63 protein-coding genes (2 of these 63 cut by a window edge) are annotated in these 53,171 nt (G+C 69.2%); 27 read left to right on the top strand and 36 right to left on the bottom strand.

Annotation, left to right across the window (positions count from 1 at the left end; all coding sequences use genetic code 11):
• A protein-coding gene (locus QO010_RS09265) for a DUF4287 domain-containing protein (RefSeq protein ID WP_307348470.1) crosses the window boundary here: on the top strand, nt 1-308 show its 3' portion. It extends 286 nt beyond the left edge of the window; 308 of the gene's 594 nt are visible here — the last part of the coding sequence; its start codon lies off the left edge, out of view; it ends in the stop codon at nt 306-308.
• Here the strand turns inward: QO010_RS09265 and QO010_RS09260 are convergent.
• On the bottom strand, nt 305-1,468 hold the full coding sequence (locus QO010_RS09260) for a GNAT family N-acetyltransferase (protein ID WP_307348469.1): 1,164 nt from the start codon (nt 1,466-1,468) through the stop codon (nt 305-307). The two genes, QO010_RS09265 and QO010_RS09260, sit on opposite strands and share 4 nt — an antisense overlap.
• 44 nt (nt 1,469-1,512) lie before the next feature.
• On the opposite strand from QO010_RS09260, the gene QO010_RS09255 reads away from it, so the two are divergent.
• Nucleotides 1,513-2,106, top strand: a complete 594-nt coding sequence (locus QO010_RS09255) for an RDD family protein (protein ID WP_307348467.1) — start codon at nt 1,513-1,515, stop codon at nt 2,104-2,106.
• Here the strand turns inward: QO010_RS09255 and QO010_RS09250 are convergent.
• The 3 genes from QO010_RS09250 to QO010_RS09240 form a co-directional block, all read right to left on the bottom strand.
• Nucleotides 2,103-2,876 (bottom strand): glycerophosphodiester phosphodiesterase, encoded by a 774-nt coding sequence (locus QO010_RS09250; RefSeq protein ID WP_307348466.1) that lies wholly within the window; start codon nt 2,874-2,876, stop codon nt 2,103-2,105. The genes QO010_RS09255 and QO010_RS09250 overlap by 4 nt on opposite strands.
• Nucleotides 2,873-3,337 carry a RidA family protein gene (locus QO010_RS09245; protein WP_370873734.1) on the bottom strand — a complete coding sequence of 155 codons (465 nt, stop codon included), beginning with the start codon at nt 3,335-3,337 and terminating at the stop codon, nt 2,873-2,875. The genes QO010_RS09250 and QO010_RS09245 overlap by 4 nt, the downstream gene beginning before the upstream one ends.
• Before the next feature lie 106 nt (nt 3,338-3,443).
• Nucleotides 3,444-3,881: a phasin family protein gene (locus QO010_RS09240; RefSeq protein ID WP_307348464.1), complete on the bottom strand. Its 438-nt coding sequence runs from the start codon at nt 3,879-3,881 to the stop codon at nt 3,444-3,446.
• A 305-nt stretch (nt 3,882-4,186) separates the two neighbouring features.
• Here QO010_RS09240 and QO010_RS09235 point away from each other — a divergent pair, with 305 nt between their 5' ends.
• The gene (locus QO010_RS09235) at nt 4,187-5,506 is read left to right on the top strand and encodes a D-alanyl-D-alanine carboxypeptidase (protein WP_307348463.1); all 1,320 of its coding nucleotides are present in this window, start codon (nt 4,187-4,189) and stop codon (nt 5,504-5,506) included.
• Nucleotides 5,507-5,700: 194 nt separating this feature from the next.
• Here QO010_RS09235 and QO010_RS09230 read toward each other — a convergent pair whose 3' ends face one another.
• The 3 genes from QO010_RS09230 to QO010_RS09220 are packed head-to-tail and all read right to left on the bottom strand — an operon-like array spanning nt 5,701 to nt 7,930.
• Nucleotides 5,701-5,997 carry a hemolysin gene (locus tag QO010_RS09230; protein ID WP_307348462.1) on the bottom strand — a complete coding sequence of 99 codons (297 nt, stop codon included), beginning with the start codon at nt 5,995-5,997 and terminating at the stop codon, nt 5,701-5,703.
• The gene (locus QO010_RS09225) at nt 5,994-6,455 is read right to left on the bottom strand and encodes a DNA polymerase III subunit chi (protein WP_307348461.1); all 462 of its coding nucleotides are present in this window, start codon (nt 6,453-6,455) and stop codon (nt 5,994-5,996) included. The genes QO010_RS09230 and QO010_RS09225 overlap by 4 nt, the downstream gene beginning before the upstream one ends.
• Nucleotides 6,455-7,930, bottom strand: a complete 1,476-nt coding sequence (locus tag QO010_RS09220; protein WP_307348460.1) for a leucyl aminopeptidase — start codon at nt 7,928-7,930, stop codon at nt 6,455-6,457. Before QO010_RS09220 ends, QO010_RS09225 begins: the two co-directional genes overlap by 1 nt.
• 162 nt (nt 7,931-8,092) lie before the next feature.
• On the opposite strand from QO010_RS09220, the gene lptF reads away from it, so the two are divergent.
• The 6 genes from lptF (at nt 8,093) to rsmA (ending at nt 15,940) form a co-directional block, all read left to right on the top strand.
• Complete coding sequence (lptF, locus tag QO010_RS09215; protein WP_307348459.1) at nt 8,093-9,247, top strand: LPS export ABC transporter permease LptF; 1,155 nt, start codon at nt 8,093-8,095, stop codon at nt 9,245-9,247.
• Nucleotides 9,244-10,350 carry an LPS export ABC transporter permease LptG gene (gene lptG / locus QO010_RS09210; RefSeq protein WP_307348457.1) on the top strand — a complete coding sequence of 369 codons (1,107 nt, stop codon included), beginning with the start codon at nt 9,244-9,246 and terminating at the stop codon, nt 10,348-10,350. Before lptF ends, lptG begins: the two co-directional genes overlap by 4 nt.
• A 112-nt stretch (nt 10,351-10,462) precedes the next feature.
• On the top strand, nt 10,463-12,733 hold the full coding sequence (locus tag QO010_RS09205; protein WP_307348456.1) for an LPS-assembly protein LptD: 2,271 nt from the start codon (nt 10,463-10,465) through the stop codon (nt 12,731-12,733).
• Nucleotides 12,734-12,834: 101 nt separating this feature from the next.
• A complete protein-coding gene (locus tag QO010_RS09200; protein ID WP_307348645.1) occupies nt 12,835-14,115 on the top strand; it encodes a peptidylprolyl isomerase in 1,281 nt (426 codons plus the stop codon).
• Nucleotides 14,112-15,122 (top strand): 4-hydroxythreonine-4-phosphate dehydrogenase PdxA, encoded by a 1,011-nt coding sequence (gene pdxA / locus QO010_RS09195; protein ID WP_307348454.1) that lies wholly within the window; start codon nt 14,112-14,114, stop codon nt 15,120-15,122. Before QO010_RS09200 ends, pdxA begins: the two co-directional genes overlap by 4 nt.
• Entirely contained in the window at nt 15,119-15,940 is an 822-nt protein-coding gene (gene rsmA, locus QO010_RS09190) for a 16S rRNA (adenine(1518)-N(6)/adenine(1519)-N(6))-dimethyltransferase RsmA (protein WP_307348453.1), read from the top strand. Before pdxA ends, rsmA begins: the two co-directional genes overlap by 4 nt.
• A gap of 8 nt (nt 15,941-15,948) precedes the next feature.
• Here rsmA and gmk read toward each other — a convergent pair whose 3' ends face one another.
• From gmk to QO010_RS09160, 6 genes are all read right to left on the bottom strand, one after another.
• Nucleotides 15,949-16,599 carry a guanylate kinase gene (gene gmk, locus QO010_RS09185; RefSeq protein WP_307348452.1) on the bottom strand — a complete coding sequence of 217 codons (651 nt, stop codon included), beginning with the start codon at nt 16,597-16,599 and terminating at the stop codon, nt 15,949-15,951.
• Complete coding sequence (locus tag QO010_RS09180) at nt 16,589-17,467, bottom strand: YicC/YloC family endoribonuclease (RefSeq protein WP_307348449.1); 879 nt, start codon at nt 17,465-17,467, stop codon at nt 16,589-16,591. The genes gmk and QO010_RS09180 overlap by 11 nt, the downstream gene beginning before the upstream one ends.
• The gene (gene mltG, locus QO010_RS09175; RefSeq protein ID WP_307348446.1) at nt 17,467-18,537 is read right to left on the bottom strand and encodes an endolytic transglycosylase MltG; all 1,071 of its coding nucleotides are present in this window, start codon (nt 18,535-18,537) and stop codon (nt 17,467-17,469) included. Before mltG ends, QO010_RS09180 begins: the two co-directional genes overlap by 1 nt.
• 29 nt (nt 18,538-18,566) lie before the next feature.
• Nucleotides 18,567-19,844, bottom strand: coding sequence for a beta-ketoacyl-ACP synthase II (gene fabF, locus QO010_RS09170; protein WP_307348444.1), 1,278 nt, complete (start codon nt 19,842-19,844; stop codon nt 18,567-18,569).
• A gap of 106 nt (nt 19,845-19,950) precedes the next feature.
• Nucleotides 19,951-20,190, bottom strand: a complete 240-nt coding sequence (locus QO010_RS09165) for an acyl carrier protein (RefSeq protein ID WP_307348442.1) — start codon at nt 20,188-20,190, stop codon at nt 19,951-19,953.
• Between the two features lie 264 nt (nt 20,191-20,454).
• Nucleotides 20,455-21,339, bottom strand: a complete 885-nt coding sequence (locus QO010_RS09160; protein ID WP_307348440.1) for an alpha/beta fold hydrolase — start codon at nt 21,337-21,339, stop codon at nt 20,455-20,457.
• Between the two features lie 106 nt (nt 21,340-21,445).
• Between QO010_RS09160 and QO010_RS09155 the strand changes: the two genes are divergently transcribed.
• Nucleotides 21,446-22,030, top strand: a complete 585-nt coding sequence (locus QO010_RS09155; protein WP_307348438.1) for a TetR/AcrR family transcriptional regulator — start codon at nt 21,446-21,448, stop codon at nt 22,028-22,030.
• 19 nt (nt 22,031-22,049) lie between these two features.
• Here the strand turns inward: QO010_RS09155 and QO010_RS09150 are convergent, their stop codons facing one another.
• From QO010_RS09150 to QO010_RS09135, 4 genes are read right to left on the bottom strand one after another with little or no spacing between them, the layout of a single operon-like run.
• The gene (locus tag QO010_RS09150) at nt 22,050-22,778 is read right to left on the bottom strand and encodes a class I SAM-dependent methyltransferase (protein WP_307348436.1); all 729 of its coding nucleotides are present in this window, start codon (nt 22,776-22,778) and stop codon (nt 22,050-22,052) included.
• Nucleotides 22,779-22,780: 2 nt separating this feature from the next.
• Nucleotides 22,781-23,095 carry an EscU/YscU/HrcU family type III secretion system export apparatus switch protein gene (locus QO010_RS09145; RefSeq protein ID WP_307348434.1) on the bottom strand — a complete coding sequence of 105 codons (315 nt, stop codon included), beginning with the start codon at nt 23,093-23,095 and terminating at the stop codon, nt 22,781-22,783.
• Entirely contained in the window at nt 23,092-24,183 is a 1,092-nt protein-coding gene (gene fliK / locus QO010_RS09140; RefSeq protein ID WP_307348433.1) for a flagellar hook-length control protein FliK, read from the bottom strand. Before fliK ends, QO010_RS09145 begins: the two co-directional genes overlap by 4 nt.
• Nucleotides 24,184-24,229: 46 nt before the next feature.
• Nucleotides 24,230-25,129, bottom strand: a complete 900-nt coding sequence (locus QO010_RS09135) for an AraC family transcriptional regulator (protein WP_307348432.1) — start codon at nt 25,127-25,129, stop codon at nt 24,230-24,232.
• Between the two features lie 98 nt (nt 25,130-25,227).
• On the opposite strand from QO010_RS09135, the gene QO010_RS09130 reads away from it, so the two are divergent.
• Entirely contained in the window at nt 25,228-25,965 is a 738-nt protein-coding gene (locus QO010_RS09130; protein ID WP_307348430.1) for an SDR family oxidoreductase, read from the top strand.
• 36 nt (nt 25,966-26,001) lie between these two features.
• On the opposite strand, the gene fabG is transcribed toward QO010_RS09130, so the two are convergent.
• The 3 genes from fabG to QO010_RS09115 all read right to left on the bottom strand — a co-directional run bounded on the left by fabG (nt 26,002) and on the right by QO010_RS09115 (nt 28,272).
• Complete coding sequence (fabG, locus tag QO010_RS09125) at nt 26,002-26,742, bottom strand: 3-oxoacyl-[acyl-carrier-protein] reductase (protein ID WP_307348428.1); 741 nt, start codon at nt 26,740-26,742, stop codon at nt 26,002-26,004.
• A gap of 10 nt (nt 26,743-26,752) precedes the next feature.
• Nucleotides 26,753-27,700 (bottom strand): ACP S-malonyltransferase, encoded by a 948-nt coding sequence (gene fabD / locus QO010_RS09120; protein WP_307348426.1) that lies wholly within the window; start codon nt 27,698-27,700, stop codon nt 26,753-26,755.
• 83 nt (nt 27,701-27,783) lie between these two features.
• On the bottom strand, nt 27,784-28,272 hold the full coding sequence (locus QO010_RS09115) for an SRPBCC family protein (protein WP_307348423.1): 489 nt from the start codon (nt 28,270-28,272) through the stop codon (nt 27,784-27,786).
• A gap of 155 nt (nt 28,273-28,427) precedes the next feature.
• Here QO010_RS09115 and QO010_RS09110 point away from each other — a divergent pair, with 155 nt between their 5' ends.
• From QO010_RS09110 to QO010_RS09100, 3 genes are all read left to right on the top strand, one after another.
• The gene (locus QO010_RS09110) at nt 28,428-29,354 is read left to right on the top strand and encodes a hypothetical protein (protein WP_307348420.1); all 927 of its coding nucleotides are present in this window, start codon (nt 28,428-28,430) and stop codon (nt 29,352-29,354) included.
• A 13-nt stretch (nt 29,355-29,367) separates the two neighbouring features.
• Nucleotides 29,368-30,309 (top strand): hypothetical protein, encoded by a 942-nt coding sequence (locus QO010_RS09105; protein WP_307348418.1) that lies wholly within the window; start codon nt 29,368-29,370, stop codon nt 30,307-30,309.
• Nucleotides 30,310-30,378: 69 nt separating this feature from the next.
• Nucleotides 30,379-30,936 carry a peroxiredoxin gene (locus QO010_RS09100; RefSeq protein ID WP_307348416.1) on the top strand — a complete coding sequence of 186 codons (558 nt, stop codon included), beginning with the start codon at nt 30,379-30,381 and terminating at the stop codon, nt 30,934-30,936.
• A gap of 18 nt (nt 30,937-30,954) precedes the next feature.
• Here the strand turns inward: QO010_RS09100 and QO010_RS09095 are convergent, their stop codons facing one another.
• Nucleotides 30,955-31,533, bottom strand: a complete 579-nt coding sequence (locus tag QO010_RS09095) for a DUF2059 domain-containing protein (RefSeq protein WP_307348414.1) — start codon at nt 31,531-31,533, stop codon at nt 30,955-30,957.
• A 243-nt stretch (nt 31,534-31,776) separates the two neighbouring features.
• Here QO010_RS09095 and rpsF point away from each other — a divergent pair, with 243 nt between their 5' ends.
• From rpsF to alr, 5 genes are all read left to right on the top strand, one after another.
• On the top strand, nt 31,777-32,151 hold the full coding sequence (gene rpsF, locus QO010_RS09090) for a 30S ribosomal protein S6 (protein WP_307348412.1): 375 nt from the start codon (nt 31,777-31,779) through the stop codon (nt 32,149-32,151).
• 14 nt (nt 32,152-32,165) lie between these two features.
• Nucleotides 32,166-32,444 (top strand): 30S ribosomal protein S18, encoded by a 279-nt coding sequence (gene rpsR / locus QO010_RS09085; protein ID WP_307348409.1) that lies wholly within the window; start codon nt 32,166-32,168, stop codon nt 32,442-32,444.
• 13 nt (nt 32,445-32,457) lie between these two features.
• On the top strand, nt 32,458-33,045 hold the full coding sequence (gene rplI, locus QO010_RS09080) for a 50S ribosomal protein L9 (protein WP_307348408.1): 588 nt from the start codon (nt 32,458-32,460) through the stop codon (nt 33,043-33,045).
• 275 nt (nt 33,046-33,320) lie between these two features.
• Nucleotides 33,321-34,817 (top strand): replicative DNA helicase, encoded by a 1,497-nt coding sequence (locus QO010_RS09075; RefSeq protein WP_307348406.1) that lies wholly within the window; start codon nt 33,321-33,323, stop codon nt 34,815-34,817.
• Nucleotides 34,818-35,104: 287 nt separating this feature from the next.
• Nucleotides 35,105-36,139 (top strand): alanine racemase, encoded by a 1,035-nt coding sequence (gene alr, locus QO010_RS09070; RefSeq protein ID WP_307348404.1) that lies wholly within the window; start codon nt 35,105-35,107, stop codon nt 36,137-36,139.
• On the opposite strand, the gene QO010_RS09065 is transcribed toward alr, so the two are convergent.
• Nucleotides 36,130-36,744 carry a Yip1 family protein gene (locus QO010_RS09065; protein ID WP_307348402.1) on the bottom strand — a complete coding sequence of 205 codons (615 nt, stop codon included), beginning with the start codon at nt 36,742-36,744 and terminating at the stop codon, nt 36,130-36,132. The two genes, alr and QO010_RS09065, sit on opposite strands and share 10 nt — an antisense overlap.
• A gap of 163 nt (nt 36,745-36,907) precedes the next feature.
• Between QO010_RS09065 and radA the strand changes: the two genes are divergently transcribed.
• Genes radA through QO010_RS09030 form a run of 7 tightly spaced genes read left to right on the top strand, consistent with a single transcriptional unit; the run spans nt 36,908 to nt 42,906 of the window.
• A complete protein-coding gene (gene radA / locus QO010_RS09060) occupies nt 36,908-38,269 on the top strand; it encodes a DNA repair protein RadA (protein ID WP_307348400.1) in 1,362 nt (453 codons plus the stop codon).
• Between the two features lie 4 nt (nt 38,270-38,273).
• Complete coding sequence (locus QO010_RS09055) at nt 38,274-38,891, top strand: CvpA family protein (RefSeq protein ID WP_307348398.1); 618 nt, start codon at nt 38,274-38,276, stop codon at nt 38,889-38,891.
• Nucleotides 38,888-40,363, top strand: a complete 1,476-nt coding sequence (purF, locus tag QO010_RS09050) for an amidophosphoribosyltransferase (protein ID WP_307348397.1) — start codon at nt 38,888-38,890, stop codon at nt 40,361-40,363. Before QO010_RS09055 ends, purF begins: the two co-directional genes overlap by 4 nt.
• 2 nt (nt 40,364-40,365) lie before the next feature.
• Nucleotides 40,366-41,340, top strand: a complete 975-nt coding sequence (locus tag QO010_RS09045) for a bile acid:sodium symporter family protein (protein WP_307348395.1) — start codon at nt 40,366-40,368, stop codon at nt 41,338-41,340.
• A 55-nt stretch (nt 41,341-41,395) separates the two neighbouring features.
• Nucleotides 41,396-41,833, top strand: a complete 438-nt coding sequence (locus QO010_RS09040; protein WP_307348394.1) for a hypothetical protein — start codon at nt 41,396-41,398, stop codon at nt 41,831-41,833.
• Complete coding sequence (locus tag QO010_RS09035; RefSeq protein WP_307348392.1) at nt 41,830-42,144, top strand: transcriptional regulator; 315 nt, start codon at nt 41,830-41,832, stop codon at nt 42,142-42,144. Before QO010_RS09040 ends, QO010_RS09035 begins: the two co-directional genes overlap by 4 nt.
• An 18-nt stretch (nt 42,145-42,162) precedes the next feature.
• Nucleotides 42,163-42,906 (top strand): SDR family NAD(P)-dependent oxidoreductase, encoded by a 744-nt coding sequence (locus QO010_RS09030; protein ID WP_307348391.1) that lies wholly within the window; start codon nt 42,163-42,165, stop codon nt 42,904-42,906.
• On the opposite strand, the gene der is transcribed toward QO010_RS09030, so the two are convergent.
• The 14 genes from der to QO010_RS08960 form a co-directional block, all read right to left on the bottom strand.
• Nucleotides 42,869-44,512 carry a ribosome biogenesis GTPase Der gene (gene der, locus QO010_RS09025; RefSeq protein WP_307348390.1) on the bottom strand — a complete coding sequence of 548 codons (1,644 nt, stop codon included), beginning with the start codon at nt 44,510-44,512 and terminating at the stop codon, nt 42,869-42,871. The two genes, QO010_RS09030 and der, sit on opposite strands and share 38 nt — an antisense overlap.
• 47 nt (nt 44,513-44,559) lie before the next feature.
• Nucleotides 44,560-44,916 (bottom strand): TfoX/Sxy family protein, encoded by a 357-nt coding sequence (locus QO010_RS09020; RefSeq protein ID WP_307348388.1) that lies wholly within the window; start codon nt 44,914-44,916, stop codon nt 44,560-44,562.
• A gap of 2 nt (nt 44,917-44,918) precedes the next feature.
• Nucleotides 44,919-45,332: a VOC family protein gene (locus tag QO010_RS09015; protein WP_307348386.1), complete on the bottom strand. Its 414-nt coding sequence runs from the start codon at nt 45,330-45,332 to the stop codon at nt 44,919-44,921.
• Nucleotides 45,333-45,412: 80 nt separating this feature from the next.
• Nucleotides 45,413-46,030, bottom strand: a complete 618-nt coding sequence (locus tag QO010_RS09010; protein WP_370873730.1) for a helix-turn-helix transcriptional regulator — start codon at nt 46,028-46,030, stop codon at nt 45,413-45,415.
• Nucleotides 46,031-46,129: 99 nt separating this feature from the next.
• Complete coding sequence (locus QO010_RS09005) at nt 46,130-47,485, bottom strand: PQQ-like beta-propeller repeat protein (RefSeq protein ID WP_307348382.1); 1,356 nt, start codon at nt 47,483-47,485, stop codon at nt 46,130-46,132.
• Nucleotides 47,482-48,228, bottom strand: a complete 747-nt coding sequence (locus QO010_RS09000; protein ID WP_307348379.1) for a tetratricopeptide repeat protein — start codon at nt 48,226-48,228, stop codon at nt 47,482-47,484. The genes QO010_RS09005 and QO010_RS09000 overlap by 4 nt, the downstream gene beginning before the upstream one ends.
• A gap of 113 nt (nt 48,229-48,341) precedes the next feature.
• Nucleotides 48,342-48,722 (bottom strand): hypothetical protein, encoded by a 381-nt coding sequence (locus tag QO010_RS08995; protein ID WP_307348378.1) that lies wholly within the window; start codon nt 48,720-48,722, stop codon nt 48,342-48,344.
• Nucleotides 48,715-49,317: an RNA polymerase sigma factor gene (locus tag QO010_RS08990; protein WP_307348375.1), complete on the bottom strand. Its 603-nt coding sequence runs from the start codon at nt 49,315-49,317 to the stop codon at nt 48,715-48,717. The genes QO010_RS08995 and QO010_RS08990 overlap by 8 nt, the downstream gene beginning before the upstream one ends.
• 31 nt (nt 49,318-49,348) lie before the next feature.
• Nucleotides 49,349-49,744: a DUF6249 domain-containing protein gene (locus tag QO010_RS08985; protein ID WP_307348372.1), complete on the bottom strand. Its 396-nt coding sequence runs from the start codon at nt 49,742-49,744 to the stop codon at nt 49,349-49,351.
• Nucleotides 49,745-49,849: 105 nt separating this feature from the next.
• Nucleotides 49,850-50,164 (bottom strand): hypothetical protein, encoded by a 315-nt coding sequence (locus QO010_RS08980; RefSeq protein WP_307348370.1) that lies wholly within the window; start codon nt 50,162-50,164, stop codon nt 49,850-49,852.
• The gene (locus QO010_RS08975) at nt 50,161-50,697 is read right to left on the bottom strand and encodes an RNA polymerase sigma factor (protein WP_307348348.1); all 537 of its coding nucleotides are present in this window, start codon (nt 50,695-50,697) and stop codon (nt 50,161-50,163) included. Before QO010_RS08975 ends, QO010_RS08980 begins: the two co-directional genes overlap by 4 nt.
• Nucleotides 50,694-51,140 (bottom strand): hypothetical protein, encoded by a 447-nt coding sequence (locus QO010_RS08970; RefSeq protein ID WP_307348347.1) that lies wholly within the window; start codon nt 51,138-51,140, stop codon nt 50,694-50,696. The genes QO010_RS08975 and QO010_RS08970 overlap by 4 nt, the downstream gene beginning before the upstream one ends.
• A 316-nt stretch (nt 51,141-51,456) precedes the next feature.
• On the bottom strand, nt 51,457-51,804 hold the full coding sequence (locus QO010_RS08965) for an arsenate reductase (RefSeq protein WP_307348346.1): 348 nt from the start codon (nt 51,802-51,804) through the stop codon (nt 51,457-51,459).
• Nucleotides 51,801-52,454 (bottom strand): lysoplasmalogenase family protein, encoded by a 654-nt coding sequence (locus tag QO010_RS08960; RefSeq protein WP_307348345.1) that lies wholly within the window; start codon nt 52,452-52,454, stop codon nt 51,801-51,803. Before QO010_RS08960 ends, QO010_RS08965 begins: the two co-directional genes overlap by 4 nt.
• A gap of 137 nt (nt 52,455-52,591) precedes the next feature.
• Between QO010_RS08960 and QO010_RS08955 the strand changes: the two genes are divergently transcribed.
• Nucleotides 52,592-53,171, top strand: the 5' portion of a protein-coding gene (locus tag QO010_RS08955) for a glycerophosphodiester phosphodiesterase family protein (RefSeq protein WP_307348344.1). 407 nt of this gene lie beyond the right edge of the window; 580 of the gene's 987 nt are visible here — the first part of the coding sequence; its start codon is at nt 52,592-52,594; the stop codon falls past the right edge of the window.

Raw genomic sequence — 53,171 nt, 5'->3', positions numbered from 1 at the left:
CGGCCTCGACGGCCATCCTCGAAGCGGTCGAGGCGCGGGTGAAGGCGCTGCCCAAGCTGGTCACCGGCCAGCGCAAGGGCTTCTCGGCCTGGTCGAAGGAATTCCAGTTCGCCGCCGTCAAGCCGACTAAGGGCGGCACGGCGTTGCTGGGCTTGGCGGTCACGGCGGATGCGAGCCCGCGCCTGAGCGAGGCGAACGGGCGGGAGGGCTGGTCGGAGCGGCTGAAATCGAAGATCGCCCTGTCGTCGCCCAGCGAGGTCGATGACGAGATCGCCGCGCTGCTCAAGGCGGCCTGGGAGCGGTCCTAGGCCTTTTTGAACGGCGAGAACTCCTCGGTCAGATACTCGATCTGCTCCCGCACCCCCGCCCGCTCCTGGTCCAGATACCGCCGCACGGGCTCGCGGAGCGCCGGATCGGCGATCCAGTGGGCGCTGTAGACGGGGGTGGGCAGGTAGCCGCGGGAGATCTTGTGCTGGCCCTGGGCGCCGGCCTCGACGCGGGGCAGGCCGCGCAGGATGGCCTGCTCGATGGCCTGGTAGTAGCAGAGCTCGAAATGCAGGAAGGGCACGTCCTCGACGCAGCCCCAGTTGCGGCCGAAGATGCAGTCGCCGCCGATCAGGTTCAGCGCCCCGGCGATCCAGCGGCCGTCCTTCCTGGCCATGACCAGCAGCACCTGCTCGGCCATCCGCTCGCCCAGCAGCGAGAAGAACAGCCGGTTCAGATACGGCCGGCCCCATTTGCGCCCGCCGGTGTCCATGTAGAAGCCGAAGAAGGCGTCCCAGTGGTCCTCGGTGATCTCCTTGCCGCACAGCGCATGGATCTCGACGTCCGCCTGGGCGTCGCGCCGCTCGCGCCGGATGGTCTTGCGATGTGACGAAGACAGGACGCTGAGGAAATCGTCGAAATCGCGGTATCCGTTGTTGAGCCAATGGTACTGCTGGTCCTGGCGCAACAGCATGCCGTGCCCGCCGGCGAAGGCCCACTCATCCTCCAGCATGAAGGTGGCGTGCAACGAGGAGGCGCCCAGCCGGTCGGTCAGGGTCAGGGCGCCGCCCAGCAGGTAGGCCCGGGCCTCGTCGCGGTCGACGCCCGGGCGGCTCAGCAGCCTGGGCCCGGTCACCGGCGAAAAGGGTGAGGCGCACTGGAGCTTGGGGTAGTACTGCCCCCCTGCCCGCTCATAGGCGTCGGCCCAGGACCAGTCGAAGACGTATTCACCCTGGCTGTGGCTCTTCAGATAGAGCGGCATGACGGCGGCCGTTTCGCCCGCTTCGTCCTCGACAGAGAGATGCTGCGGTCCCCAGCCGGTGCGCTCGACGGCGCAACCGGATTCCTCCAAGGCGTGGAGGAAGTCATAGGCGACGAAGGGGTTGTAGCCGGTCCCGCCGGGAACGCAGGCATCCCAGGCTTCCTGCCCTATCTCGCTAACGCGGCGATGGATACGGACGGAGGGCTTCAGGATCAGGGGCATCGATGCCAAGCTGGGACCGCGAGGCGGTTCAGGCAAGGGGGCGAATGAAACAGGTCCAATCGGCGGACGCTTGGAACAAGGGTGTTGAGGCCTGGGGGCGTTTCCTGGCCAAGTACGCCGACGCCCTGGTGGTCACGGCGGCCTATGCCCTGGTCGTCACCGCGACGCGCGCGGCCGGACTGACGTGGTTTGACGACGTCCGCGAAAGTATCGCCGCCATGGATTCCTTGTTGGGATGGGCAGCCCCCTTCATCGCCTGGCTCGTGGTCTTGGGCGTCTATGACTGGCTGTGGCTCACGCTGATTGGCGCAACGCCCGGGCGAATGTTGCTGGGCCTGAAGGTGCAGCGAGTCGGCGGTGATGGCCGCCCAGGCGCAGGTCAGGCTGCTGGGCGTACGGCTCTGATGCTTGTTGCAGGCCTGGGGCTGGGGATCCCGATAATCTGCCCGTTTGCCCTGATCGTGGGATATTTCAGTCTGCACAGCAAAGGTGTGACCGTCTGGGATTGGAGCAGCGGCCTCAAAGTCGTCCTGTCGCCGGTCGGGCAATGGCGCTGGGTGCTCATCGCGATTCTCGCGACGGCCCACCTTGGCTTGCTGCTTGTGCAGAGAGTCTTGGCCCTGGCGGCGAGTGGCTAAGCCGGCCAACCCTCGAAGATCAGGTTGTCGCAATGGGGCTCCAGCCGCTCCCACTCGGCCGGGTCGCGCACGGTCCAGGCGATGATCGGCATGCCCTTGGCCCGGCAGAGGTCGGCTCTCGGGCTGGGCAGCATCTTGGCGTCCAGGGCCAGGAAGTCGGGCCGGGCGATGTCGACATGCTCGAGCGCGGCGAAGGCCTTGCGCTGCTCGGGGGCCAGCTTCATGGCGCCGTCGTCGTTCCAGGCATAGCTGTCCAGGCCGCGCAGGATCTGCGGGTGATGCTCGGCGAACCAGGCGTGCATGTAGGGATTGAAGCCGATGATGCAGATCGGCCCGTTGTGGTCGAGCAGCACCTCGCTGACCCGCTTCTCCAGCGCCCCGACCTCGCCGAACGGGGTCTTCAGCTCGATGTGGACCAGGCAGCGGTGGCCGACCTCGACCAGGGCCTCGGCCAGGGTGGGAATGGTCTCGTCCGTGCCGGCCAGCTTCAGGGTCTTCAGATCGGCGGCGCTGTGGTCGCGCAGCTTGCCCTCGGCGCCGGTCATCCGGGCCAGGCTGTAGTCGTGGAAGACCATGGCCTCGCCGTCGGCCGACAGCTGGACGTCCAACTCGATGCCGTAGCCGCCGGCGCAAGCGGCCTGGAAGGCGGCCAGGCTGTTCTCCGGCGCGCCGTTCGGGGTCCAGAGGCCGCGGTGCGCCACGGGCGGGCTGAACAACAGCTCCCAGGCCAGGCCGAACTCTTCGATCTGCGGGCGGGGCTTGGTCCTCATGGGGCGATCTCCACCACCGCATCCACCTCGACGGCGAAGTTGCGCGGCAGGCGATAGACTCCCACAGCCGAGCGGGCATGGCGACCCGCCTCGCCGAAAACCTCGACCATCAGGTCCGAGCAGCCGTTCAACACATCGGGAATGTCATAGAAGTCCGGCCCGGCCTGGACGAAACCGCCCAGCTTGACCACGCGAACCACCCGGTCGAGGTCGCCATCGGCGGCGGCCTTCATCTGGGCGATCAGGTTGAGGCCGCAGAGCCGGGCGGCGCGCACGGCAGTCTCCATGTCGACGTCGACCCCGACCTGGCCCTTGATCCCGCCTGTGCCATCCAGGGACACCTGTCCCGAAATATGGGTGTGGGACGCGCACCGGACGAACGGCACATAGTTGGCGATCGGGGCGACCGGCTGGGGCAGCACGATCCCGGCGGCGATGAGTCTCTGTTCGACCTTGGACATGCGGCAAACTATCGCGCCGCAGCGAACAGCAAAAGGGCCCCGGACCATTCCCGGTCCGGGGCCCTCACGCAGTCTTGAAGATCTGGCTTGAAAAAGATCAGGCGCCTTACTTGGCGGCCTGGACCTTTTCGACGAGGGCGGTGACGCGCTCGTTCAGCGGCTTCATGCTGTCCTTCACCGAGGCGGCGACGGTTTCGCTCATCTTGCCGACCTGAGCCATGTAGGTCTCCAGGGCCGACTTGGCCCAGGCGGTCTGCAGCTCGACGGCTTCTTGAACCGACTTGGCGCCGGCCAGGGCCTTGGCGGCCGAAACCTGCTCTTCGACGGCTTGCTTGGAATAGGCCATCGCTTGCGCGCCAAGGGCTTCAGCGCCCTTGGTGGCGGCGGTGACGGAGGCGACAACGGCTTCCAGGTTACGCTTGGAATGGGCGTTGGCGTCGTTCAGGGCGGCCAGCGACTTCTCGACGCTGTCCTTGAAAGCTTGGTTACCCGCGGTGGCGAACTGCTCGACCGTGGTCTTGAGGGTTTCAGCGCCGGTGGCCATGGTGAAAGCTCCTTGAAGCGATGGGCGTGAATGGGGCATCGACGCTAAGTCTGGGGGAGGGCTGGGTGCGTCGAACGCCGCCGATATCTCATGTTGCAGTGCAGCAGTCAACGACTTTTTGTGCACTGCAACATAACACTTTTGCATCGCAATATCGTGATCCTTCGGCCTGCGTTCAGGCGCCGCGCGGCCAATTCGCTCAGGAAGTGTTTACTTTGGCGAAAGGCGGCACGATGCATGCTAGATGGGCATCGGGCGTCTGTGGGGGGCGCCTACCTGTTTTGTCCCCAAGCGACGGATACCGCATGTTCAAGTCGGCCCGCCGAATCCTTACCGCGATCCTGTCGGCGACCCTGGTCGCCGGCCTGCTGACGCCCAGCATCGCGGCGGCTCAAATTCCGTATCTGCAGCTCCCCGCCCAGTCGCCGAAATACGCGGCCATCGTGGTCGACGCCAACACCGGCGAGGTGCTCTACGCCAAGTCAGCGGACAGCCCCCGCTTCCCGGCCTCGATCACCAAGGTGATGACGCTGTACCTGACCTTCGAGGCGCTGTCCGAGGGCCGGATTCACGCCAGCGACATGATTACCGTCTCGGCCCGCGCGGCCGCCCAGGCCCCGACGAAGCTGGGCCTGCGTCCCGGTGAACAGATCAGCGTCGACGACGCCATGCGCGCCATCGCCGTCAAATCGGCCAACGATATGGCCGTGGCGCTCGCCGAATACCTGGGTGGCAGCGAGGAGCGGTTCGCCGCCCTGATGACCCTGCGCGGCCAGGAGCTGGGCATGACCAACACCCGCTACGTCAACGCATCCGGCCTGCCCGACAACCGCCAGATCTCCTCGGCCCGCGACATCGCCATCCTGTCGCGCGCCGTGATGCGGGATTTCCCGCAATACTACAGCTACTTCTCGATCCGCAGCTTCACCTTCCGCGGCCAGACCATGACCAATCACAACCACCTGCTGGGCCAGATGCCCGGGGTGGATGGCCTCAAGACCGGCTTCACCAGCGCCTCGGGCTTCAACCTGGCCGCCTCGGCCACCCGTGACGGCAAGCGGCTGATCGCCGTGGTGCTGGGCGGCAGCTCGGTCGCGGGCCGCGACAACCATATGGAAGACCTGCTGGACACCGGCTTCGACGTCATGGCCCGCCGTGACCGCGGCGAGACCATCACCGTCGCCCAGAGCCTGTTCGAAGGCCCGCCGCAGGGCGGCCCGGTCTATCGCCCAACCACCGAGCAGGGCGACAGCGACCAGGAGGGCATCCAGATCGTGCTGGCCGACAATCCGGCCGCGCCGGGCGGCAGCATGGCGCCGATCGCCGATCCGCCCGCCCCGCTGCGCGCCGTGGCCCCCAAGAAGACCGCCCCGCCGAAGAAGAAGCCGGCCGGCGAATGGGGCATCCAGGTCGGCGCCTTCAAGGACAAGGGCCAGGCCCGCGCTGAGCTGGGCCGGTTCAAGAAGCGGTTCGACAACCTGCTGGACGACGCCGAGGGCCAGGTGGCCGACAAGGTCGGCGGCTACTTCCGCGTCCAGTTCGACGGCATGACCGCCGACGCCGCCCGCAACGCCTGCAAGACCCTGAAGGCCAAGCGTCAGGTGTGCATGGTGCTGGCGCCGTAAAGGCGGTTCGCGCCTCTCCTCCTCGCTTGCGAGGAGGAGCGAGGGACACGCCGAAGGCGGCGTCCCACGGAGGAGGAGCCTTGCGACGGTTCAGCATGCCGCGGCGTTGAGCAGGTTCCTCTGCAGATAGGCCCTCACCCGCTCCTCGCGCTAACGCGCTCAGAGTCGACCTCTCCCAGAGGGAGAGGAGTTGCCTACCCGCACTTCGCCGACTTCACGATCCCGCTGGCGCTATCGAACGTCACCGTCTGGCGCGTGGGGCTGTAGTCCATGGTCATCGCGCAGGTGGTGCAGACCAGCCGGCGGCTGACGCCGGCCGGGATCGGCGGTAGCGCGTCTTTCGACTTGCCGACAAACGCCTGCAACTCCCCTGCCCGACAGCTGTCCTTCATCGGCTCGGCCGGCATCGGCGGTTCTTCCCGCGTCGCCTCGGGCAACGGCGACGCCGCGCAGGCGGCGAGGAACAGCAGGGCCAGGTAAGCGGGCTTCATGCGATCTTCTCCCAGCCGCGGGTCTCGCCCTGGCGCCAATAGGAGACGGGCAATCCCTCGGCCTTGAAGGTTTTCCAGCGGCCGCGCGCCTCAGCCAGGGCCTCTTCGTCGCGGCCGTCGAACAGCAGGATGCACCGCTGGTATGGCGAAAGATCGCCCGCCTCAGCCCCGTCGATCAGGAACAGGGCCTCAGCGCCATTGAGGTTGTCGCTCTTGGTGGTCAGCAGCACCGGCTGGCGGGCGGCCAGGGGCTCGTCGGCCGTGCCGTGCGGCAGGAAGGCGTCGTCGCGCCAGGACCACAGCCAGCCGTCCAGATGCTCCAGCCGCTCGGGCTCGCGGGTGCGGACCAGGGCCTTCCAGCCCTTCTGGAGGGTCTTCTCCAGCAGTTCGGGAAGGACCTGGTCGAGGGACGACCGCTCCAGGTGGTAGAACCAGACCTCGCAGCCGCCCTCAGCCATCAGACTTCGTAGTTATCGGCCACGAGGCGGTTCAGCAGCCGCACGCCATAGCCGCTGGCGCCTTCCGGGATGGTCGGGTTGGTCGAGGGCTTCTTCCAGGCCACCGAGGCGATATCCAGGTGCGCCCAGGGCAGGCCGTTGACGAAGTGCTGCAGGAACAGCGCCGCGGTGATCGAACCGGCGGGACGGCCGCCGGTGTTCTTGACGTCGGCAATGGCGCTCTCGATCTGCTTTTCGTAGGCCGACGGCATCGGCATGCGCCACAGGGGCTCGCCCTCGGTCTGGCCGGCCTTGAGCAACTTCCCCGACAGTTCGTCATTGTTGGAGAACAGGCCGCCATAGTCATGGCCCAGGGAGATGATGATCGCCCCGGTCAGGGTGGCCAGATCCACCATGAACTGCGGCTTGAAGCGGTCCTGGCAGTACCAGAGGGCGTCGGCCAGCACCAGGCGGCCTTCGGCGTCGGTGTTGATGACCTCGATGGTCTTGCCCGACATCGAGGTGACCACGTCGCCCGGGCGCTGGGCGTTGCCGTCGGGCATGTTCTCGACCAGGCCCAGTATGCCCACGGCGTTGACCTTGGCCTTGCGGCCGGCCAGGGCGTGCATGACGCCGGCCACGGCGGCCGCGCCGCCCATGTCCCACTTCATGTCCTCCATGCCGTCGGCCGGCTTGATGGAGATGCCGCCGGTGTCGAAGCAGACGCCTTTCCCGACAAATGCGATGGGTTGGGCGTCCCCGCCGCCCTTCCACTGGATCACGGCCAGCTGGCTGTCGCGGACGCTGCCCTGGCCCACGCCCAGCAGGCTGCCCATGCCCAGCTTCATCATCTCCGCTTCGCCCAGGATCTCGACCTCCAGGCCCAGCGGCTCCAGCGCCTTGACCCGCTTGGCGAACTCGGCCGGGTAGAGGATGTTGGCCGGCTCGGAGACCAGGTCGCGCGAAAAGGCGATGGCCTCGGCCAGGGCCTTGAGCGGCGCCCAGGCGGCTTCGGCGGCCTTGGGATCGTCGGTGGCGACGCGGACGGTGGCGACCGAGGTCTTCTTGTCGGCCGACTCGGTGGTGCGGTAGCGGTCGAATCGGTAGCCGGCCAGCGTCGCGCCCAGGGCGGCGCGGGCCGCCTGTTCGGCGTCGGATCCCGGCAGCAGCAGGGTCAAAGTGTCGGAGCCGCTGGCCCGCACTGCCTGGAAGACCTGGGCGGCGAAGCGCTCGGCGATGTCGGCGTTCCAGTCCTTGCCCGAGCCGGCGACGATGACGCGCTGCACGTCCAGCCCGGCCGGGGCGACCAGCTCGATATTCTGCCCGGCCGAGCCCTTGAAGCGCCCCGCCGCGATGGCCCTGGAGAGGCCCCCGCTCATCGCCTTGTCGACGTCCTCGGCCGCCCAGGAGAGCTTGCCCTCCTCGAACGCCATGACGCCCACGGCGCCGCCGGTGGGAAGATTGCCGCGGTCGGCGGCGACGAACTCGATGCGCATGATCGGCTCCAAAAACAATTGCCTGCGGCATAGTCCAACCCGTGACGGCTGGGAAGGGATACGGTTGTGCCCAAAGCGCCGGCGCGTGTAGAACGGGCCACCCCACCTGGGGTCTCCCTTCAGGCCCGCAAGGCCCACCCCCGTTTCGCCTCCCCGAGCCTAATGAGCCTGATCGAACGCTATCTCTTCCGGCAGATGCTGATTCCGACGCTGCTCGCGGCGGCGGCGCTGTTCGGCGTGGGGCTGCTCAGCCAGAGCCTGGGACAGCTGGACATCATCATCGACCAGCGCCAGAGCGCGCTGGTCTTCCTGAAGATCATCATGCTGGCCATGCCGCAGCTGGCCAACCTGATCCTGCCGATCTCGGTGCTGGTGGCCGCCCTGGTGGCGCTCAACCGCCTGCATACAGAACAGGAGCTGGTGGTCTGTTTCGCCGGGGGCATGAGCCGCTGGCGGCTGATCTCGCCGGCCATGCACCTGGCGATCCTGGCGGTGCTGGTCGGGCTGGTGGTCAACCTGTGGATCCAGCCGGCCGCCTATCGCGAGATGCGCCGCACCCTCTACGCCGCCAAGACGGATCTGGCCGCCACCCTGGTGGTCGAGGGCCAGTTCACCGAGCCGGCCCCACACTTCACCGTCTACGGCCAGACGGTCGACCCCGACGGCCTGATCCACAACCTGTTCATCCACCAGGAAACCGCGACCGGCGGGGCGACCACCTACACGGCCAAGGAAGGCCGCATCGTCTATCGCGACAAGTTCCCGATCCTGGTCATGCGGCAGGGCTCCAACCAGGAGTTCTCCGACACCGGTGTCCTGAACTTCCTCTCCTTCGAGGAATACGCCCTGGACCTGCGCCCCTTCCTCAACGCCGACGGCCCGATCCGCTACAAGAGCTCGGACCGCTATCTGCACGAGCTGTTCTACCCGGACCTGCGCCAGAGCTTCGAGAAGAAGAACCGCACCAAGCTGCTGGCCGAGGGCCATTCGCGCCTGGCCTCGCCCCTCTACAGCCTGGCCTTCATGGCCATGGCCCTGGCCGCCGTGGTGGCCGCGGGCTTCAGCCGGCTGGGCTATGGCCGGCGGATCGCCGCCATCGGGGCGGCGGCGGCGGCGGTGCGCATCCTGGGCTTCGCGGTGCAGGCGGCCTGTGACGACAATGTCTGGATGAACGCCCTGCAGTATCTCATCCCGCTGGCCGCCACCGCCTGGGGCTTCGGCCAGGTGTTCCGAAGCGTGGAGCGCCGCTCGGGCTGGCGCGACTGGATGCCGTTCGAGATGAAGGAGCCCAAGGCCACGATAGGAGCGCCGGCATGAGGCTGGGGATCGGGCGGCTGCCGACCTATGTCCTGGGCCGCACCCTGCTGGGCGTGGCCGGCGCCCTGGCGGTGATCGCCGGGGTCATCGTGCTGATCGAGTTCGTCGACATCTCGCGCACGGTCGGCGGGCGCAGCGAGACCAACTTCGTCCACCTGTTGTGGCTGACGGTGCTGAAGGCGCCCTCGACCATCCTGACCCTGCTGCCCTTCGCCTTCCTGTTCGGCACCCTGGCCGCCTTCGTGGGCCTCAATCGCCGCAGCGAGCTGATCGCCATGCGGGCGGCGGGCGTCTCGGCCTGGCGGTTCATCCTGCCGGCCGCCGTGGCCGCCTTCGTAGTCGGGGCGGTGACCGTGGCGGCGCTCAACCCGCTGGCCGCCCTGCTCAACGTCAAGTTCGAGCAGGCCCGCACCGCCATGCTCGAGGACTATCTGACCTCGACCCCCAAGGAGACCTGGCTCAGGCAAGGCGACGCCAAGTCCCAGGTGGTCATCCGGGCCCGGGCCCACGACCAGGTCGGCGGCACGGTCAGGCTCAAGGGCGTCTCGCTGTTCATGTACGCCGTGGGCCCCAACGGCGGCTTGGAATTCTCCCGCCGCATCGAGGCAGACGAGGCGCGGCTCTATCCGGGCTACTGGCGGCTGACCGGGGTGCGCGAGGCCGCGGCCGGGGCCGGCACGGTGCGGTCCGAGAGCCTCTCCATCCCCTCGACCCTGGACGACCAGGCGGCCATCGAGCGCTTCACCACCCCCGACGCCATCGCCTTCTGGCGGCTGCCGGCGACGATCAGGGGCACTGAGCAGGCCGGCTTCTCGGCCCTGCCCTATCGCCTCAGGCTCCAGCAGCTGCTGGCGACGCCGCTCTTGTTCGCGGCCATGTCCGTGCTGGCGGCGGCGTTCTCGCTGCGGCTGATGCGGCTGGGCGGGCTGGCGGCGCTGGCGGGGTCCGGCGTGGCCCTGGGCTTCATCTTCTTCTTCTTCAACCAGTTCTGCCTGGCGCTGGGCAAGGCCGAGATCATCCCGACCCTGGCCGCCGCCTGGGCCCCGCCCTTGCTGGCGTTGTTATCGGGGCTCACCCTGCTTTGTTATACCGAGGACGGGTGACACACAGTTGCGATTCCCTGGCTTTCGGGTCCCCTCTACAAAGTGTAGGGGCCATAGTCTGAATAAGTGCTTTGAGTGGGCGCGGGGGGCCGCGCGACAAGGATACGAGTTGATGAGCAAGGCCAGCCGTTCCGCGCCGTCCCGCGCCCGCCTGTTCGCGGGCGTGGCCGCCGTGACGCTGGGCGCCCTGGCCGCCCATCCGGCGCTCGCGCAGGAGGCCATGGCCACCGCGCCCGCTTCCGCAAAGCCGCCGCCCGCCGACGACGGCCTGGGCCAGCGTGGCTTCTATCTGGAAGCCGACCTGCTGATCCAGGACGACAAGGCCAAGGTCGTCACCGCCCGGGGCAATGTCGAGGTCCGCTACCGCGGCCGCACCTTGCGGGCTGGCGAGCTGGTCTATGACCAGGCCTCCGGCGTGGTCTCGGCCAAGGACAAGGTGGTGATCGTCGATCCCAGCGGGGCGACCACCTTCGCCGACGCCGTGGTGCTGGACGACGAGCTGACCGCCGGCATCGCCAAGGGCTTCTCGGCCCGGCTGGAAGGCAACGTCAAGATCGCCGCCGACACCGCCGTGCGCCGCAGCGACACGGTCCAGGAGCTGAACAAGGCGATCTACACGCCCTGCGAAATCTGCGCCGAGGACAAGACCCGGCCGCCGTCCTGGTCGATCAAGGCCGACAAGGTGGTGGAGGATAAGAGCCGCCAGCTCATCTACTACCGCAACGCCACCATCGAGCTGTTCGGGGTGCCGGTGTTCTTCGCGCCGGTCTTCTGGCAGGCTGACCCCAGCGCCGAGCGCAAGTCGGGCCTGCTGCCGCCCAAAATCCAGGGCTCCAAGCGCCGGGGCCTCTCCTACGAGCAGCCCTACTACCAGGTCATCTCGCCGTCCGAGGACCTGACGATCAGCCCGCAGATCAACACCAAGGTCAATCCGTTCCTGAACCTGGACTGGCGCAAGCGGTTCTATTCGGGGACGGTCGAGGCGCGGTTCGGCTACACCTACGAAAAGGACCTGACGGGCGACGGCGACCGCATCGGCGATCTGACCTCGCGCAGCTACATCCTGGCCGACGGCAGGTTCGACATCGACAAGAACTGGAAATGGGGCTTCTCGGCCGAGCGGGCCAGCGAAGACCTGATCTTCCAGAAATACGACATCGACGATGTCTACACCCAGCGCGGCCTGGTCGCCTCGGACGACAAGCGCCTGACCTCGCAGCTCTATGCCACGCGGCAGGACAACCGCTCCTGGTTCTCGGTCGACATGATCAGCATCCAGGGCCTGCGACCCTCCGACATCGACCGCACCATCCCCACCATCGCCCCCCTGATCGAGGGCCGCTGGGAGCCGGACAGCCCGGTGCTGGGCGGGCGGCTGAGGCTGCAGGGCAGCGCCGTGGCGCTGACGCGCGACCAGTCGCAGTTCCTGGCCAGTGATCCGGGCATCGACAGCCGCCGGGCCAGCGGCCTGGCCGACTGGCGCGGAAGTTTCACCACCTCCTACGGCCTGCGGGTCTCGCCCTTCGCGCAGGTGAGGGCGGACGCCTACAGCATCTCCGACCGGCCGGGCGGCCTCTCGGACGCCTCGGTGACCCGGGTGGTCGGGGTGGCGGGGTTGGACTTCTCCATGCCCTTCATCCGGCGCGACGGCGACCGCACCATCGTGCTGGAGCCCCTGGCCCAGATCGCCCTGTCGCCCGACACCGACAACGACCCGCGCATTCCCAACGAGGACAGCATCGTCTTCGAGTTCGACGAGACCAACCTGCTGCGCGCCGACAAGTCGCCGGGCTTCGACATCTATGAAGGCGGCCAGCGGGTGAACCTCGGCGGCCGGGCCAGCGTGATCTTCGACGACGGCCGCTCGGCCAGCCTGCTGGTCGGCCGCAGCTACCGCAGCGAGTTCGATCCGGGCCTGCCCGCCCGCACCGGCCTGCAGACCACCTCGTCCGACTGGATCGTGGCGGGCGAGGTGACCCCGATCCTGGGCGTCTCGCTGTTCAGCCGGGCCCGCCTGGACAGTGACACCCTCAATGTCCGCCGCCTCGAGGCTGGCGCCGATGTGCTGACCGACCGCGCCTGGGGCTATGTCCGCTACCTGCGCGACAACCAGGACATCAGCGGCGTGCAGCGCGAGGACGTCGACTTCTCGGGCCAGGTTCTGGTCAGCGGCAACTTCGGCGTCACCTTCGGCGGCATCCGCGACATCGAGAACGACGTGTGGCGCCGGCAGGAGTTCGGCGTGATGTACAAGGACGACTGCCTCGACATGGCCGTGGTCTGGGTGCACGAAGAGACATTCAACCGCACCCTGGGACCATCGGACTCGGTGGTGATACGCCTAAAGCTCGCCACATTGGGCGATAAAGGCTACAGCCGATGACTCGCCGAGGGGCAACCGGTTCAGGACCGGGCTTAAGAACCAGAGGAACGACTAAATACATGCTGTCCGCGCGTCGCGTGACGAACCTGGCCACAGTGGCCATGTCCGTCCTGGCCCTGGCCTCGGCCGGCCTGCCTCCCCTGGCTCAAGCCCAGACTCCGCCTGTCGCTCCTTCGGCCGATCCCGGCCTGTCGGAAGGCGTCGCCGCCACGGTCAATGACGAGATCATCTCGACCTATGACCTGGTCCAGCGCATGCGTCTGATCATGGTGACCTCCGGCATCCAGCCGACCGAGGACACCATTCCCCAGCTGCAGCGCGAAGCCCTGCGCAGCCTGGTCGACGAGCATCTGCAGCTGCAGGAGCTTCGCCGGGTCGAGAAGGAAAACAAGATCGACATCGTGGCCACCGACGCGGAGGTCAACGACCAGATCGCCTCCTGGGCCAAGGACAACAACTCCACCGGCGACCAGATGCTGGCCCGCCTGGCCGCCCAGGGCGTCGGGGCCGAGACCCTGAAGTCGCAGATCCGCGTCGACATGAGCTGGCAGCAGTATATCCGCGGCCGCTTCGGCCAGCGGCTGAAGATCGGCGACGACCAGGTCAAGGCCACCATCCAGCGGCTGAGCGAAGAAGCCACCAAGCCGCAGTACCAGGTCAGCGAGATCTATATCGACGCCGCCCGGGTCGGCGGCATGGATACCGCCGTCCAGGGCGCCCAGTCGCTGATCGAGCAGATGCAGGCGGGCGCGCCCTTCGCCTCGGTCGCCCGGCAGTTCTCGTCCTCGACCAGCGCGGCCAACGGCGGCGACGCCGGCTGGATCACCAGCGGCGAAATGCCCACCGAGGTCGACCAGGTGCTCGACCAGCTGCGCCCCGGCCAGCTGTCGCGGCCCATCCAGACCCAGGACGGCGTCTACATCATCTATCTGAAGGACAAGCGCTCGGGCGCCAGCGCCACCCTGGTCAATCTCAAGCAGATCGCCGTGCCCCTCGAGGGCGAGCCGACCGCCGAGCAGCTGACCGCCGCCCAGGCGACCCTGGAAAAGGTCCGCCCGCTGGTCACCGGCTGCGCCGACCTGGAAAGCAAGACCGCCGGCATCGAGGGCATCCTGGCCGGCGATCTGGGCGAGGTCGACATCTCCACCCTGACCCCGGCCTTCGCCGACGCGGCGACCAACACCCCGATCGGCCAGCTCTCCCAGGCGGTGCGCAGCCCCGGCGGCCTGCACCTGGTGATGGTCTGCGGCCGCCGCCAGAGCGGCGCCGACGCCCTGACCCCCGAACAGGTGGAAAACCGCCTGCGCGGCCAGCAACTGTCGCTGATCGAGCGGCGGGTGATGCGGGACCTGCGCAACTCCGCCACCATCGAGATGCGGTGAGCGCCCGGCCGCTCGCTCTGACATTGGGTGATCCCGCGGGCGTCGGCCCGGAGATCATCGTCAAGGCCTGGCGCGCCCTCAGCCAGGACGGCCCGCCCTTCCTGGTGGTCGGCGACGCCCAGGCCCTGACCTCCGCCCCGGCCGCCGCCGGCGTTCCCATCCGCACCGTCGGCCGGGCCGAGCAGGCGCTGAGCCTGTTCCGCCAGGCCCTGCCGGTGCTGGACCTGCCCCTGACCACCGACGTGGTGGCCGGCCAGCCCAGCGGCGCCCACGCCCCGCAGATCATTCGCTGGATCGAGACCGCGGTGGGCCTGGCGCTGGTGGGCGCCGTCGGCGGCGTGGTCACCGCCCCCATCGCCAAGGCGCCGCTCTACGAGGCCGGCTTCAAGTTCCCCGGCCATACCGAGTTCCTGGCCGAGCTGACCGCCCCGGCCAACCAGCCCGGGGCGCGCGGGCCGATCATGATGCTGACCGCCCGCGACCTGCGCGTAGCCCTGGTCACCATCCACGAGCCGCTGGCCAGAGTGCCCGGCCTGATCACCATCGAGCGGGTGGTCAATGCGGGCCTGGTCACCGCCCAGGCCCTGCGCCGCGATTTCGGCATCGCCCGGCCCAGGCTGGCGGTGGCGGGCCTCAACCCGCATGCCGGCGAGTCCGGCGGGCTGGGGCGCGAGGAGATCGAGACCATCGAACCGGCCGTCCGGGCCCTGCGCGACCTCGGCGTCGACGCCCAGGGCCCCTACCCGGCCGACAGCCTGTTCCACCAGGACGCCCGCGCCCGCTACGACGCGGTGCTGTGCCAGTACCACGACCAGGCGCTGATCCCGGTCAAGATGCTGGACTTCTGGGGCGGGGTGAACGTCACGCTCGGCCTGCCGGTGGTGCGCACCAGCCCCGACCACGGCACCGGCTTCGACATCGCCGGCCGCGGCCACGCCCGGCCCGACAGCCTGATCGCCGCCATCCGCCTGGCCGACAGCATCGCCGCCCACCGGTTAGCGGCGTGAGCCTTCAGAACCTGCCGCCCCTGCGCGAGGCGCTGGCCGAGCACGGCCTGCTGGCCCGCAAGAGCTTTGGCCAGCACTTCCTGCTGGACCTCAACATCACCCGCAAGATCGCCCGCCTGGCCGGCCCGCTGGAGGGCCAGACGGTCATCGAGGTCGGCCCCGGCCCCGGCGGCCTGACCCGGGCCCTGCTGGAGGCCGGCGCCCAGGTCATCGCCGTGGAGATGGACCCGCGCTTCATCGAGCTGCTGGGCGAACTGGCGCAGGCCGCCGAGGGCCGGCTGACCATTGTCGAGGGTGACGCGCTGAAGGTTGACGAGGCGGCCCTGACCGGCGGCGCCCCCGCCCACCTGGTCTCCAACCTGCCCTACAATGTCGGCACGCCGCTGCTGATCAAATGGCTGACAGGCCCCTTCCGCCCAACCAGCATGACCCTGATGTTCCAGAAGGAAGTCGCCGACCGCATCGCCGCTCCGGTGGGTGGGGACGCCTATGGGCGGCTGGCGGTGATCAGCCAGGCCATCTGCGAGGCCAAGGTGGTCATGGACCTGCCGCCCAGGGCCTTCACGCCACCGCCCAAGGTTTCGTCGGCCGTGGTGCGCCTGGACCCCCTGCCCAACCCGCCCGCGCCGGCGCTGGTCAAGGCGCTGGAAAACGTCACCGGCGCGGCCTTCGGCCAGCGGCGCAAGATGCTGCGGTCGAGCTTGAAGGTGCTGGGCGGCGAGGCGCTGTGCGTGAAAGCGGGGATCGATCCCGGGGCGCGGGCCGAGACTGTCGATGTTGCGGGGTTCCTGAGGTTGGCGGCGGCGCTCGCCTCCTGACTCCGGGGTTAGTCCAGTCCTTCGCCCAATATCCCCTCCACCAACGGCTCGACCCAAAGGTTCCGCCCCGTGCGCAGCTTTTCGCCGTGATAGATGTGGGCCAGGTCCGAGTAGGCCCGGTCGAAATCCTCATTCAGGATCACGTAGTCGAAGGTCGACCAGGCCTGCACCTCGTCCTTGGCGCGGGAGAGGCGCTTGGCGATCACCTCGGCGCTGTCCTGCGAGCGGGCCTCCAGGCGACGGCGCATCTCCAGCAGCGACGGCGGCAGGATGTAGACCAGCACCGAATCGTCCGGCAGCTGGGCCTTGATCCGCATGGCGCCCTGGTAGTCGATATCGAACAGGGCGCTGTCGCCCCGCTCGAGAGCCTCGACGATGGGCGCCTTGGGGCTGCCGTAGCGGTTGCCGTAGACCTCGGCCCATTCCAGCAGGGCGTTGTCGGCCAGCAGGCGGTCGAACTCGGCGTTGTCGACGAAATGATAGTCGCGGCCGTCATGCTCGCCCGGGCGCGGCTGGCGGGTGGTGGCCGAGATCGAGAGGTGCAGGTCCTTGTGATCGGCCACCAGCCGGCGGGTCAGCGAGGTCTTGCCGACGCCCGAGGGCGCCACAACCATCAGCAGCAGGCCGCGGGTCTTTCGGCGGACTTCGTCACTCGACATTCTGGACCTGCTCGCGGAACTGTTCGATCACCGCCTTGAGGTCCAGACCGATGGCCGTCAAGGCCGTGGTCGCCGATTTCGAGCAGAGGGTGTTGGCCTCGCGCATGAATTCCTGGGTCAGGAAGTCCAGGCGGCGGCCGGCCGGGGCTTCGGCGCTCAGCAGGCGGGCCTGGCCGACATGGCTGGTCAGCCGGTCCAGTTCCTCGCGGACATCGGCCTTGCCGGCCAGCACGGCGGCCTCCAGCACGATGCGTTCCTCCGGCGCGCCGCCGTCCAGCAGCTCGGCCATGCGTTTGGCGAAGCGGTCGCGCAGGATGGCCGGCTGGGCGGCGGCCTCGCCCTCGGCGGCGGCGACCAGGCTCTCGACCCGGTCGACCAGGCCGGCCAGGATCGGTTCCAGGCTCAGGCCCTCGGCCTGGCGGGCCAGCTTCAGGCTGTCCAGCGCCTGGGCGATGGAGACGGCCATTTCCTTTTCGAGCTCGGCCTTGAGCTCCGGATTCTCGTCCGCCTCGGCGACCTCGATAACCCCGCGCAGGGCCAGCAGGCCATCGATGCGCGGCGCCTTGGCCCGACCGTCCTTCACGTAGGGCGCGCCCAGGTCGAGGTAGCGCTCGAGCTGGGCGATGTTGACGCTGACCTGACCGCCCTGCTCGGCCCGCCTGGCCTGCAGGCTGACATTGACCTGGCCGCGCTGGAAGCGGGCCGTGGCGCCGTCCCTGGCGACGCGTTCCAGCGAATCGAAGCCGGGCGGCCCCTTGAAGCGGACCTCGAGGTTGCGGCCGTTGACCGAGCGGGCCTCGACCGCCCAGCTCCAGCCGCCATAGGCCCCTTCCGCCCGGCCAAAGCCGGTCATGCCAGAAAGCGCCATCAGCGTTTGGGGGGCGGCTTGAGGGCTGGCTTGGAAGCCGGGGGCAGCTTGACCGGTGCGGGCGGCGCCACATCGACCGGCGTGGCGGCGACGGGGCCCTTGCGGCCGGCCTCGATGCCGCGCCAGGCGGCGACGTTGCGGTTGTGCTCCTCCAGGGTGGCGGCGAAGACGTGCCCGCCGGTGCCGTCGGCGACGAAGAAGATGTCGTCGGTGTTGGCCGGGTCCAGCACGGCGGCCAGGGCGGCGCGGCCGGGATTGGCGATCGGGCCCGGCGGCAGGCCGACGATCTGGTAGGTGCTGTAGGGATTGGGTCGGGCCAGTTCCGACACCCGCAGGCCATGGCCCAGCGGAACCCCGCCGGTCAGGCCGTAGATGATGGTCGGATCGCTTTCCAGCTTCATGCCCTTGCGCAGGCGGTTGATGAACACCGCCGCCACCTTGGGCCGCTCGTCAGGCTTGCCGGTCTCCTTCTCGACGATGGAGGCCAGGATGACGGCCTCTTCCGGGGTCGAGAACGGCAGGCCGGGCTGGCGTTTGGCCCAGAGCTGGGCCAGCAGCTCGTCCCGGGCGTCCATCATCCGTTTCAGCACCGCGGCGCGGTCCTCGCCGCGTTCGAAGTCATAGGTCTCGGGCAGGATCGACCCCTCCGGCGGCGTCGGGGCGATGCCGACCAGGGCCGGCTCGGCGTTCAGCCGCCGGGCGGCCTCGGCCGAGGTGATGCCCTCGGGCAGGGTGATGGCGTGGCGCACGACCCGGCCGTGGCGCACGGCGTCCAGCACCTGGGCCATCGAGGCCCGGGCCGGGAACTCATACTCGCCGGCCCTCAAGGTGCGGTCGGCATGGGTCAGTTCGGCCGCGACGATGAAGATCGAGCTGGACCGCACCGCCCCGCCCCGTTCCAGGGCGGCGGCGATCTCGGGCAGGCTGGAGCCCCTGCGCAGGATGACCGTGGTCTTGGTCGTCGCCGGTCCCGCCCCGGCATAGGTCCAGGCGGCCCAGGCCAGGCCCAGCAGCGCGGCCACGAACAGGGTCGCGAAGGCGCTGGTGAAGATGATCGCCAACCGCCGCATGAACGGCAGCCCCCCCGACGACCGCTGGTTCACGGGGCCCGTCGGAAGATGACGCAGGCGTTGGTGCCGCCAAATCCGAAGCTGTTGGACATCGCCACCTCCATGGCCTTGGGCTTGGCCTTATGGGGGACCAGATCGATCGGCGTGTCGAACTCAGGATCGTCCAGGTTGATCGTGGGCGGCGCGGTCTGATCGCGAAGGGCGAGAATCGTGAAGATCGACTCCACCGCGCCCGCCGCGCCCAGCAGGTGGCCGGTCATCGACTTGGTCGAGCTCATCATGGCGTTCTTGGCGTTGTCGCCCAGCAGCCGCTCCACCGCCCCCAGCTCCAGGCCGTCGGCCATGGTCGAGGTGCCGTGGGCGTTGACGTAGCCGATCTCGGAGACATCGATGCCGGCGTCCTTGACGGCCGCCTTCATGGCCCGCAGGCCGCCGTCGCCGTCCTCGGACGGGGCGGTGATGTGGTAGGCGTCGCCCGACAGGCCATAGCCGATGACCTCGGCATAGATCTTGGCGCCGCGCGCCTTGGCGTGCTCGAGCTCTTCCAGCACCAGGATGCCGGCCCCCTCGCCCATCACGAAGCCGGCGCGGTTCCTGTCATAGGGCCGCGAGGCGGTGGTGGGGGCGTCGTTGAAGTCGGTGGCCATGGCCCGGCAGGCGATGAAGCCGGCGATGCCCAGCGGGCAGATCGAGGCCTCGGCCCCGCCGGCGATCATCACATCGGCGTCGCCATACTTGATCAGCCGGGCCGCGTCGCCGATGGCGTGGGCCCCGGTGGCGCAGGCCGTCACGACCGAGTGGTTGGGGCCCTTGAAGCCATAGCGGATCGACACCTGGCCCGAGGCCAGGTTGATCAGGGCGGAGGGAATGAAGAAGGGGCTGACCCGGCGGGGCCCCTTCTCGGCCATTTCCAGGGCGGTCTTTTCGATGGTGGCCAGGCCCCCGATGCCCGAGCCGATGATCACGCCAGTGCGCAGCCTGACCTCTTCGTCGTCGGGCAGGTTGGCGTCCTTCACCGCCTCATCCGCCGCCGCCATGGCGTAGAGGATGAAGTCGTCAACCTTGCGCTGGTCCTTGGGGGCCATGGTGCCGTTGGGATCGAAGCTGCCCTCGACGTCGGGGCCGCCGCCGCCGCGTCCATCGACGCGGGGAATCTCGAAGGCCACCTGACAGCCATAGTCGGTCGCATCGAAGGTGCTGATGGTCCCGGCCCCGGACTTGCCGGCCAGGATGTTCTTCCAGGTCACATCGACCCCCTGCCCCAGGGGGGTCAGCAGGCCCAGACCGGTAACGACGACACGCCTCATGAGGTCTAACTCCCTCGCCGCCTCAAACGAAAACCGCCGCGCGCATCAGGTTTTTGCAAGCCCATGCGGCGCGGCGGCCAAACGCCAGGAAAAAGGACGGGTGGCCTCAGCCGCCCGACTTCTCCGAGATGAACTTCACGGCGTCACCCACGGTTTGGATGTGCTCGGCCGCGTCGTCCGGGATTTCGATGTCGAATTCTTCTTCGAACGCCATAACCAGCTCGACATTGTCGAGGCTGTCAGCGCCCAGGTCGTCGATGAAGCTCGCCTTCTCGGTGACCTTCTCGGGATCCGCATCGAGATGCTCGATGACGATCTTACGCACGCGCTCGAGAATGTCGGACATTCGCTTGTAGTCCCTCTGTGATCAGTTTGGGCCCGCCCCAGGCTCGCCGGGTGCGGGAAATCGAGGCTGAGCTAGCATGTTCCTTTCGGGGTGGCTAGCACTTGGCCGCCCATCGGGTTCCTAGTCAGAGTCTGCACCAGAGCCAAACGTGCGATGTGGGAAGTCGTGCCAGACAATGCCAGGGGAGCCAGGTTTGCCGCCGCGACACCGCCGGAACAGGCTCGTGGGAACGGAATGGGGTGGGATTGCTGAAACGCCCGGCGCCTAGCGATCCGGGGGCCAGAACCGCCGCAGGGCCGCGGCCAGCGCCGTGGGGTTGTCCTCCTGGACGTTATGGCCGGCATCGGGAACGATGGTGAGCCTTGCCCCGGGGACGGCGGCGGCGAAGGCCAGGGCGGCGCGATCATCCAGCACCCGGCTGCGACCGCCCCTCGCCAACAGGACCGGCAGGCCGCTCGCCGCCGCCACCTGGTCGAGCCGGGCCACCACCGCCAGGATGGCGCCATAGTCGAAGGGCCGGCGGCGGTCCTGTTTCCAGCGCCAGCCGCCCTGCGCAGTCCGCCGCATCAGGTTGCGCATGCGGTAGTCGAGCAGGCGGCGGTCGGTCCTGGGGCTGGCGAGGCAGGCGGCGGCGACCACGGCTTCCACCGAATCCGCCTCGGCGTGGCGGATGAAGAAGTCGCGCAGACCCTCGGTGCTGGCAAAATCGACACCCGGCGCGACATCGACCAGGGTCAGGCTGGCGAACACCGCCGGCGCGGCGCGAGCGGCCAGGGCCGCCACCACCCCGCCCAGGGACATGCCGACCAGATGGCAACCCTCGAGTCCCAGGGTGTCGACCAGGCCCAGCACATCGCCGACATGCTGGGCGAGGTCGTAGCGCTCCGACCAGTGGCTGTCGCCATGGCCCCGCAGATCCATGGCCAGCAGACGGTAGTCGCTCCGGAGCAGCAGGCAGGCGAAATCCCAGGTCCGTCCCGTCAGGCCGCCGCCGTGCAGCAACAGCACCGGCGGCCCCGCTCCGCCCCAATCATAGACCCGCAGGCTGCCGTCCGGCCCGGGCGCGTCCAGCGGTTCGGGCGGCGAGAAATCGTGACAGCCCAGCCCAATTCGGATCGCCAGGTCGCGCATCGGACAGGCATTGGACATCGCGGCCATCCCACACTACCTTGATAACTCAAGGTATGGCGCCTGACCGCCACTTGCCAAGCGCTTTTGGCGGCCCGATACCGCAGAAACGACAGGGGAAGGCCGCATGTCGCCGCCGAAAAGACGGGTCCGCCGCGGCGTCGAGGACGCCCGGCAACGCATTCTGGAGACAGCCGAGGCTCATCTGGCCGCCGACGGCCCGGCCGGCGTCAAGGTGCAGCGAATCGCCCGCGAACTGGGGATCACCGACGCGGGGGTGAACCACCATTTCGGCAGTCGGGAAGCCCTGCTGGAGGCCCTGCTCCGCTTCTGTGGCCGCCGTTTCGTCGAGGAATTGCGGGCTGAGGTCGCGGCCCGCGGCGAGGCGCCCTTCGATGCCGGTCAGGCGGCGAGACTGCTGCTCGACTTCTATGGACGGCGGGGGACGGGGCGTCTGGCGATGTGGCTGATGCTGTCGGGCTGGGAGCCGCAGGGCAGCGGCATGCTGGAGCCACTGGTCGACTGGGCATGGCGCTCGGCCCTTCTCGCCACGCGCAGGGACTGCCAGAAGTTGGTGGCCGTGCTGAGCGCCGTGACACTGAGCCAGGCGCTGTCCAGGGACGCCATCCTGCGGAGCGTCGGGCTGGACGGAGTCGACGAGGCCGATTTCCTGGACTGGGTGGCGCGGCTGGCCGCTTCGCCCCGGCCGTGAACCGACGCCGCTGGCGGCGCTATTTGGACACCAGCGCGCAGCTGTGGTCGAGATACTGCACCCTGCCGCGGACCGTCTTGCGCCAGTCGTCGAAGGCGGCGGACCAGTTGATGTCGGTGGCCACCAGCACGCCGCCGGGCCGCAACGCCGCCCAGCCCTGGCGGAACTCGAACAGCTGGTTTTCGTAGCTGTGCTCGCTGTCGTGGATGAAGATGTCACAGCCGTCCGCCAGCACGGCCGGCAGCACCTCGCTGGCCCGGCCCAGGACCAGCGACCAGCGGCCGCGAAACTCGTCCGGAACCAGCCAGCCGCAGTCCTTGCCGGGCGGCACCACGGCCCCGCCCTTGCCGGCCCAGAATGCCTCGGTGTTGCGCTCGGGCTCGGCGAACTCCGGCAGGTCGACCGAAACCAGCTCGCCGGCGCCATTGGCGTCCATGGCCTTGAGCATCACCGCCGAGGAGAGGCCATTGCAGACGCCGGTTTCGACGACGCGGGCGGGCTTGCGCGAGCGGACCAGCGACCACAGCATCTCGGCATGCGGTGATTGGACCGCGCCGTGACCGAGGCTGTGGCCCCGGGTTGTCCCCGAAACCCCGCTGAACGCCTCCCGAAGCGCGGTCAGCCGCTCGTCGACGAAGGGCCGGATCTCCGGCGCCAGGATCGGACGGGCTCTCACCTGACGCGACAGGGCTGTCAGGGCGTAGTCCGGTTTGCGGAGCGCCCGACGGGCCAGTGAAATGAGGTTCATGCCTACAGGATAGGGCGGCCCGCCGGGAGCGTAAACGCTGTCGGCGCCCGTGGCCGCGCCTTCTCTTCGGCGGCGTTCAGAACGAAGGCGATCACCGCCGCCACCGCCCGGTAGAGGGCCTCGGGAATCTCATCGTCCAGCGGGATGGTCGCCAGCGCCTCGGCCAGCGCCGCGTTCTGCTCCAGCGGCACGCCGTGCTCGCGGGCGGTGTCGATGATGGCCTGGCCGATCTCGCCGCGGCCGGTGGCGACGACCCGCGGGGCGCCCGGGGCCTCGTACTGCAGGGCGACGGCCAGGACTTTGGGGGGCTGGCTCATGCGGCGCTGTCGGCGAAACGGCCGGCGGGAGCCAGTTCGGTATGGGGCGCGCCGGGGCGGATGGCGATCTGGGGGTCAAGGGCCTGCGCCTGCAGGGCCAGGGCCAGGCTGACACGGTCCTGGTCCAGGCGGGCCGCCGCGTCGGGGACTTCGGCCCAGAGGTTGGCCCGAAGCTCGGAGCCCCGCAGCGCCAGATTGACATGCACCGGACCGACGCCGGCCAGGTCGAGGGTGAAGCGGGCCCGCCAGATTCGCTCCCGCGATTCGCCGGGCGCCGGCGGGTCGTCGGCGTCGATCTGGAACTGGGCGATGGCGGCGCCCTGGGGCGTGGCCAGGGGCAGTTCGAACAGCCAGGGGCCGGTGCGGGTGACGCCAGGCTCGCTTGGCGTCGAGGCGGCCTGCTGCAGCAGCTGGCGCGACAGGGCCGCGACCGTCCGGCGCTGCAGATGGGCGGCCAGGGCCTGGATCTCCGGATGGGGCGGCAAGGTCGGCAGGACGGCTGGCTGGCCGGTCTGCGGCCCGTCGCGGTAGGGCGGCGGCGGTGCGGGCTCGGGGGCAGGAAGCCCGAGGCTGGGGGCGGCGGGCTGGCCGTTGGCGGCGACGGCGAGCGCCTGATGCAGGTCGATCAGGGCGGCCTTCAGATCGGCGGGCGGCGGCCCCGCCTGGCTGGCCAGCCGCGCCTCGAGGAAAAGGCCCGAGGCCGACAGCGCCTGACGCAGGTCGGCGGCGGTGGGCGGCGGGACAGTAGGCAGCTGGAAGCCCAGGACCTTGACGATGGCCGCCTTGAGGGCCGGCGATAGGTCCGGCCTGGCCAGGGCGACGCTCAGGTCGGCCAGCAGCGTCGCCAGACCGCCCTGGCGGGTGGCGGCGGCGTGGACGGCGGTCTCGAGGGCGGAGGCGGGCGTCGTCGCGGGCAGCGGCGGCGGCGGAGCGGCGGGAGCGGCCTGTTCGAGGAGGCCAAGCGCCGGCTGACCCGTGACCGGGCCGACCGAGGCAGGACTGTCCGTGAGCGGACTGCCGGTGATCGGGCCGACCGCAGCCGGGCCGCCCACGGCCGAGACCGCGGAGATGGGCGCCAGGTTCGACATGGCCGGAGCCTAGGCCCTAGCCATGAAAGGGCTGTTAAGGATTGCCTCAGGCGGCGGCGCGGGCGAAGCGGCCCGGGGGCTGGCCGACATGGCGACTGAAGGCGGTACTGAAGGTGCTCGCCGAGCCGTAGCCGACGCGTTCTGCGACTTCGGCGAGCCCAAGGTCCCGGCGACGCAGCAGGTCCTGCGCGACGGCCATGCGCCAAGCGAGCAGATACTCCATCGGCGGCAGGCCCACGGTGCGGGTAAACCGCTCGAAAAAGGCCGAGCGCGACAGCGCAGCCTGCCTGGCCAGCTGGGCCATCGTCCAGGAGCGCCCCAGCTGGCCGTGCATCTGCCCGATCGCCTGGGCCAGCCGTGCGTCGGCAAGGCCGCGCAGCAGCCCTGGCGGGGCGTCCTCCCCTGAGGTGGATCGCAGGGCTTCGATGAGCAGCACCTCCACCAGGCGAGTGAGCACCAGGTCCCGGCCCGACCTCTGCTCACCCGATTCCTCGCCGACGAGCCGCACCAGCAGCGAAAGCCGCTCGGCGCCGCGCACATGGACCAGCGCCGGCAGCAGCGACACCAACAACGCCGCATTGGGCGAGTCGAAGACGAAGTAGCCGCCGAGCAGGCGCACATCGGCGGAGCCAGACTGATCCCCGTGGCGAATCTCCTCTGTCGGCGCCGGGCCTGCCTTCGGGTCGATATGGACAGGCGCGACCGGCTCGAAACCCGACAGAATGAAGCCCGGCGTCGCCGGCAGCAGCACGAAGTCGCCCGCTTCAAGCGTGAGAGGGGCCTGGCCGTCCACGGCGAGACGGCATCGGCCCTCGAGCACGGCGCAGAAGCTCGGCTGACCGTAGTCCGAGTAGCGGACGCCCCAGCGACCGGCGCCGCTGATGCCTTTCGAGAATACGGCGCGGGGCTGAAGCAGGGCGATGACTTCAGAAAGTGGGTCGCTCACGGCTGGACGCTCGCTAATGAATTACGGACTTCTCATTGTAGATCGTCCTGAGGCCGCCGGCTATTTCAATCCGCATCGAAGCCATTGGGATAATCGTCATGAAAACCGTCCTCATCACCGGCTGTTCTTCCGGCTACGGCCTGGAAATCGCCCGCCACTTCCACGCCCAGGATTGGACCGTGGTCGCCACCATGCGCACCCCGCGCCAGGACCTCCTGCCCCGGTCGGTGCGGGTGCTGGCCCTCGACGTCACCAGGCCCGAGAGCATCGCCGCCGCGCTCGAGGCCTGCGGTCCCATCGACGTGCTGGTCAACAACGCCGGCATCGGAGTCGTCGGCGCCTTCGAGGCCACCCCCATGGCGACGGTGCGCGAGGTGTTCGAGACCAATACCTTCGGCGTCATGGCCATGACCCAGGCGGTGCTGCCCCAGTTCCGCGCGCGCCGCTCGGGCGTGGTGGTGAACGTGACCTCCAGCTCGACCCTGGCCCGGATGCCGCTGGCGGCCGCCTACACCGCCAGCAAGGCGGCCATCGAAGGCTTTACCGGCTCGCTGGCGTTCGAGCTGGAGGCCTTCAACGTGCTCGCCAAGCTGGTCGAGCCGGGCTACGGGCCATCGACCGCCTTCGCGCAAAACGGCGGGGCGCGGATGGAAGGGCTGGTCCCCGAGGCCTACGCCCCCTTCGCCGAGCGGGTCTTCGCCGCCTTTGCCCAACCGGCGGCGGTGACGACCGCGATGGACGTCGCCGAGACCGTGTGGCGGGCCGCCAACGACACGACCGGGCAGTTGCGATTCCCGGCGGGCCCCGATGCGGTGGCGCTGGCTCAGGCGAGATAGGCAGCGATCGGCGGGCCTTGCGCTTCGCCCCTCTCCTCAGATCATCGCCATGCCGCCGTTGACGTGCAGGGTCTGGCCGGTGACGTAGTCGCCGCCGGCGCTGGCCAGGTAGACGCAGGCCGCGGCCACATCGGCGCCGCTGCCCAGGCGCCCGGCCGGGATCTTGGTCAGGATGGCAGCCTTCTGGGCCTCGTTCAGTTCGTCGGTCATCGGGCTTTCGATGAAGCCGGGGGCGACGCAGTTGACCGTCACGTTGCGGCTGGCGACTTCCTGGGCGAGCGCCTTGGAGAAGCCGATCATGCCGGCCTTGGAGGCGGCGTAGTTGGCCTGGCCGGGGTTGCCAGTGACGCCGACCACCGAGGTGATACCGATGATCCGGCCCCAGCGCCGCTTCATCATCCCGCGCAGGGCCGCGCGGCTGAGGCGGAAATAGGATTCCAGGTTCACCTTGATGACGGTGTCCCAGTCCTCGTCCTTCATGCGCAGCATCAGCCCGTCGCGGGTGATGCCGGCATTGGCGACCAGGATATCGATCGGATTGCCCGACACCTCCTCGGCGGCGGCGATCAGGCCATCGACGGCGGCGGCGTCGGAGAGATTGGCGGCCACGGCGCTGGTGCGTTCGCCCAGCTCGTTGGCCAGGCCCTCGAGGGCGGTTTCGCGGGTGCCAGAGAGCACGATATGGGCCCCGGCTTGGTGCAGGGCGCGGGCGATGTCGCCGCCGATGCCGCCGGTGGCGCCGGTGACGAGCGCGGTCTTGCCGGTCAGGTCGAACATGGCGGTCTCCTTACTTCAGGCTGGAGGCGAAGGCCTCCAGGTCGGCGGGGGTGTTGAGCGGGGTGGCTTCGGCGTCGGGGGCGATGCGCTTGGCCATGCCCGACAGCACCTTGCCCGAACCGGCCTCGGCGAAGCGGCTGACGCCACCGGTCGTGGCCAGCCAGTCCATGCTCTCGCGCCAGCGGACGCGGCCAGTGACCTGCTCGACCAGCAGGCGGCGGATCTCTTCCGGGTCCAGGGTCGGGCGGGCGGTGACGTTGGCGACCAGCGGCGCGCGCGGGGCGACGATGGTCGTGCGGGCCAGGGCTTCTGCCATCTCGTCGGCGGCTGGCTGCATCAGCGGGCAGTGGAAGGGGGCCGAGACGTTGAGCGGAATGGCCCGGGCGCCCAGTTCCTTGGCCTTCTCGATGGCCCTGTCGACGGCGGCCTTGGCGCCGGAGATGACGACATTGCCCTGGTTGTTGTCGTTGGCGACGACGCAGATCCCCACTTCCGAGCCCGCCGCGGCGGCGGCCTCGGCCAGGGCGACGTCGGTCTTGGGCCCGATCAGCGAGGCCATGGCCCCCTCGCCCACCGGCACGGCCCGCTGCATGGCCTGGCCGCGCAGCTTCAGGAGGCGCGCGGTGTCGGCCAGGCTGATCGCCCCCGTGGCGGCGAGGGCGGAGTATTCGCCCAGGCTGTGGCCAGCCACGAAGGCGGCCTTCTCGATCGGCACGCCGAACTCCCGCTCCAGGGTGCGGACCACAGCCAGACTCACCGCCATCAGCGCCGGCTGGGCGTTCTCGGTCAGGGTCAGGTCGCCCTCGGGCCCCTCGCGCATCAGCCTGGAAAGCTTCTGGCCCAGGGCGTCGTCGACCTCCTGGAACACTTCGCGGGCGGCGGCGAACGCCTCGGCGAGTTCGGCGCCCATGCCGACGGCCTGGCTGCCCTGGCCGGGAAAGAGGAAGGCGAGGCTCATGGCTGGCTCCTTGGATTCCGGCGGGCAGGGTTAGGGGAAACCCTGGGGAGCGGCAAGCCTTTGGACAGCCAGGAGCTTTACGGTCAGGCGGCGGCGGAAAAATTCTCCACCGCGTCGGCGGCCATCCTCTGGACGCACCAACGGGCGTAGAGGCCGGCCGGGAAGGCGCCCAGCCAGCGGCCAAGGCCACGCTCCGGAAGATCGTAGTCGATCCAGACCCTGAGGTCTGACCCCTCGCCCGCCGGCGTCAGTTCGAAGCCCATCTCGTAGGGACCGACGACCAGCAGCCGGGGCGTTCCGACGGTGCGCCAGACCTTGCGCCGGGATGGATCGCGCTCGGTCACCACCTCGTCGACGAACAGCGACAGGCCAAACGCCTCGCCGCCCATGCGGATATGGCTGCCTACCGCCTGGCCGCGGGCTTCGTCGAAGTCATAGGTCATGGCGCCGCCGCCCATCATCATCGAGGGCTTGGTCATGTGCTCGGCCAGGTGGGTCTGGTCGTCCAGCCGTTCGAAAACCGCGCGCGGCGGCGCCGAAACACGGACGCGGGCTTCCTGGTGTCTGGTCATCGGCATGCGGCTCCCGGCGGGCGATCGGGCGAGCCTGGAGGAAGGGCCGGCGCGCGCCTTGACGCCGATCAAGCCGTCGCCCCCCATTTGGGCGATGGAGACCGCGCCGCGAAGGCGGAGGATCGGGCCGTGCCGATCCTGGCCCGGAGCCTGTCATGCGCCGTCTCGCCGCCGTCCTGCTGGGCGCCGTCGCCCTCCTGAACCTCGCCGCGGCGCCGGCCCCGCCCAAGGCGCTGGTCGACCACGTCCGCGGCGAGATCAACGACGAGGTCGATCCGCGGGACGAAGACCCGGCGCCGGTCAAGGAACCCGAGCGCAGGATGTTCAAGCGGGTCGATGTCAACGGCGACGGCATCGCCGACTGGCGGGTGGATTTTGAGGGTTTCTACGCCTGGTGCGGCACGGGCGGCTGCCGGCAGGAACTGTGGCTGGGTCGGGGCGATGGCGGCGTGACCGAGGTATTCGGGGCGCAGGTGCGCGAGCTCAGGCTGAAGCGGGGCAAGGCGGGCGCGGTGCTGGACGTCGACTACCACGGCTCGGTCTGCGGCCTGACCGGGGTGGAGGAATGCCCGCGCCGCTACATGTGGGACCCGGCCGAGATGGCCTTCCTGCCGGCCATCAACGCCAAGGGCGACGGTCTGCTGGTTGGCCTGCCCGCTTCGGTGGTCGATATCGACCTGAAGGACGCCCCACCGGAAATCCAGGTCGAGGCCAAGGCCCTGGCCGACCGCTGCGCCCGGGCCGGCGGCAAGCGGGAAGACCCGCCCGACATCGGCCGCCTGCCCGACCTCAACGGCGATGGGGTGCGGGAATGGTATGTCGGCTCGCAGTATGCCGACTGCCAGGACATGACCGAGCCGTCGGCGGAACCTGAAGCCCTGGTGATCATGGTCAGCCAGGACGGGGGCCCCTTCACCCTGGCCTGGGGCGCGACCCAACCCGACATCGGCTTCGACATCTCCAGCCGGCCGGCGGTGATGGTGCAGTTCGAGCGGCCTTCGAGTTGCGACCTGACCAACGACTGTCCCCGCAAGCCGATGCGCTGGGACCCGGCCACCCGCAAGCTCTCTCTGGCCCCGTGAGGAGGTCTGTCCCATGCGCCATCTGACTGCCGCCATACTTGGGGCCCTGGCCGTACTGACCATGGGCGCCGCGTCCGGACCGCCGCAATGGCTGGTCAATCACGTGCGCGAGGAGATCAACGACGGCTTTCACGATCCGAACGATCCTGACAGTCGGCCTCTGCGCGAGCCGCCGGCCAGGATGTTCAAACGGGTCGACATCAACGGCGACAGGATCGCCGACTGGAAGGTGGATTTCGATGGCGAGCCGGGCTGGTGCGGAACCGGCGGCTGCCGGATGGAGCTGTGGCTGGGCCATCCGCAGGGCGGGCTGACCCCGGTCTGGGACGCCGGAGTGCGGGAGTTCAGGCTTAAGCCAGGCAGGGAAGGCGCGACGATCGATGTCGACTTCCACGGCTCGGCCTGCGGCGCGGCCGGCGTCACGCCCTGCCCTCGCCGCTTTGTCTGGGACCTCTCCGAGATGGCCTTCCTGCCGGCGGTGAACGCCAAGGGTGATGGCTTCCTGGCGGGCCTGCCGATCCCGGCCCTGGACCTCACCCTGTCCAATGCGCCGTCGGAGGTGCAGGCCGAGGCTCGGGCGATGGCCAAGCTGTGCCTGGCGGCGGGCGGAAGCCTGGACGACGGCGACCTGGCGGTGACCCGCCTACCCGACCTCAACGGCGACGGGGTGCGGGACTGGGCCGTCGGTTCGATCTACCCCCAATGTCAGGAGCCCAAGGATGCCGCCGCCGCCCCGCCGGCGCTGGCGATCATGGTCAGCGACCCGTCGGGCCGGTTCACCCTGGCCTGGAGCGCCGCCGAGCCCGAGATCGCTTTCGATATCGCCACCAAACCCGCGACGATGCTGGAGCTTACGGTGGCCGACAGCAGTTGCGGCCTCTATTCCCCCGCGAACTGTCCGCGCCGGCCACTACGCTGGAATGAGACGACGCGGCGGCTGGAGCCGGCGCGATAGGCTTGCATCACGCCCCTGTCGGGCTAGGTTCTCCCGCCGAACGGGCGCATCGCCCCGGGGAGTCCTCGCATGAAACTGAAATTCCTCGCCGGCCTGGCGCTCGCGGTCGCCCTCGCCACGCCCGCCCTGGCCGCCCTGGCGGTCGGCGCCAAGGCGCCGGACTTCACCCTGCCCGCCTATCTGGCCGGCAAGCCCTTCACCTTCCACCTGGCCGACGCCCTGAAGAAGGGCCCGGTGGTGCTGTATTTCTTCCCCGCGCCCCATACCGGCGGCTGCAACATCGAGGCGCACCTGTTCGCCGAGGCGGCCGACGACTTCAAGGCCCAGGGCGCCACGGTGATCGGGGTGACCGCCGGCAACCTGGCGGAGCTGCAGCAGTTCTCGGCCGAGGCCGAGCATTGCTCGGGCAAGTTCCCGGTGGCGGGCGACGCCGGCGCCAAGGTGGCGGCCGGCTACACCAAGATTCTCTCGGTCGCGAAGCTGGGCGGCGATATTTCCGACCGCACCTCCTTCGTCATCGCGCCGAATGGCGAGGTGGTCTTCACCTATTCGGCGGGCGATCCGACCCAGCATCCGGCCCTGACCCTGGAGGCCGTGAAGAAGTGGCGGGCGGCGCACCCGAAATAGGGGCGGCCCGCTATCGGCTCAGGAAGCGGTGGGTTTGAAGCGCTTCATTTCCGGCGTGTTGCAGTCGATCTTCTGGCAGACACGCGTCATGAAATCCTGCTGGAAGGTTGGCAGCAGGTCGGGCATGACCTTGGCGACCTCCACGCTCATCAGCGGGGTCTTATCCAGCATCGATTGGCCGACCGGGCTCTCCATGAACTCGGTGATCTTGGACAGTTCGTCCTCGGTGTAGATTTTGGCGATGATCGGGGTCATGCGTTCAGTCATCTTCTTCATCATGACCGAGGTGCTCTCCGTCATCGCGTCCATGATGGCCTTGCTGTAGCCCTTGGGCATGTCCGGATATTCGGACTCCATCTGGCCGGCCATCATCGAGCCCATGGTCTTCATGGATGAGCCCAAGATCTCGTCCAGGCGGGCGGCCTTCATGTAGCGCTTGGCCAGCTCGAGCTTGCGGGCATACGTCGCCGGGTCATTGTCGGTCGCCGCGGCGACGGCCGGCGCGGGCGCCGGCGGCGCGGCGCGGGCCAGGGTCGCCGCGGGCGAAGCCAGCAGCAGGGCGGCGGCGCTGAGCGCCGTGATGAACTTGCGAGACATGGGATCCCCCCGGAGATGCGTACTGGCGTCAGCCTGACATGCCGGCCAAGGGCGTGCAATTGGTCCAAGCCTTGCCCTGATCGCCGTTTTCCTCTATCAGCCGCGCCTTCACGGAAAGCGGTCTCTTCGCGGAACGCAAACGGGTCTCGGATTTCGCCGGGGCCGACGCGCAAGAGAGCCATCGTGGTCGAGGGGTCTTCCAACCCTCCCTCACGCCGCTGTCCACACAGGGAAGAGGAACCAATGGCTCTGTACGAGCACGTGGTCATCGCGCGGCAGGACATCTCGCCGCAACAGGCCGAACAACTGAACGAGGAACTCAAGGCCCTCATCGAAGGTCAAGGCGGCCACATCGCCAAGATCGAATACTGGGGCCTTCGCAACCTCACCTACCGCATCAAGAAGAACCGCAAGGGCCACTACTCCCTGCTGGCCATCGATGCGCCCGCCGCCGCGGTCAAGGAAATGGAACGCCAGCTGTCCCTGAACGAGGACGTGCTGCGCTACATGACCATCCGCATGGAAGAGCTCGACCTGGAGCTCTCGCCGATCCTGGCCCGCCGTGATCGCGACCGCGACCGCAGCGAGCGCCCGCGCGACGAATTCGCGGCGCTGTAGGGAGAACAGAGAACATGTCCGACGAAGTTCCCGAAATCGCCGAGTCCGCCCCGTCCGCCGGTGGCGGCGCGCGCCGTCCCTTCTTCCGCCGCCGCAAGGTCTGCCCGTTCTCGGGCGCCGGCGCGCCGAAGATCGACTACAAGGATGTGAAGCTGCTGCAGCGTTACGTCTCCGAACGCGGCAAGATCGTGCCCTCGCGCATCACCGCCGTCTCGGCCAAGAAGCAACGCGAACTGGCCAAGGCCATCAAGCGCGCCCGCTTCCTGGCCCTGCTCCCCTACGTCGTGAAGTGAGGGAGAGGACACCATGAAAGTCATTCTGCTCGAACGCCTTGAGGGCCGTGGCGCCCTGGGCGATGTGGTCACCGTCAAGGACGGCTTCGCCCGCAACTACCTGCTGCCCCGCTCCAAGGCCCTTCGCGCCACCTCGGCGAACCTGAAGGTCTTCGAAGGCCAGCGCGCCGACATCGAAGCCCGCAACGCCAAGGCCAAGGAAGCCGCCGGCGCCGCCGGTGAGGCTCTGGACGGGACCGCCTACATCCTGATCCGCCAGGCCGGCGAAAGCGGCCAGCTCTACGGTTCGGTCAGCGGCCGCGACGTGGCCGACATGATCAACGCCGATGGCGGCAAGGTCGACCGCTCGATGGTCATCCTGGACAAGCCGATCAAGACCCTGGGCGTTCACCCGATCAAGGTGAAGCTGCATGCTGAAGTCACCGTCACGGTGAACATCAACATCGCCCGCAGCCAGGACGAAGCCGAGCGCCAGGCGCGCGGCGAGAACGTCATCACCAGCCAGTTCGAGGAGGAGCAGCGTCTCGATGCCGAAGCCGCCGCCGATCTGCTGGAAGGCGGGGCCGGCTCGCAGGAATCGTTCGATCGCGACGACGCCTGAGGCTGACGGCCTGTTGAATTGAGGACGGCGCGGAGAGCGATCTCCGCGCCGTTTTCGTTTCGCGCCGTGCGGGTCAAAGCTGGGTTTGCGCTGACCCGTTCGTGTTGTTCGTGTTGTTCGTGGTGAAATTCTTCCTTCGCGTCCCACCGCGCTCAGATGTGATCACCTCGACTCAAGGCGGGGTGATAAGAACATCCACCGAACATCCCCGTCCTATTTCCGCCTACGGCGACTCGGCCGGAGCTTCGCCCGGCGGCTGGCGTTAACAAAGGTAAATGGCATCCATTATCCCCGCCCTGGACCTGCGTCCGGTCCCCAGCGAACCCGTCCCCAGCGCCCTGCCCTCCAATATCGAGGCGGAACAGGCGCTGCTGGGCATCCTGCTCTATGACAACGCCGCCTATGAGCGACTGACCGACCGGCTGGGCGGCAGCCACTTCTATGAGCCCTTCCATGCCCGGCTGTTCGCGGCGCTGGAGACCCATATCCGCAAGGGCCAGCTGGCCGAGCCGATCCTGATCGCCGAGGAGTTCAAGCGCGACCCGGCCTTCGAGGAGATGGGCGGCCTGCGCTACCTGGCCGACCTGGTCGACCGCGCCCCGCCCGCCGCCAATGCGGGCGACTATGCCCGGGTGATCTATGACCTGGCCCTGCGGCGCGAGCTGATCCGCATCGGCGGCGAGACCACCGCCGATGCACAGGCCGGCGATCCCGACCGCAGCGCCCGCGACATGATCGAGTCGGCCGAGCAGCGGCTCTACAGCCTGGCCGAAAGCGGCACCTCCTCGACCGGCTTCGTCGGGTTCGCCGACGCCCTGCGCGGGGCGGTGGAGATGGCCGCCGAGGCCTTCAGCCGCGACGGCGGGCTGGCGGGCCTGTCGACGGGCCTCATCGACCTGGACCAGAAGCTGGGCGGCCTGCACCCCTCCGACCTGTTGATCCTCGCCGGCCGTCCCTCGATGGGCAAGACCGCTCTGGCCACCAACATCGCCTACAATGTCGCCCGCCACTACGCCTGGGAGCCGCAGCCGGACGGCAGCCGCAAGACGGTCAATGGCGGGGTGGTCGCCTTCTTCTCCCTGGAAATGAGCGCCGAGCAGCTGGCGATGCGGATCCTGGCCGACGCCTCGGGCGTGTCGTCCGACCGCCTGCGCAAGGGCGAGATCGACGCCTCGGAATTCGGCCGGGTCCGCGACGCGGCGATGGAAATCCAGGAATCGCCGCTGTTCATCGACGCCACCGGCGGCCTCTCCATCTCCAAGCTGACCGCCCGCTCGCGGCGGCTGAAGCGCTCGACGGGCCTGGACCTGATCGTGGTCGACTACCTGCAGCTGGTTACCGCCGGCGAAGGCAGCAAGTCGGACAACCGCGTCCAGGAGGTCAGCCAGATCACCATGGGCCTGAAGTCCTTGGCCAAGGAGCTGGGCGTGCCGGTCCTGGCCCTCTCGCAGCTGTCGCGTCAGGTCGAGAACCGCGAGGACAAGAAGCCCCAGCTCTCCGACCTGCGCGAATCCGGCTCGATCGAGCAGGACGCCGACGCGGTGATGTTCGTCTATCGCGAAAGCTACTATCTGGGCCGCGCCGAGCCGGACACCGCCGACAGCGTCAAGCACATGGAATGGCAGGAGAAGATGGACCGCGTCGCCGGCATGGCCGAGGTCATCATCGGCAAGCAGCGCCACGGCCCGATCGGCACGGTGCGCCTCTCCTTCCACGAGGACACCACCAAGTTCGGCAACCTGGCCCGCGACGGACGGTTCGAGATCCGCTGAGCCACTCCGCCCACGTAGGGGGCGGACGGCCCGCCCGAGGCGCGCCTGCAGCGCGCCCGTGGCCGGCCAGGTGGGGGTGTTCGGGCAGGGTCTGGGGATTTCCGGCTTCGACAGGGCGATTTGCAAGACACCCGGTGGTCATCAGCACTCACCGCGCCCCTGCCCGAAGACCCCCTCCTGACCGCGCTCTGGCGCGGTCGTCCTCCCCCTACGGGTGAGGAGTTGGGGGCCTGCCGCCTCTTCGACCTAGAGGACGAGGGAATCCGGTGCTATGCGCTCCCTCCTCCATGACCGCCGCCCGCCTCACCATCGACCTGGACGCCCTGGCGGCCAACCACGCCCTGCTGCGCCGGCTGGCCGGTGGCGCGGAGGTGGCGCCGGTGGTCAAGGCCGACGGCTATGGCCTGGGCGCGGCGGCGGCGGCCAGGCGCCTCGCGGCCGAGGGCGCGCGCAGTTTCCATGTGGCTCGCTTAAGCGAAGGCGTCAGCCTGCGGGCGGCGCTGGGGCCTGAGGCTGCCATCTATGTGCTGGACGGCGCCACGCCGGGCTCGGTCCCCGCCCTGCTGGCCGAGCGGCTGGTCCCGGTGCTCAACAGCCTCGAGCAGGTCGCCCTCTGGAACCAGGCGGGACCGGCCGGGCTGCATGTCGACACCGGCATGAACCGGCTGGGGGTGCGGCTCGAGGAAGCCCACGGGCTGGCCGGGCGGCCATGCGAGCTGGTGATCAGCCACCTGGCCTGCGCCGATGAGCCGGACCATGCGCTGAACGCCATCCAGCTCGAGCGCTTCCAGGCGGTGCGGGCGCTGTTCCCAGGCGTGAAGGCCAGCCTGGCCAACTCCGCCGGCGTCTTCCTGGGGCCCGACTACGTCTTCGACCTGGTTCGCCCCGGCATCGCCCTCTACGGCGGCGGCGGACAGCCGGGGCTCTCGGCCGTGGCGACCTTCGAGGTCCCCGTGCTGCAGGTGCGCGACGTCCCGGCCGGCGAGACCATCGGCTATGGCGCCACCTTCATGGCCGGCAAGCCGTTGCGGGTCGCCATCCTGGCGGCGGGCTATGCGGACGGGGTGCTGCGCGCCTCCAGCCCGGCGGGCGCCGTCTGGCTGGCGGGCGGCCGGCGCCGGCTGCTCGGGCGGGTGTCGATGGACCTGATCGCCGTCGATGTCACCGACGCGCCTGGCGTGGCGGCCGGCGACCTGGCCGAACTGTTCGGGCCCAACCTGCCGGTCGAAGACGCCGCGGCGGCGGCCGGCACGCTGGGCTACGAGCTGCTCTGCCGCATGGCCCCGCGCGCCGACCGCCGCTGGACCCCGGCTCAGCCGTAGGCGGCCGCGGCCAGCAGGCCGAACCCCATCATGCCCACCAGCATGGCCGGGATGGCGAACACCACCCAGCCGACCACGATGCCGGCCAGGATGACCACCACCGTGTAGCCGATCGCCTTCTCGGCCGGGACCTTCATCAGCTTGGGCAGGCCCAGATAGAGCAGGTAGAGGGTGTAGAGACCGCCGGCCAGGGCGCCGATACCACCGATGATCGGGATGATGGCGAAGGCGCCGCCGACCCAGGCGGCCGTCCAGGCGTAGGTCACCGCCTTCATCGCCTGGATCTGGCTTTTCTGGCCGTCGAAGCTGGGCGCCAGGGCGTCGGCGATCAGGGCCAGGACGAACAGCATGACCAGGCCCAGCACATACTGGAGGATGGCCATGACCAGCAGCCCCGTCATGCTGAACAGGCCGTGGAACAGGCTGGCGCCGATGAAGCCGGCGATCGGCGGAATGGCCGCCAGGATACACGCATAGCCGGTATAGAGGCCCTGAACGGTGGCGGTTTCGCCGTCGATCACCTCCCAGGCCTTCTGGGGTTCGGTGAGAATCAGCCTCACCCGCTCAATCAGGCCCTGGGCCTTCGGTCCCTCGACTACGCTCATCCCCAAATCTCCATCCTGGCGAAATTCCCCCTGAGTCCCCAGATTAGGAACATCTGACAGAGTCTGGCGAAACACGGTTCCGCGAAGTCCCCTTCTCTCCATGAGGGGACGCCCGTGGCTGAACGCCTGCTAAACTGCTTCATCCAAGCGAATCGGGAGAGTCATGGCACGCGACGGCGCCATCTATGTCTGCCAGTCCTGCGGGGCCGCCCACACCAAGTGGGCCGGCCAGTGCACGGCGTGCGGGGCCTGGAACGCCCTGGTCGAGGAACTGACCAGCCGCCCGCCCGGCGCCCTGGCTCCCTCCAAGGCCAGCAAGCAGCGGGGCCTCAGCTTCGAGACCCTGGAGACCCAGGACGCCGCTCCGCCGCGTATCGCCACCGGCGTCGATGAGTTCGACCGGGTCTGCGGCGGCGGCGTGGTGCCGGGCTCGGCCATCCTGATCGCCGGCGACCCGGGCGTGGGTAAGTCCACCCTGCTGCTGCAGGTGGCCGGCAACGCGGCCCTGCGCGGCGTGCGCTGCGCCTACATCTCCGGCGAAGAGGCCGTGGAACAGATCCGGGGCCGGGCCCAGCGGATGGGGCTCTCCCTGGCGCCGGTGAAGCTGGCCGCCGAGACGGCGCTGCGTGACATCCTCGATGGCCTCAAGCGCGAACCGTTCGACCTGGTGGTCATCGATTCCATCCAGACCCTGTGGAGTGACGCCCACGAGGCGGGCCCTGGCTCGGTGACCCAGGTGCGCAGCTGCGCGGCCGAACTGGTGCGGCTGGCCAAGAAGCGCGGCATCGCCATCGTCCTGGTCGGCCATGTCACCAAGGACGGCCAGATCGCCGGCCCGCGCGTGGTCGAGCACATGGTCGACGCCGTCCTCGCCTTCGAGGGCGAGCGCGGCTACCCCTTCCGCATCCTGCGCGGGGCCAAGAACCGCTTCGGGGCCACCGACGAGATCGGCGTCTTCGAGATGGGCGACGCGGGCCTGGCCGAGGTCAAGAACCCTTCGGCCCTGTTCCTCGACAGCGGCGGCGAACGGGCGGCCGGGGCGGCGGTGTTCGCGGGGCTGGAGGGTTCGCGCCCGGTGCTGGTCGAGTTCCAGGCGCTGGTGGCGCCCTCGGCCTATGGCACGCCCCGCCGCGCCGTCGTCGGCTGGGACAGCGGGCGCCTCGCCATGGTGCTGGCGGTGCTGGAAACCCGCTGCGGCCTGGGGTTCGGCAACCGCGACGTCTATCTGAACGTCGCCGGCGGCCTGCGCATCAACGAGCCGGCCGCCGACCTGGCGGCGGCGGCGGCCCTGGCGTCCTCGGCCCTGGACGAGGCCCTGCCGCAGGACTGCGTGGTGTTCGGCGAGGTCAGCCTGTCGGGCGACGTGCGGCCGGTCAGCCGCATGGAGCTGCGCCTGAAGGAGGCGGCCAAGCTGGGCTTCTCCCGCGTCTTGGGGCCGACGACGGCGCCGGACCTGCTGAAACTGACCGGCGTCTCGCGACTGGCCGACGCGGTGACCCGGATCGGGGAACAGTCGTGGAACTGACCCCATGACCTTCTTCGACATCATCGCGGCCCTGATCCTCATCGTCTCGGCCATCGTCGGCTTCGTGCGGGGCGCGACCAAGGAGGTGGTGACGGTGGTGGCCTTCCTGGTCGCGGCCATCGTCGCGGTCGCGGCGCTGCGGTTCACCGCGCCCCTGGTCCGGCAGGCGGTCCATCCCGACTGGGCGGCCGTGGCCATCGCCATCGTGGCGGTCTTCGGGCTGGTCTATCTGCTGCTGCGGCTGTGGGGCGGCACGCTGATCCGCAGCGTGCAGGAGACGCAGGGGCTGGGCCTGTTGGACCGGGCCGTCGGCATGGGATTTGGCCTGATCCGGGCTCTGGTGATCCTGGGGGTGTTCAACCTGCTCTTCAACATGGCGGTCGGCTCGGGCCAGCCGCCGGCCTGGGTGGCCAAGTCGCCGCTGTTCCCGCTAAGCGCCACCGCCGGCCGCATCCTGCAGGCTTTCGCGCCGGACGGTCTGGCCCTGGCCGGCAAGGTGGCGCCGGTGGTGGAAAAGGCCGTGCGCGATCAAGCCGCACCGACTCCAGGCGAGACGGACGGCGCCAAACCGAGTAAGAGGCCGGCCAAGGCTGGAAAAGACAAAGTGGAGACGTCGCGGTGACCGGCCCAGTTCAAAGACATCCTGACGACGACGCCCTGCGCCTCGAATGCGGCGTGTTCGGCGTCTTCGACGTGCGGGACGCCGCGGCGGTGACGGCCCTGGGCCTGCACGCCCTGCAGCACCGCGGCCAGGAGGCCTGCGGTATCGCCGCCTTCGACGGGGCCAACTTCCATACCGAGCGCCATGCCGGCCAGGTCGGGGACGTCTTCACCGGCCCCGACCTGGTCACCCGCCTGCCCGGCCAGTACGCCATCGGCCATACCCGCTATTCCACCGCCGGCGGCAGCGGCGCGCGCAACATCCAGCCGATGTTCGCCGATCTCGAAGCCGGCGGCGTCGCCCTGGCCCACAACGGCAACCTGACCAATTTCCGCTATCTGCGCGACCGGCTGGTCGGCGAGGGGGCCATCTTCCAGTCGACCTCCGACAGCGAGGTCATCCTCCACCTGCTGGCCCGCTCGCGGAAGGCGCGGGTCGTCGATCGCTTCATCGACGCCATCGCCCAGATCGAGGGCGGCTATGCGCTCGTCGCCCTGACCAACAAGAAGCTAATCGGGGTGCGCGACCCGCTGGGCATCCGGCCGCTGGTGCTGGGCGACCTGGCCGGCAAGCCGGTGCTGGCTTCCGAGACCTGCGCGCTCGACATGATCGGCGCCAAGTTCATCCGAGACATCGAGCATGGCGAGATGGTGATCATCTCCGACACCGGCGTCGAATCGCTGCGGCCCTTCCCGGCCCTGCGCGCCCGGCCCTGCGTGTTCGAATACGTCTACTTCGCCCGCCCCGACAGTGTTGTGAACGGCCGCTCGGTCTATGAGGTGCGCAAGCGGATGGGCGCGCGCCTGGCTCGCGAGACCGGCGTCGAGGCCGACCTCGTCTCGCCGGTGCCCGACAGCGGCGTGCCGGCCGCCATCGGCTTTGCCCAGGAGAGCGGCCTGCCCTTCGAGATGGGCATCATCCGCAACCACTATGTCGGCCGCACCTTCATCCAGCCGACCCAGGGCGTGCGCGAGCTGGGGGTGCGGATGAAGCACAGCCCCAACCGGGCGGTGCTGGAGGGCAAGCGGGTCGTGCTGATCGACGATTCCATCGTGCGCGGCACCACCTCGCGCAAGATCGTCCGCATGGTCCGCGAGGCCGGGGCCAAGGAGGTCCACCTGCGCTCGGCCAGCCCGCCGATCCTGTGGCCGGACTTCTACGGCATCGACATGCCCGACCGCGACAAGCTGCTGGCCGCCAACAAGACCCTGGCCGAGATGACCCGCTTCCTGGAGGTCGACACCCTGGGCTTCCTGTCGGTCGACGGCCTCTATGACGCCCTGGAGGCCGGCCCGCGCGACCCCGCCTGTCCGCAGTTCACCGACCACTATTTCACCGGCGACTATCCGACCCGCCTGCTGGATCGCGAGATCGCCGAGGGGCGTGACGACGACGACGGCGGGCGGCAGCTGTCCTTCCTCGTCAGCGCCTGACGGTGAAGCTCCCCAAGGTCGACCCCTACGTCCTGGCCCTGCTGGCCACGGTGACGCTGGCCTCGATCTTCCCGGTGCGGGGAGAGACCGCCGCCTATGTCGCCACCGCCGCCAAGCTGGTGGTCGGATTTCTGTTCTTCCTGCACGGGGCCAAGCTGTCGCGCGAGGCGGTGATCTCCGGGATCACCCACTGGCGGCTGCACCTGACGGTGCTGTCGATCAGCTTCGTGCTGTTCCCGATCCTGGGCCTTCTGATCACCCTGACTCCGGAAGCCATCCTGCCCAAGTCGATGTCGGTGGGCATCCTCTTCCTCTGTTGCCTGCCCTCGACCGTGCAGGCCTCCATCGCCTTTACCTCGATCGCCCGGGGCAATGTCGCCGCCGCCGTGTGCAGCGCCTCGGCCTCCAACCTGTTCGCCATGGTCGCCACCCCGGCCCTGGTGGGCCTGTTGATGCATGTGCAGGGCGCGGGGCTGGGCTGGGAGGCGGTGCAGGCCATCCTGGTGCAGCTGCTGCTGCCCTTCATCGCCGGCCAGCTCCTGCGGCCCTGGCTGATCGGCCTGCTGCAGAAACACAGCCGGATCATCGGCGTGGTCGACCGCGGCTCGGTGCTGATCGTGGTCTATTCGGCCTTCAGCGCCGCGGTGGCCGGCGGCGTCTGGAGCCGCATCGCCATCCCCGCCCTGATCGCCACGGCGGTGGTTTGCGCCGTGCTGCTGGCGGTGGTGCTCATCGCCACCCGGGCCATCGCCCAGGGCCTGAAGTTCGACAAGGCCGACGAGATCACCATCGTCTTCTGCGGCTCCAAGAAGAGCCTGGTCACCGGCGCCCCCATGGCCGCCATCCTGTTCGCCCCGGCGGTGGCGGGCCTGATGATCATCCCGCTGATGCTGTTTCACCAGATGCAGCTGATGGCCTGCGCGGTGATCGCCCAGAAATACGCCGGGCGTCCGAACCCCGAGTCGGGGACTACTTGACGAATTGGAAAGTCACGCTATTTTCCAATCTGGAAAGTAACCGTGGAGGCCGCCTGTGCCCACCCCCCTGCAAGACCTCGAAACTATCCAGCGCGCCCGCGCCACGGTCCTGAACCGCGCCCGCTGGCCGGTGGGCTATCACCTGGTAGTGGCCGCCATGGGCGGCGGCCTGGTGGCGGCCATGGCCCTGCCCGATCCCCTGCCCTCCATGGCAGCCTCGCTGGTCGCCATCGGCTCGGTCCTGCTGGCCAACTGGTCGCGCAGCAGGCTGGGCTTCTTCGTCAACGGCTGGCGGTGGGGACGCACGCTTTGGGTGTCGATGATCACCCTGGCCGTCCTGCTCGGCGGCGTGACCCTTTCGATCCTGCGGCAAAGGCTGGACCTGCCCGACTGGACGCCGTTCGCGGCCGGCGCGGTGGTCTTTGTCTGCGTCTTCTTCACCGGCCGGCTGTGGGAGCGGGTCTACCGCGCCGAACTGGCAAGCGCCGCATGAGCCTGGATTCCGTCATCCATCCGCCCGCGCGGCTGCAGATCGCCGCCCTGCTGGCCACGGTCACCGACGCCGAGTTCGCCCTTCTGCGCGAGACGACGGGGGTCAGCGACTCGGTCCTCTCCAAGCACATCAAGGCGATGGAGGAAGTCGGCTATCTGCGGATCCGCAAGGCGCCGGCCGGCGGCAAGACCCGCACCTGGCTGGCCCTCACCCCGCTGGGCCGAAGCGCCTTCGCCGCCCATGTGAAAGCCCTGCAGGCGCTCGCCGCGGCCGCCGCCGCCGCCGCGCCGGAGGTGGCGAAAGCTGGGTAGCTGTTCTAGAAGCCCGCCATGACCCCGACTCCCTTGAAAGACCGTATCGCCGTCGTCACTGGCGCCACCCGTGGCATCGGCCACGCCGCCGCCCTCGGCCTGGCCCGGGCCGGCGCCCATGTGGTGGCCCTGGGCCGCACCCAGGGGGCGCTGGAAGCCCTGGACGACCAGATTTTCGCCGACACCGGTTCGCACGCCACCCTGGTTCCCATCGACCTGAAGGAGCCGGACGGCCTCGACCATCTGGGCGCGGCGCTGCATGAGCGCTACGGCCGCATCGACATCCTGGTCCACGCCGCCGCCGTGCTGGGCCCGATCACCCCGACCGGCCATATCGTCCAGAAGCGCTGGGACGAGGCCCTGGCGGTCAACCTGACCGCCACCTGGCGGATCATCCGCTCGTTCGAGCCGCTGCTGAAGGCGTCGGACGCCGGCCGGGCCATCTTCCTGACCACGGGCCGGGTCGCGCGGCCCAAGGCCTTCTGGGGGACCTACGCCGCCACCAAGGCCGGCATGGAGGCCCTGGTGCGCTGCTGGGCGGACGAGATCGAGAACAGCAACGTCCGCGCCGTGCTGCTGGACCCCAACCAGATGCGCACCCGAATGCGGGCCGAGGCCTTCCCGGGCGAGGATCCGGCCACCCTGCCCGACCCGATGGAGATCGCGCCGCTGATCGTCGAGCTGGCCCAGGGCGACCGGGGCCTGCCGACCGAGACGGTCAAGTTCAGCGACTGGAAGGCCGGCTCGGCCGTCCAGGCTTAGGGCCGGACCGGGGCTTGGAACTGCCAGGCCGGGCGACCCCGGCCTTGGGCCCCTTGAACACGGCCTTCTTGGGCCGGGTCGAGGGCTTCTTGCGCGCCACGATCGCCATCTTGGCCTTGTGGGCCGACTTGCCGCCGCCGGCCCCCTTGGGCGCGGGCTTGTGGCGCGGTTTCTTGGGCTTTGGAGGCGTCTCGGTGTTGACGGCGGCGTCGAGCGGCGTGGCCTTGGCCAGGGCCTCGGCGGCCTTCTTGCGCGAACCCGGCGCGCCCTCGACCTCTTCGGTGTAGGGGTTCTTGCCGGTCTTCACCGTGATGCGGATCGGCACGCCCGGCATGTCGAAGCTCTCGCGCAGCGAATGCACCAGATAGCGGCGATAATGCTCGGGCATCTGGTCGGCGCGGCTGGAGAACAGCACGAAGGTCGGGGGCCGGGCCTTGGTCTGGGCCATGTATTTCGGCTTCACCCGGCGCCCGCCCACGGCGGGGGGCGGATGGCGCTGGACGGCCATGGCCAGCCAGTCGTTGAGGTCGCGGGTCTTGACCTTGGTCGACCAGTCGCGATGCAGCTTGATCACCGCCGGCATCAGCCGGTCGACGCCCTTGCCGGTCTCGGCCGACAGCGCGATCACCGGGGCCCCGCGCACCTGGGGCAGCATGCGCTCGGCATGCTCGATGAAGGCCTTGAGCTGGGCCTGCGGGTCCTCGACCAGGTCCCATTTGGCCAGCACGAAGACCAGGCCCCGCCCTTCCCGCTCGACCAGGTCGGCGATCTGCAGGTCCTGGATCTCGAAGGGGTGGGTGGCGTCCATGACCAGCACCACCACCTCGGCGAAGGTGATGGCCCGGATCGAATCGTGGGTGGAGAGCTTTTCCAGCTTCTCGTGGATGCGCGCCTTGCGCCGCAGCCCGGCGGTGTCGACCAGCCGCACCTTGCGCCCGTCCCATTCCCAGTCGACGGGAATGGCGTCGCGGGTGATGCCGGCTTCCGGGCCGGTCAGCATGCGGTCCTCGCCCAGCAGGCGGTTGACCAGGGTCGACTTGCCGGCGTTGGGCCGGCCGACAATGGCCAGCTTGATGGGGTTTTCGGTGTCGACCTCTTCCTCGTCCTCGAAGGGCTCGGCATAGACGGCAAGGGCCGCATAGAGATCGGCCATGCCCTCGCCGTGCTCGCCGGAGATCTGCAGCGGCTCGCCCAGGCCCAGGTTGTAGGCCTCCAGCGCCCCGGACTCGCCCTGCCGGCCCTCGGCCTTGTTGGCGGCCAGCAGCACGGGCTTGTCCTTGCGGCGCAGCAGCTCGGCGAACACCTCGTCCATCGGGGTGATGCCCTCGCGGGCGTCGATGAGGAACAGCGCCACATCGCACTCGTCGATGGCGAGCTCAGTCTGGGCCCGCATGCGCGCTTCCAGGCTGTCGTCGTCGACATCCTCGAAGCCGGCGGTGTCGATCAGGGCCAGGTCCAGGTCGCCGATATTGCCGGTGGCGAAGCGGCGGTCGCGGGTCACGCCCGGGCGGTCGTCGACGATGGCCAGCTTCTTGCCGGCCAGACGGTTGAACAGGGTCGATTTGCCGACGTTCGGGCGGCCGACGATTGCTAATTTCAAGGGCATGGGGCGGCTTATAGCCGCTGGACGCTCAAAGCCAAAACCGGCCGCTCCTAGCGCTTGCCCCGCGCCTTCTTCACCGGCGCCGCCGCCAGTCCGGCAACGGCCCTGACGATCCAGTCGCGAAGCGCCTCGCGGTCGGCCAGCACCGCCGGCGGAGCGACCACATAGGACTTGCTGACCGGAGCGTCCGGCTCATAGCGCAGCGGGACCGCACCCGGCTCGGACAGGAACTCAGCCATCAGCGCAGGCGGCGCCTTCACCGCCAGGCCGACATTGGAGAGCGAGGCCAGCGGCTTGTCGTTGGCATAGGCCATGATCCCGCCGAACATCGGCCGGAACCGCAGTTCCAGGTCGGGCGGCGCGGCGGCGCTGAACAGCACCTGCAGGGCTTTGGGGTCGTGATCCATTGTCAGTGCTCCGACCAGGCGGCGACATCATAGCCGTCGAGATCGCGGAACTGGAACCGCCGCCCGCCCGGGAAGCTGAAGACCGGTACGGTCACCGTCCCGCCCGCCGCCTTGACCCGCGCCTGCGCCCCCTCCAGATCCGCCACCGGGAAGACCACCAGCGGCCCGCCGGGACCGCCGGGCGTCGCCCGGGCGAACCCGCCGTTCGCGCCCGCCACGGAGAAACTGGCGTAGTCGGGGCCGTAGTCGGTGAAGCTCCAGCCGAACACGGTCCCATAGAAGGCCTTGGCGCGGGCCGGGTCGGCCACGTTGAATTCCACATAGGTTGGCGTGGCGACGGGCTGGCTATTGTCGGCCGGGGCCTGCCCGCCAAGAGCGGCGGCGAGGCTAAGTCCGGCGATCAGCATGTTGCGCATGGGGTGTCTCCTGGCGCTGTCGAGGACCACAGCATCGGCCGGGAGTGTGACAGTTTCTGTCAGGAGCTGGCCGCGCAGGATCAGTCCAGCTGCGCGCGCCAGTCCTTGAGCAGGGCGCGGCGACTGCGCGGATAGCGCTCCTCGGCGACCGCGCCCTCGACGATCCGGTCCACCCGGAAGGTGCGGAACCCCGCCCGGGTCTCGCACCAGGTCACCAGCAGCCGCACGCCATCAGGATAGGCCAGCGCTATGGGCCAGACCACGCGGGCGGACTGCGCGCCCGCCGCATCGCGATAGACGATGGCCAGCTTGCGCTGTCGCCGGATGGCGTCGCGCAGCCGCTCCAGCGGCACCACGGCCGGCGGCGGTTCGGGGCTGGGCCCGATCAGGGCCTCTTCGCCCTCGACCGTCTCGCGGCCCTCGGGCGGCAGCATGGCGTGGATCTTGGCCAGGGCGTTGTCGGCGGCTCGCCCCAGCACCGGGTCTGCGCGACCCTGCACCCAGGCCAGCCCCAGGGCGAGCGCCTCCAGCTCGTCGCGCTCGAAGCCCAGCGGCGGCAGGAAGAGGCCCGGCTGCATCACATAGCCCAGCCCCGCCTCGCCCTGGATGGCGGCGCCCTCGGCGGCCAGGGTGGCGATATCGCGATAGACGGTGCGCACCGAAACGCCCAGCTCCTCGGCCAGGACCTGGGCCGTCACTGGGCGCCGACGCCTTCGCAGCGCCTGCAACAGGTTCAGGAGGCGGACCGCGCGGCTCATCGCGGCGAGCTTACTCCGCCCGCCGCGCCGCGCTAATGCCTAGCGGATGGCGATGACCTGGGCATCGTCGGTGACGACGTAGATCATATTGCCCGCCGCGATCGGCGCGATCAGCACCGGGGACCCCAGCTTGAGGGTCTTCTGGATATCGCCGGTCTTGGGGTTAATCGCCAGGGCGCGGCCGTCGCTGGAGACGACGATCAGGCGGTCGGAGACCAGGATCGGGCCGGCGAAGGTGGCGCGGTCCTTGGACTTCTTGATCCCGGCGTTGAGGTCCTTGATCCAGTAGACCTGACCGTTCTCGCGGCTGATGCAGATCAACTCGCCGGCCTGGGAGATCACATAGACCACGTCCCCGGCCGCCCAGGGGCTGGTGATCGAGGCGATGGGCAGCGACCAGCGGGGCTGGCCGGTGCGCAGGTCGGTGGCGGCGAAGACGCCCGAGTGGCTGGCGGCGAAAACGTCGCCCTTGTAGATCACCGGCCGGCCGGCCACGTCGCGGATTTCCGACAGGGCGTTGGTGCGGCTGGCGCGCGAGAGGGCGTTGTTCCACAGGTCGTTGCCGTTGGCGGTGCGCAGGGCCACGACCTCGCCCGAGGCGAAGGCGGCGACGATGGTGTCGCCGCTGACCGCCGGGCTGGAAGCCGACAGGATGCGGGCCGGCTCGGTCAGGGCCTGGTAGTTCCAGCCCTCGGCGCCGCTGACGGCGTCGAAGGTCAGGAGCTGGTCATCGGTGGAGATGGCCATGACCTTGCCGCGACTGATGGTCGGGGCCCCGTGGACGGGCGATTCGGTGTTCTTGCGCCAGCCGACCGCGCCGGTGGCGGCGTCGAGCTGGGCGACCAGACGGAAGCCGGACGAGGCGAAGACCTTGCCGTCGGCGAAGGCGATGCCGCCACCGTAGCCGTCCTTGTCCCTCTTGTTCTTCGGCTTCAGCTCGGTGCGCCAGACCGTGGCGCCGCTCTGGGCGTCGAGGGCGGCGACGGTGGCTTCGCCATCCATCACATAGATGCGGCCGCCGGCCATGATCGGCGGGGCGGTGACGTGGGCCTTGCGGTCCGAGCCTTTGCCGAAGCCCTTTTTCCAGGCGATGACGAAGTCGGGGGCGGCCTGGACGTGCTCGATGGACTGCTCGGCGTTGCCGCCCGGCAGCTGCCAGTCGGCCTGGGGCGCGGCGGGCGGCAGGAAGAAGTCGACGCCCTTCAGGCCCTCGGCCGCCTCGACCTTCTGGTCGAAGGCGATGATCGAGATGCGCTTGCCGTCGGCGGCCACGTTCTTGGGCGGCGGCTTCTTGAACGGGTTGAGGTTGACCTTGCTCACCGTCGAACAGGCGCCCAGCGAGGCGGCCGCGGCGGCGATAAGCAGTACGGCGGCCAGCCGGCGGCGTGACGTCATTGAGGGGCTCCCTCGGGGCCCTGCGGCATGCCGGGCGGCGCGAATTGGTTCGGATTGACGGTCAGGCTGTCCTTGACCGCTTGCGACATGGCGGGGCCCGAGCCGGAATCGATCAGGTCGATGGCGACCCGCGCCCGCTGGACCACCCCTTCAGGCGCGCCAAGCGCCAGACTGAGGGCGTTGAAGTCGGCGCGCGCCTCCTTGGTCTTGCCCGCCTGAAGCTTGGCGAAGGCCAGGGCCTCTCTGGCGCTCAGGTGGAGCGGCCGCTTGTCATCGGTCAACGGGGTCAGCCTCGCCTCGATATCCTTGTAGGGAGCCGTATCCATAAGGGCCAAGGCGGATTTGAGGCGGGCCAGATCCTTGACGAAGGGATCGCTGGCCAGGGCCGCGGCCTTGTCGAACAGCTCGGCCGCTTCCTGCGGCTTGCCGGCCTGCAGGCGCAGCCCGCCCTGGTCCATGTAGCCGGCGACCTTGTAGATCTTCAGCGGCGAATGGGTCAGTTCGCCGAACAGGGCGGTGGCCTTGCCCTCGTCCTGGTTCTGCAAAGCCTCGATGGCGTCCAGATAGATCTGGCCGGCCTTGTCGGACTGGGCGTTATGCCAGGCCTGATAGCCCCAGACTCCGCCCAGCCCGATCGTCAGGGCCACGCCCGCGCCGATGGCCCAGGGGGCCAAACGCTTGGCCAGCGCCATATAGCGCTCGGTCCGGATCTGGTCCTCGACCTCTTCAAAAACATCGACCACGAAAGGGCGCTCCGGGAAATGGGCGAATTGAGGCCGGGAACCTATAGACAGAGCGGCCCGCCTGCAACGCGGGCCGTGTGGCTATTATGACGCCCCCGCCAGACTCTTAGGGCTCAAATCTCATCCATGGCCCGGGTAATGCCGAACGCCAGGGCCAAAATCCCCAGGGCAGCGACCAGCCAGACCGCCTCGCCGCCAATCGGCAGGGCGCTGAGATTGGAGCCGGCCTTCACGATGTTGCTGAAACCATCGCTGATGGCGTTGGTCTGATTGACCGAGGCCGCCTGGGCCTGGCCCAGCAGGTTGGAGCTGATCAGCTGCCCCGCCCCGATCACCCCGCCCAGTACGCCGGCCGCGCCGATCGCCAGGCTGCGCAGGCTCCAGCCGCGGTTCAGCCGCGTCTCGACCCGGTGGGCGAAGGCTTCCGAATCGGCCAGGTGCGGCGGCTCGGCGAACAGGCGGTCCAGCCGCATCTCGAAATCCAGATCAGCCATGCGCATCCGCTCCCGAAGATTGGCCGACCTGCCGACCACTTCCGCCTTCCGGCGGCGCAAGTCGGCTTCTGAGCTTATCCAAACCACGTTTGACATGGGATTTGACCGTTCCCAGAGGGGCGTTCAAGGCCTCGGCGGCCTCGGCGTGCGATAATCCCGCCCCGTAGCACAGTGAAATGCACATCCGTTCGGTCTCCCCCAGGCCCTTGAGGGCCTCGTCGAGATCAATCCGGCTGGCGGCGGCGCCTTCGCCGCCCGAGCCGATCTCGGCCTGGGAGTCGTCGGACAAATCCTGGGCGAATTCGAGGCGCCCGTCCTTGCGCCAGCGCTTGACGTAGAGCCGGGCCGCGATGCGCCGCACCCAGGCGGAGAAGGTCCCCTCCCCCCGGAACTCGGCGATGGACTCGAACGCCGCCAGAAAAGCGTCCTGGGCCAGGTCGTCGGCGAGCGAAGCTTGCGCTCCCATCCGCCGCAGCAGGCCCCGAACGGCTGAACCGTGCCGCCGGACCAGTTCGCCAAAGGCCGGCCGGTCGCCCGCCGCCGACAGGGCGGCGAGCTCGACATCGTGCAGGCTGGCATGTTTCGACGAAGCCATGATGGCGCCCCCGAGGCTCCTTTCCTGTTGGCTACTTCTTCGGTCCGCTCAGGCCCAGAAGGCCCAGGGCGATCAGCGCAAGTCCGACGAAGCCCGGAAAGGCGGCGATGCCGAGGAAGACCGGCGTGGCATGGCCAGCCTCCTGGTGCACCCAGCTCAACGCGTAGCCGAAAGCGGCGAAACCGGCCGCCACGCCCAGCCAGATGATACCGGCGCGCAGGTCGCGCTGCGGCGAAGCGGCGGGCCTGACATCGCGCGAGATGGCCTCGACCAGGTCGGCCGGCATGGCCTGCCCCTTTTCGATGGCGGCCCGGACGGTCGCCTGGATCTCCTGGCGCTCCTTGTTCCGGTAGTAGCGCGGCACCAGAACGATGGCCGCGATCATGGCGAAAAACGCGATGGGAATCAGAAAGCCACCATCATGCATTTGAACCTCTCCTTATTGCTGCACGTCGGCCCCAGTCGGACCGTCTTGCCTATGAAGAGGCGGGCAGAGGCGCCTATGGATGCGGAACGCCGGATGAAATCTTGTTCATGCGGAAACGGGCCCGCCGGCGTCCCGGGGGGCGGTGATCAGCAGCAGGGTGAAGACCACGACGATCACCCCGATCGCCGGACCGGCGGTCTCGATCAGGCGCGCCGGCAGATGCAGGATCGGCTCCAGCGCCGGGGCCAGGGCCCAGAGCACCACGGCGCCCAACAGGCAGACTGCGCCCAGCCAGGCCAGCTCGGCCCGCAGCCGCCGCGCCGCCGCCCGGCGCATGACCGCATGGGTGAAGGCCTGGTCGCGGGCCGGCAGCCCGTCGTCGGCGAAGAAGGCGTCCAGTTTTTTTTCCGCGTCGGTCATGCTTCACCCAATACCTGCAACAGCCGCGCCCGGCCGCGCGTCACGTGCGATTTTACCGTCCCCAGTGGCAATTCCAGGGCCTCGGCCGCCTCGGCGTGAGTGAACTCGCCGCCCAGGCAGAGGGCCACCGCCGCCCGCTGCTCCAGCGGCAGGCTGGCCAGCGCCGCCTCCAGGGCCATCCGCTGATCCAGCTGGCCCGGGGTGGCGGGGCGTTCGAGCGCCTCGGTCTCCATCCATTCGGTCTCCCGCCGGCTGGAGCGGGCCCAGGATCGGCGGGCCGTGGCCAGCTTGCGCCAGGCGATGCCGCAAAGCCAGGTTCGCAACCCCGCCTCGCCCCGGAACCGCCCGATCCGCTCCCAGGCGGTGACGAAGGTTTCCTGGGCCAGGTCGTCGGCCTCGGCGTCGTTCCCGCAGGCTCTCCGCAGGAAGGCGCGAACGGCCCGCTGATGGCGATCCACCAGCCGGCCGAACGCGGCGCTGGAGCCGCGCCGGGCGGCCTCGATCAGTTCGAGATCGAGGCCCTCGGGGGTCACTTGCTGTCGTTCCGCCACGTGGAAGCCAGGATGGCGAACATCAGGCTGCCGGCGAACATCACGGCCATGATCACCGAGACCAACTGGAAGGCATGGGTGGAGCCGGGGCTGAAGAAGTTGTCCACCCAGCCGGCATAGCCGAACCCGGCCGCCAGGGCGCCGAACAGGAAGACCCGGCGCCATTCCCAGTAGGCCCCGCGCCGCCAGCGGCGACGGCCGTAGTAGCCATAGCCGCCGTAGTCGTAGGGGTCGTTCATCGGGTCGCCGCCGGCCGCCGCCTTGAGTACTTCCGGCGGAGGCTCCTTGCCCTTGTCGGCATAGCTCTTCAGCAGGTCCATGTGGTCGCGATGACGGCGATAGTTCAGCCACATGCCGAACCCGCCGAAAATGAAGCCGCTGATCGGGAAGATCAGCCACCAGAAGGCGAAGAAGATGTGTTCCATCTCGTAGTCTCTCCAGCCAGGCCTCGTCCAACGGGCCTTTCGAGAACTGGGTCGCCGCCGGCGCCTCCCCCGGATGCAAGGTGCGAAACTAATTTCGCTTCAGGGGCAACCGAGGGGCGGTCAGCCTAGTCTCTCAACCCTCTAGCCGTCATGGCCGGGCTTGTCCCGGCCACCCATGAACACGGGCAATCGTGAGGTCGCAGCGGGCCCTCTGAGGGCCACCTGTCGGAACCGAGTGTATGGATGGCCGGCACTTCGGCCGGCCATGACGGTTTTGGGGGTGGAGAAGTTGCTGTCCTCCGAGGCCGCCGATGACCTAAGCGAAGACCTTGGCGTAGACCTCCGGCTTGAACCCCACGGTCAGGGCGCCGTCCACATCGAGGACCGGCCGCTTGATCATCGAGGGCTGGGCCAGCATCAGGCCGATGGCCTTGGCCTGGTCGAGCCCGGTCTTGTCGGCCTCCGGCAGGCCGCGGAAAGTCGTGCCGGCGCGGTTCAGCAGCACCTCCCAGCCCACCTGTCCGGCCCAGGCCTCAAGCGCGGCGCGGTCGACCCCCGCCGTCTTGTAGTCGTGGAAAACGTAGGCGACGCCATGGCTGTCCAGCCAGTCGCGCGCCTTCTTCATGGTGTCGCAGGCCTTGATGCCATGGAGGGTGACGGTCATGACCTGGTGGTGGCCGCCGGGCTCCGGATCGTCAAGGCCTGGGTGACGCCCAATACGATCAGCAGCTGGCCGACATAGTAGAGACCCCAGACCCCGAACCCCAGCCAGGCCTGGCCGTGAAGCGGGCCCTCGCGGGCGAAGATCAACAGATCGGAGACCACGAACAGCAGCGCGCCCAGGCCGGTGCGCAGCCGGGGAAACCGGCTGATCCAGGCGCAGGCGGCCATCAGGGCCAGGCCCAGGGCGTAGAGGGCGCCCAGCGGAGGGCCGGCCCGGTCGTCGGGCAACAGGTAGGCGATGGTCACCGTGGCCGGAACCAGGACGATGGCCAGCAGCCCCTGGCTGAGGGTGAGCCTGCGCCGCCGGTTGCGCAGATAGAGGACGATGGCCAGCAGATGCCCGGCCAGGAAGGCCAGCGCCCCGACCGTGGTCCCGACGTCCAGCAGCACATCGCCCAGGGCCCCACAGGCCATCACGGCGGCCAGCAGCCAGCCATCCGGCCCCCGCGCCCGCATCGCCGCATAGACGGCCAGCAGCCCGACCCCTGCCCCTTTCCAGGCCAGGAGCGCCTTGTGGGAAATCTCCCAGTCCCAGCCGGCCATGTAGCTGAGCCCGGCGGCGACGGAGAGGGCCAGGACCAGTCCGCTCATGGCTGAAATACGCGCACCAGGATCAGCCACCGCGTCTTCCTTCGCTTCCGACTCGCGGCCGCACCTTGGCGTGACCGTCCCAGCTTGGCCAGTGGATCGCGCGCCGCTAGGCTCCTGGAGACGAAACGGGGGTGACGATGCGGCGGCGGACCTGGGCATTGCTGATCGTGGGGCTGGCGGCCCTGGGGCTTTATGGCCTGAACGCCTCCTGGCTGGCGCCGGCGCCGCATGGCCGCCCGAGCCTGGTCGCCCAGAGAGGCCTGCACCAGATCTACAACTCGCAGCCCGTGGGTCCCTCCGACTGCACCGCCCAACGGATCCTGCCGCCGACCCACCGGCTGATCGACAACACCCTGCCCTCGATGGCCGCCGCGATCGCCGCCGGAGCCGATGTGGTCGAACTCGACGTCCGGCGCACGGCGGACAACGCCTTCGTGGTCTTCCACGATGAAGGACTGGATTGCAGGACGCAGGGCCACGGCCTGGTCTCGGCCCACACCGTCGCCGACCTGCAGACCCTCGATGTTGGCTATGGCTATACGGCCGACGGCGGCCGCAGCTTCCCGCTCCGCGGCGCGGGCGTGGGGGGCATGCCGACGCTGGCCCAAACCCTGGCGGCGTTTCCGCGGCAACGCTTCCTCATCCAGTTCAAGGATGGCGGACCGGCCACGGCCGACGCGCTCGCCGCCTACCTGGCCCAGGCGAAGATCACCGATT

This window comes from Caulobacter ginsengisoli (genome assembly GCF_030814835.1).
In the GTDB taxonomy this organism is placed as follows: domain Bacteria; phylum Pseudomonadota; class Alphaproteobacteria; order Caulobacterales; family Caulobacteraceae; genus Caulobacter; species Caulobacter ginsengisoli.
The sequence above is the reverse complement of the archived record's forward strand: the minus strand, read 5'-3'. Positions and strand labels throughout refer to the sequence as shown.

Excerpts from the sequence above, each read along its gene's own strand:
- QO010_RS09260 (WP_307348469.1), bottom strand. The coding sequence starts at position 1,468 with ATGCCCCTGATCCTGAAGCCCTCCGTCCGTATCCATCGCCGCGTTAGC.
- QO010_RS09255 (WP_307348467.1), top strand. The coding sequence starts at position 1,513 with ATGAAACAGGTCCAATCGGCGGACGCTTGGAACAAGGGTGTTGAGGCC.
- QO010_RS09250 (WP_307348466.1), bottom strand. The coding sequence starts at position 2,876 with ATGAGGACCAAGCCCCGCCCGCAGATCGAAGAGTTCGGCCTGGCCTGG.
- QO010_RS09245 (WP_370873734.1), bottom strand. The coding sequence starts at position 3,337 with ATGTCCAAGGTCGAACAGAGACTCATCGCCGCCGGGATCGTGCTGCCC.
- QO010_RS09240 (WP_307348464.1), bottom strand. The coding sequence starts at position 3,881 with ATGGCCACCGGCGCTGAAACCCTCAAGACCACGGTCGAGCAGTTCGCC.
- QO010_RS09235 (WP_307348463.1), top strand. The coding sequence starts at position 4,187 with ATGTTCAAGTCGGCCCGCCGAATCCTTACCGCGATCCTGTCGGCGACC.
- QO010_RS09230 (WP_307348462.1), bottom strand. The coding sequence starts at position 5,997 with ATGAAGCCCGCTTACCTGGCCCTGCTGTTCCTCGCCGCCTGCGCGGCG.
- QO010_RS09225 (WP_307348461.1), bottom strand. The coding sequence starts at position 6,455 with ATGGCTGAGGGCGGCTGCGAGGTCTGGTTCTACCACCTGGAGCGGTCG.
- QO010_RS09220 (WP_307348460.1), bottom strand. The coding sequence starts at position 7,930 with ATGCGCATCGAGTTCGTCGCCGCCGACCGCGGCAATCTTCCCACCGGC.
- lptF (WP_307348459.1), top strand. The coding sequence starts at position 8,093 with ATGAGCCTGATCGAACGCTATCTCTTCCGGCAGATGCTGATTCCGACG.
- lptG (WP_307348457.1), top strand. The coding sequence starts at position 9,244 with ATGAGGCTGGGGATCGGGCGGCTGCCGACCTATGTCCTGGGCCGCACC.
- QO010_RS09205 (WP_307348456.1), top strand. The coding sequence starts at position 10,463 with ATGAGCAAGGCCAGCCGTTCCGCGCCGTCCCGCGCCCGCCTGTTCGCG.
- QO010_RS09200 (WP_307348645.1), top strand. The coding sequence starts at position 12,835 with ATGTCCGTCCTGGCCCTGGCCTCGGCCGGCCTGCCTCCCCTGGCTCAA.
- gmk (WP_307348452.1), bottom strand. The coding sequence starts at position 16,599 with ATGTCGAGTGACGAAGTCCGCCGAAAGACCCGCGGCCTGCTGCTGATG.
- QO010_RS09180 (WP_307348449.1), bottom strand. The coding sequence starts at position 17,467 with ATGGCGCTTTCTGGCATGACCGGCTTTGGCCGGGCGGAAGGGGCCTAT.
- mltG (WP_307348446.1), bottom strand. The coding sequence starts at position 18,537 with ATGCGGCGGTTGGCGATCATCTTCACCAGCGCCTTCGCGACCCTGTTC.
- fabF (WP_307348444.1), bottom strand. The coding sequence starts at position 19,844 with ATGAGGCGTGTCGTCGTTACCGGTCTGGGCCTGCTGACCCCCCTGGGG.
- QO010_RS09165 (WP_307348442.1), bottom strand. The coding sequence starts at position 20,190 with ATGTCCGACATTCTCGAGCGCGTGCGTAAGATCGTCATCGAGCATCTC.
- QO010_RS09160 (WP_307348440.1), bottom strand. The coding sequence starts at position 21,339 with ATGTCCAATGCCTGTCCGATGCGCGACCTGGCGATCCGAATTGGGCTG.
- QO010_RS09155 (WP_307348438.1), top strand. The coding sequence starts at position 21,446 with ATGTCGCCGCCGAAAAGACGGGTCCGCCGCGGCGTCGAGGACGCCCGG.
- QO010_RS09150 (WP_307348436.1), bottom strand. The coding sequence starts at position 22,778 with ATGAACCTCATTTCACTGGCCCGTCGGGCGCTCCGCAAACCGGACTAC.
- QO010_RS09145 (WP_307348434.1), bottom strand. The coding sequence starts at position 23,095 with ATGAGCCAGCCCCCCAAAGTCCTGGCCGTCGCCCTGCAGTACGAGGCC.
- fliK (WP_307348433.1), bottom strand. The coding sequence starts at position 24,183 with ATGTCGAACCTGGCGCCCATCTCCGCGGTCTCGGCCGTGGGCGGCCCG.
- QO010_RS09130 (WP_307348430.1), top strand. The coding sequence starts at position 25,228 with ATGAAAACCGTCCTCATCACCGGCTGTTCTTCCGGCTACGGCCTGGAA.
- fabG (WP_307348428.1), bottom strand. The coding sequence starts at position 26,742 with ATGTTCGACCTGACCGGCAAGACCGCGCTCGTCACCGGCGCCACCGGC.
- fabD (WP_307348426.1), bottom strand. The coding sequence starts at position 27,700 with ATGAGCCTCGCCTTCCTCTTTCCCGGCCAGGGCAGCCAGGCCGTCGGC.
- QO010_RS09115 (WP_307348423.1), bottom strand. The coding sequence starts at position 28,272 with ATGACCAGACACCAGGAAGCCCGCGTCCGTGTTTCGGCGCCGCCGCGC.
- QO010_RS09110 (WP_307348420.1), top strand. The coding sequence starts at position 28,428 with ATGCGCCGTCTCGCCGCCGTCCTGCTGGGCGCCGTCGCCCTCCTGAAC.
- QO010_RS09105 (WP_307348418.1), top strand. The coding sequence starts at position 29,368 with ATGCGCCATCTGACTGCCGCCATACTTGGGGCCCTGGCCGTACTGACC.
- QO010_RS09100 (WP_307348416.1), top strand. The coding sequence starts at position 30,379 with ATGAAACTGAAATTCCTCGCCGGCCTGGCGCTCGCGGTCGCCCTCGCC.
- QO010_RS09095 (WP_307348414.1), bottom strand. The coding sequence starts at position 31,533 with ATGTCTCGCAAGTTCATCACGGCGCTCAGCGCCGCCGCCCTGCTGCTG.
- rpsF (WP_307348412.1), top strand. The coding sequence starts at position 31,777 with ATGGCTCTGTACGAGCACGTGGTCATCGCGCGGCAGGACATCTCGCCG.
- rpsR (WP_307348409.1), top strand. The coding sequence starts at position 32,166 with ATGTCCGACGAAGTTCCCGAAATCGCCGAGTCCGCCCCGTCCGCCGGT.
- rplI (WP_307348408.1), top strand. The coding sequence starts at position 32,458 with ATGAAAGTCATTCTGCTCGAACGCCTTGAGGGCCGTGGCGCCCTGGGC.
- QO010_RS09075 (WP_307348406.1), top strand. The coding sequence starts at position 33,321 with ATGGCATCCATTATCCCCGCCCTGGACCTGCGTCCGGTCCCCAGCGAA.
- alr (WP_307348404.1), top strand. The coding sequence starts at position 35,105 with ATGACCGCCGCCCGCCTCACCATCGACCTGGACGCCCTGGCGGCCAAC.
- QO010_RS09065 (WP_307348402.1), bottom strand. The coding sequence starts at position 36,744 with ATGAGCGTAGTCGAGGGACCGAAGGCCCAGGGCCTGATTGAGCGGGTG.
- radA (WP_307348400.1), top strand. The coding sequence starts at position 36,908 with ATGGCACGCGACGGCGCCATCTATGTCTGCCAGTCCTGCGGGGCCGCC.
- QO010_RS09055 (WP_307348398.1), top strand. The coding sequence starts at position 38,274 with ATGACCTTCTTCGACATCATCGCGGCCCTGATCCTCATCGTCTCGGCC.
- QO010_RS09035 (WP_307348392.1), top strand. The coding sequence starts at position 41,830 with ATGAGCCTGGATTCCGTCATCCATCCGCCCGCGCGGCTGCAGATCGCC.
- QO010_RS09030 (WP_307348391.1), top strand. The coding sequence starts at position 42,163 with ATGACCCCGACTCCCTTGAAAGACCGTATCGCCGTCGTCACTGGCGCC.
- der (WP_307348390.1), bottom strand. The coding sequence starts at position 44,512 with ATGCCCTTGAAATTAGCAATCGTCGGCCGCCCGAACGTCGGCAAATCG.
- QO010_RS09020 (WP_307348388.1), bottom strand. The coding sequence starts at position 44,916 with ATGGATCACGACCCCAAAGCCCTGCAGGTGCTGTTCAGCGCCGCCGCG.
- QO010_RS09015 (WP_307348386.1), bottom strand. The coding sequence starts at position 45,332 with ATGCGCAACATGCTGATCGCCGGACTTAGCCTCGCCGCCGCTCTTGGC.
- QO010_RS09005 (WP_307348382.1), bottom strand. The coding sequence starts at position 47,485 with ATGACGTCACGCCGCCGGCTGGCCGCCGTACTGCTTATCGCCGCCGCG.
- QO010_RS08995 (WP_307348378.1), bottom strand. The coding sequence starts at position 48,722 with ATGGCTGATCTGGATTTCGAGATGCGGCTGGACCGCCTGTTCGCCGAG.
- QO010_RS08990 (WP_307348375.1), bottom strand. The coding sequence starts at position 49,317 with ATGGCTTCGTCGAAACATGCCAGCCTGCACGATGTCGAGCTCGCCGCC.
- QO010_RS08985 (WP_307348372.1), bottom strand. The coding sequence starts at position 49,744 with ATGCATGATGGTGGCTTTCTGATTCCCATCGCGTTTTTCGCCATGATC.
- QO010_RS08980 (WP_307348370.1), bottom strand. The coding sequence starts at position 50,164 with ATGACCGACGCGGAAAAAAAACTGGACGCCTTCTTCGCCGACGACGGG.
- QO010_RS08970 (WP_307348347.1), bottom strand. The coding sequence starts at position 51,140 with ATGGAACACATCTTCTTCGCCTTCTGGTGGCTGATCTTCCCGATCAGC.
- QO010_RS08965 (WP_307348346.1), bottom strand. The coding sequence starts at position 51,804 with ATGACCGTCACCCTCCATGGCATCAAGGCCTGCGACACCATGAAGAAG.
- QO010_RS08960 (WP_307348345.1), bottom strand. The coding sequence starts at position 52,454 with ATGAGCGGACTGGTCCTGGCCCTCTCCGTCGCCGCCGGGCTCAGCTAC.